Genomic DNA, 56,793 nt, shown 5'->3' with positions numbered 1-56,793 from the left:
AGCCGGCGGGGTAGAAATCGAAGCGGTTGAGAATCCATGGTCGTGCTCCTGTGCTGGTTATTCGTACCGGCCCACCACGCCGGCTTCGCAGCAAGGATGCGTGCCTCCCCCCTAGGCGGGTATACGCAGCATGACGTAACGGCATACGTCATCTGACGTACAGCCCCATGCGCCAGCCTGGTGCAAGCTGGATGCAGAAAAAGCACGCAGACAGAAGCTCGCGCGCGCGTAGAGGCCTCACCGAGCCGGGGCATGGAAGTTGCACTTTCTACGCACCGTAGGAGCCCGCTTGCGGGCGATCAGCATTGCCTGATCAGGGCGGATCGCCGGCAAGCCGGCTCCTACAGGGACATGCGACAGGGACGATCTATCAGATAACGCCAGCAGGACACCGCCCGTGCAGCCAACCGGCACCCAGCGCATCATCAAGATCCGCCGCGACTACAACACCTGGGTCGCCGACGAGACCATGGAGGACTACGCCCTGCGCTTCACGCCCAGGTCGTTCCGCAAGTGGTCCGAGCTGCGCATCGCCAACACCGCGCTGGGCGCCCTGTCGTTCCTGGCCCTGGAAGCCATCGGCGGCGCCCTGGCCCTGTCCTACGGTTTCACCAACACCCTCTGGGCCGTACTCGCGGTCGCGCTGGTGATCTTCCTCACCGGCCTGCCCATCAGCTACTACGCGGCCCGCTACGGCGTCGACATGGACCTGCTGACCCGCGGCGCCGGCTTCGGTTACATCGGCTCGACCATCACCTCGCTGATCTACGCCAGCTTCACCTTCCTGTTCTTCGCTCTGGAAGCCGCCATCATGGCCCTGGCCCTGGAGCTTTACTTCAACATTCCCCTGGCGCTGGCCTATGTCATCTGCTCGATCATCGTCATCCCGCTGGTGGCCTATGGCGTAACGCTGATCAGCCGCCTGCAGATGTGGAGCCAGCCGCTATGGCTGCTCCTGCTGTTTCTGCCCTATGTCTTCGTCATCGCCAAGAATCCCGATGCACTGACGGACTGGACCAGCTTTGCCGGACGCGAGGGCGAGCCTGGCAGCTTCAACCTGCTGCACTTCGGCGCCGCCTGCACCGTGGCCCTGGCACTGGTGACGCAGATTGGCGAACAGGTCGACTACCTGCGCTTTCTGCCGGAAAAGACCCGCGCCAACCGCACGCGCTGGTGGGCTGCCCTGATTCTTGCCGGCCCGGGCTGGATCATCCCCGGCGCGCTGAAGATGCTCGCCGGCGCCTTCCTCGCGTTTCTCGCCCTGCAGCATGAAATCCCCATGGAACGGGCGGCCGAGCCGACACAGATGTACCTGGTGGCCTTCAACTACGTGTTCGCCTCACCGCAATGGGCGTTGGCCGCCATGGTGCTGTTCGTCATCGTCAGTCAGGTGAAGATCAACCTGACCAATGCATACGCCGGCTCGCTGGCCTGGTCGAACTTCTTCGCCCGCATCACCCACAGCCATCCCGGTCGCGTGGTCTGGCTGGTGTTCAACGTGGCCATCGCCCTGATGCTGATGGAGCTGGGCGTGTTCGAGGCGATCGAGGAAGTGCTCGGCCTCTATGCCAACATTGCCATCGCCTGGATCGGCGCGCTGGTTGCCGACCTGGTGGTGAACAAGCCGCTGGGCCTGTCGCCGAAATACATCGAGTTCAAGCGCGCGCACCTGTACGACATCAACCCGGTGGGGGTTGGTGCCATGCTGATGGCCTCGCTGCTCTCGGTCGTGGCGCACGCAGGCCTGTTCGGCGCACTGGCGCAGGCTGCATCACCCGTGGTGGCACTGGGTTCGGCCTTTCTCCTGGCGCCGCTGCTGGCCTGGCTGACCGGGGGTCGCTACTACATTGCCCGCGAACGTCAGCCGCAGTTGCTCTACCCCTATACCGAAGCCGGTCAGGTGCAATGCTGCCTGTGCAACAACCGCTTCGAGGAACCAGACACCGCAATGTGTCCGGCCTACGGTGCACCCATCTGCTCGCTGTGCTGCTCTCTCGACGCGCGCTGCGATGACCGCTGCAAGCCGCGCGCACGCCTGGCCGACCAGGTCGACGACTTCGTCAGCTGGGTATTCCCGCGCGCTTCGATCCCGCGTCTGCACAGCCGCCTGGCCCAATACCTTGGCCTGCTCGGCCTGCTGGTGCTGATGCTGTTCGCCGCCCTGGCGCTGATCTACAGTCAGGTTTCGCTGAGCCTGCTGACCCAGGAAGCAGAAGTTCGCCAGACGATGTTCCAGGCCTTCCTCAAGGCCTTTCTCACCCTCTCGCTATTCGCCGCCATGCTGGCCTGGTGGCTGGTATTGACTCGCGAAAGCCGCCGCGTCGCTCAGGAGGAATCGGATCGCCAAACCCTCCTGCTGATGCAGGAAATCGAGGCGCACCGCAAGACCGACGAAGCCCTGCAGCAGGCCAAGGAAGCCGCCGAGTCGGCCAATGCAGCGAAGAGCCGCTACGTGACCGGCCTGTCCCATGAACTGCGTACGCCACTCAACAGCATCCTCGGCTACACCCAGATTCTGCAGCGTGACGCGAGCATGCCCACACAGCATCAGGATGCCCTGGGCACCATCTTCCGCAGCGGCTCGCATCTGCTGTCACTGATTGACGGGCTGCTCGACGTGGCCAAGATCGAAGCCGGCAAGCTGCATCTGGAACTGGCCGAGATTCCCTTCCCCGAATTCATCGATCAACTCGAACGCATGTTCACCCCGCAGGCGGCGGAAAAAGGTTTGCGCTTTCGCCTCGAATGCATCGGCCGCATGCCCGCCGTGGTACGCGGCGACGAAAAGCGCGTGCGGCAGATTCTGATCAACCTGCTGGGCAACGCCGTACGCTTCACCGACCACGGCGAGGTTTGCCTGCGTGTCGGCTACATGCGCGAGACCGCGACCTTCGAAATCATCGACACCGGCGCAGGCATCGCCCCCGAACAGATCGAGCGCATCTTCCAGCCGTTCGAGCGCGGCGACCTGATGCGCCAGGACAACGGCGTAGGCCTGGGCCTGACCATCACCCGCATGCTCACGGCGCTGATGGGGGGCGAGCTGTCGGTCGACAGCGAACCGGGCCGGGGCACACGCTTCCAGGTGCGCCTGTTCCTCTCCGAGGTGCGCGTGCCGCAGGCGGTGGTGCATGTGGAGCACGACATCATCGGCTACCAGGGCGAACGACGCCTGATCCTGGTGGTGGACGATCACCTGGAACACCGCCGCGTGCTGGCTGGCATGCTCGAACCGCTGGGCTTCGAGGTGATCCAGGCGGCCAGTGGCCATGAGGCCATTCGCCAGGTCGCGCTGCACAACCCGGCACTGATTCTCATGGACCTGTCCATGCCGCAGATGGATGGCTGGGAAACCAGTCGCCTGATCCGCCGTAACACCCGCTGCCAGGCGCCGATCATCGTGATCTCCGCCAACGCCTTCACCGATGACCGCGAGCGCAGCGTCGCCGCAGCCTGCGACGACTACCTGGCCAAGCCGGTGTACACCCCGGAGCTGCTCGACCGCATCCACCAGCACCTGGGTCTGACCTGGCTGCACCGCACTCAGGACAGCCCGTCCACACCCGAAGTACAGGCACTGCCCTGCCATGAAGACCTGTGCGCACTGCGCGAACTGGGCGCCATGGGCTACGTGCGCGGCATTCAGGAATGCCTCGACGCCATCGATCAGCGCGACCCGGCCAGCGCCAGTTTCACCGCGCAACTGCGCGTGCTGGTGAAGAATTTCCAGCTAGACGAATTCAACCGACACCTGAAGGAGGCCGACCATGAATGCGCCGTTCCGCCAGCCTGAGTCGCAATTCCCCAGCGCGGACGCGCAGGAGCGCGGCATCATCCTGATCGTCGACGATACGCCGGATAATCTCGCGCTGCTCTCCGATGCGCTCGACGACGCCGGCTACATGGTGCTGGTAGCGCTGGACGGCTCCAGCGCGCTCGGACGCATTCAACGCCGGCGGCCGGATCTGATCCTGCTCGATGCGATGATGCCGGGGCTCGACGGCTTCGAGACCTGCCGACGGATCAAGGCAGACCCGGGCAGCGCCGATATCCCCGTGCTGTTCATGACGGCCCTGACCGACAGCGAGCATGTGGTGCGGGGCTTCGAAGCAGGTGGCATCGACTACGTGACCAAGCCGATCAACCCCGACGAAGTGCTCGCCCGGGTCGCCTCGCACCTGCGCACCGCGCGCGTTCTGCAGGCTGCACGCGCCGCGTCCAAACCGGTCGACCTGAGCCTGGACAATGCGCCGGCACACGCCCACCTTTGCGCTCGTTTCCAGCTCACCGAACGCGAGGTGGAGGTGCTGCGCTGGGTCGCGTGCGGCAAGACCAACCGTGACATCGGCGACATCCTCGGCCTCAGCCCGCGCACGGTGAACAAGCATCTGGAACACGTCTACGTGAAGCTCGGCGTGGAAACCCGAACGGCAGCAGCCTCGGTGGCACTGGCGGCGATGAGCGAACGCGCATGAGCCACGAACCCGCATATATCGTCATGCTCCAGGGCCAGCCACCGCGTAGCCCGGATTCAATCCGGGAGCGATGTGCAGGTGAGTCCCGGATTTTATTTGGACTACGGCTCTGCCCCCGTAGGAGCTGGCTTGCCAGCGATCATTACTGACGAAAAAGCATCGCCGGCAAGCCGGCTCCTACGAAGAACACACGGCATTACAATTGGCTTAGAGTTGCAGCAATGCACCTGTCTTCGGAGCCAACATGCCCCATCCCAACCTCGTCATCCTCACCGGTGCCGGCATCTCCGCCGAGAGCGGCATCCGCACCTTTCGCGCCAGCGACGGCCTGTGGGAGGAGCATCGCATCGAAGACGTGGCGACGCCCGAAGGCTTCGCCCGCGACCCGGCCCTGGTGCAGCGCTTCTACGACATGCGCCGCGCCCAGTTACGTGACCCGGCCATCGCGCCGAATGCCGGGCACCTGGCACTGGCCGAGCTGGAAGCAGCCTGGCAGGGCGATTTCCTGCTGGTCACGCAGAACGTCGACAACCTGCACGAGCGCGCCGGTTCCAAACGCCTGCTGCACATGCACGGTGAATTGCAGTCGATGCTTTGCAGCAACAGCCAGCAGCGCTTCGTACTGGAAGACGATATGCCCGTCAGCCAGGCCTGCGCCTGCTGCGGTCTGACTGGCACGCTGCGCCCGGATATCGTCTGGTTCGGCGAAATGCCCTATCAGATGGAGCGCATCTATGACGCACTCGAGCAGTGCGAACTGTTCGTCAGCATTGGCACCTCGGGTCACGTCTACCCGGCCGCCGGCTTCGTCGAACAGGCCCGGCAAGCTGGCGCCCATACCCTGGAGATCAATCTGGAGCCCAGCCAGGGCCATTCTCTGTTTGCCGAGAAACGCTATGGCCCGGCCACCGAGCAACTGCCGCGCTGGGTGGCGGAACTGTTAGCCGGCTGAGAGAGAACGTAGGGCGGGTGAAACCCGCCAATACGCAAATGACTGGCCGACTATGCCTTCCAACCCGTAGGAGCGGCTTCAGCCGCGAAAGCTGTTCGCGGCTGAAGCGGAATGCCGCCCAACCGCTCCTACAAAGAGCCCAACGCCAGGCAGTTCCCTCTTAGCCGGCAGCGTCCTGAACAGGCGCCACAGCCTCAGCTGGCACCTGCGGCTCCGGGCTGAATACCCCATTGCTCCAGGCGTAATACCCGGCGCCCAATACCACCAGCAGCAGGATCCATGGCCAGACCGAAGGCTTGTTGGCATAAGGATCACGCAGTGCGCGGTCACTGCCCTTGGGCAACTCGGCCATCTGCGTCAATGCCGTGCCGAACGGAATACTGATGCGCGCCTTGGCATTTACCGCCCAGCCATTGGCATCGAGAATCGGCCCCAGGCTGCGACGGTGCAGTTTGAACCAGGCCAGCAGCATGGCCGGACCGGAAATGGCCAGCAGCACGCCCAACAGCAGCAACGGCACCTGCCACCAGGCCAACGACAGAATGCCGGTGATCACGGCAGCCAATGCCGTGCCCAGCGCACCAACCGCCAGACCGATAGCCGCGAAGATACCAGCGAACTTGGCGATATCGAACGCAGGCGCGGGCGCTGCAGCCCCCGCGCCTCCTGTCTCGCCAACCTTGGTCGCGGTCTTGTTGACCATCTCGGCGTCACGGCTGGCGGCCAGTTTCTGCACCTGATCGGAAACCAGCTTGGAGATGCGCCGGTAGGGCGACCAGAAGGCTTCACGGATGCTGATGGCGCTCTGCACCACCTTGACCACCTTGGCGTCCCAGTCGTTGCCGTCACGGTCGTAGAACAGACCGTGACGGCCGGCCTGCAGATCGCCCTCGCTACCAGCGGTGACCGCCACCACGATATTCAGCGCCTCCTTGCCACGCACCGGCTCACCGCGGCGCGTGCAGGCGCAGTAAAGCAGGAAGCAATCGCTGGCCGCGGCGATCTTGGCATGCGCCTCGATGTTGTCGACCTCCACCACCAGATCGCAGCTCTTGCCATCGATGTACAGCGTGCCGGCCTGGAACACGGCCTTGTCCTGGCGTGCGTAGAAGCTCTGGAACGAAACGAAATTGCGCAGCAGCTTGACCAGTCCGTGGCGCAGGCGAATCAGCTTGTCCAGTTCGACCAGGCCATCCGCCGCCTCGGCTACGGTCTTGTCTTTCTCGACCAGCGCCAGCAAGCGAACCTCGGCGTCCTGCTCCACCAGTTCGAGAATGCGCCCACGTGTCAGCACCTCGGCGATCGCCACCTTGGGCGTCTCGGCCTGCCAGGCCAGGTAATTGCCGCAGAGCGCGACCAGGTGCTGCCATTGCTCGCGCGACAGGCTCTGCAGTTCACCGTAGACGGGCACCACCACACGCTGGCGGAAATCGTCGATGGCGCCCTGCCAGGCCGGGTTGAGGCCCTTGTCCAGCGGCAACTGGTCGCCATGCTGCACGGCGGCCAGAGGCAGCCCGGAAACCTCGGAGGCATCGGCCAGTGACAACGAGGCCAGACGCACAAGCTCGGCCTCCTGAGCATTCATCAGCGCGGCAGCACGCGGATCGAACTCGGCCATGGCCACGCGGGTGAAGTAATCGTCGATCTTGCCGCGCACAGCGCTCAGCGCCTCGACCGCGGCGACCGTGCCCTCACCGAAGGCATCCAGACCCTGCTCCGCCGCCCGCGCATGCCAGGCGTGCAGTTGACGCGCCTGGGCAAAGAAATCGCTGATCTGCCCGGCACTGATCGCCGCCTCGCCACTGCGGTCGGTCTGCGCGCCCAGGCTGGCGATGATGTCGGCGATGGCCGTCTTCAGTTCGGCGTCATCGGTCAACGTCGCCGGCACCAGGCCATCACCGTTGGGTTCGTGCGGCGGGAACAGCAATGCCAGATTGGCCGTGTCGGCCGGCGCCAGACTGTCGCTACTGGAGCGCCCGAGCACGCCCAGCAAACGTTGCGCAGCCAGGCGCAGACGTGCACCGACGGCGTCATCGGTGAGCGAGGCAAGCTGCAGCGGGCCGTCCTCGAACAGCACGGCAGGATCGACCAGGCGCGCCAGCGTCCAGTCCACCACCTCGAGGATTTCCGGAGCGCGGATACGACCGTCCTTGTTCAGGTCGATGTAGTCGAGCATGCGCCGATCCAGCTCCAGGTTGTTCACCGGGCAGGCCAGGCTGGCCCAGAGTTTCTGATCCAGGCCACGCAGTGCGGCGAGATCCGCCGGCGTTTCCAGTTGCACCTGATCGAAGCCGCCGGCACGGAAGAAGCGCCAGCGATGCGCAATAGCTTGAGTCATCTACAGAAGATCCTTTCTTTGGAGAGCGACAACATCTTGTATATGTTTGCCACCGCATAAGGCAAACGGGAAATGTGTCGACGGTAGTTATAGCCCGTAACCTGGTCTATCCGCCTTATCAACCACGGCCCTGAATCTTGCGCAGCACAGGCTCGCACTGGCTCGGCTCATCACCGGAGCTAGGTGCCACCAATGCCAACAATCCAGCCGCCGGTGCAACCGCGACGCCAAGCGCGACCAACCCGACACCGCGTAGCGCCAGTGGCGTCGCCTGCACCCCCGGCGCCGGCTCCTTGAACGTGCCGCGTACATACAGCGGCGAACGCAGGGAGAAGATGCGAAAGCCCTTGGTCGCCGGCGTGATGGTGAAATCCAGCCGCTCGCTGGCGAAGTTGGCACTGCCATCGACCTTGATCACCGCGTTGTCGGTATCGACGACGAACAGCCGCGTGCTCATGAGCCCCTGCCTGATGCCCAGATCGGCCGCTGCACAATGAATCTGCACCTCTTCATCACCAAACAGGCGCCCGACCAGGTAGTTGCCGACATTCAGCCCGGCGATTTCCATCAGTCCGCGGCTGACCGCTCCGTCGTTGATCAGCATCTTCAGCTCGCCATCGGCACTGCCCAGCAAGGCTGCCACGGAGTTGCCGCGCCCACTGATACGAGCGTCGCCGTTCAGCTCACCGAGGCTGGTCTGCATGGGCGCGAAAGTGGGAAACAGCTGCTTGAGTTTGAGACTGCGCGCCTGCAGGCGAACCTGCCCCTGCAAGGGCGTGACGGCACCGTTGAGGCGCAGTTGCGAATCGAGCGCTCCGCCGGCCATACCGAACCGCAACGGCTCCAGACTGAGCACGCCGTCATTGAGCACGACATGGGTGTCCAGGTCGGTGATGGGCAACTGCTCGCTGTGCACGATGCGCTTGCCGACAAAGCGCACATCGGCATCCATGGCGCGCCAGCGCTCGGTACGAAACTCCGATACGGGCAACACCTTGTTGACCGGCTGCTCGTCCTTCTCGCCGCGCTCGCGCTTGTCGCTGCTGGAGTCGGCACCGATCAGTGGCGCCAGGTCGCTGAACAACAGCTGCTCCGACGTCAGTTGGCCGGACAGCTTCGGCCTTGGCTCGCGCGCGACGAAGGTCAGATCACCATGAATATCGCTGTCACCGATACGGCCGTTGAAGCCCAGATAGCGAAACAGCGCGCCGCCAGCATCATGCAACTCAGCCTGCAGGCGGCCGTCGGTGCTGTAGGGCGGAGTGTCCGGCAGGGTCACGCCAGTCAGCGGGTAGAGATGACCGAGGCTGGTGCCGGAGAGGCGCAACCTGAGATCCAGGGCGCCCAGATTCTGTGGGTCCGTCAGGCTACCAGCGAGGACGATCCGTGTTGTACCGATACGCAGATCGGCCTGCAAAGGAAAAGGCTGCGATGCATCGTGCAACGCCAGCAGGCCGCCGACCTTGCCTTCACCCGCTACCGGCTGACCACGGAAACGACCCTTGGCCTGCCAGGCGAACGCGTAATCCTGCGCCCCTGCACGCTGCTCGGCGACAGCCTTGCCGACAACCTCGGCAAAGGCAATGGGTTCGCCCAGCGGCTCGATGAACAGCTCCAGAACCGAGCCGCTGATCTTGTCATCCAACCTCACCTGTCCTTGGTCGAAGGCGATGGTGCCGATGTCCAGCGTCCACGGGCTCGGTTGACCGGCGGACTCGTCACCCAGGTCGAATACCCAGTTGGCCCGACCATCGTCCAGGCGCTGCAGGTCGGCAACCGGCGCACCCAGTTCGATGCTCGGGATGCTCAGGGTTTTCCACAGCAGCGGCAATGGCGCCAGGCGGAAACGCACGCTGTCGAGGCTGACGAAGGCGTCGCCCTGCGCCCACTCAGGGTTGCCCAGGCGCAAGCGTTCGGCGGCGAAGTGCGGCCAGGGCAGCCAGGCACTCAGCCCCGTTTCGCCGGGCTCGCGCTGCCAGACCACACGCAGGTCGCCCTCGATGGCGAACGGTCGGTTCAGCGCCGCCGACACCTGTTCGTTGATCAGCGGGCGAGCCCGGTTCCAGTCGAACAGCGCCAGAAACAGCATCAGCGCTGCCACCAGCAGCAGAAAAACCGCCACGAACCACGCGAATCCTTTACCTATGCGCTGCACCTATTGTCCTCCGTCACCCAGACGCGTCACGGCCAACGCACCCGTTCCTTTCCTGTTCGACTGGAAAAATCAGCCAATGCTCCATGGCGCTGGCATGGCCGGAAAAAATGGGGGAACCTGAGCCAGTCCATGACAGCCTGGAAGCACGCCTGACGATGCGCCTGATCGATACCCATACCCATCTGGATTTTCCTGACTTCGACGCGGACCGCGATGCGCTGCTGGCCCGCAGTCAGGCGCTGGGGGTCCAGCGAATCGTGGTACTCGGCGTGTATCAGGCCAACTGGCAGCGCCTGTGGCAACTGGTGGAAAGCCAGCAGGGCCTGTACGCCGCGTTCGGCCTGCACCCGGTCTACCTCGATGAGCACCGCCCCGAGCACCTTGGCGAGTTGCGTGACTGGCTGAGCCGCACAGCAGGCCACCCAAAACTTTGCGCCATCGGCGAGTTCGGCCTGGACTATTATCTGGAACAACTGGATCGAGAACAGCAACAGGCGCTGTTCGAGGCACAGCTCAAACTGGCCGCCGAGTTCGAGCTCCCCGTGCTATTGCATGTACGCCGCGCCCATGCCGCCACCATCGCCACCCTCAAGCGTTTTCGCCTGGCACGCGGCGGCATCATCCATGCCTTTGCCGGCAGCGCCGAAGAGGCCCGCGAGTACATCAAACTGGGGTTCCGCCTTGGCCTCGGCGGCGCCGCAACCTGGCCACAGGCCAATCGCCTGCGCAAAGTGGTAGCGGGGCTGCCGCTGGAGGCCATCGTGCTGGAGACCGACGCACCGGATATGGCGCCGGCCATGCACCCCAACCAGCGCAACAGCCCGGAATACCTCGTGGATATCTGCAGCGAACTGGCAGCGCTACGCGGCATCAGCCCCGACGAGCTGGCCGCCGCCAGCAGCCGCAATGCCGAAGAGCTATTCGGCTGGGCCTAGATTGCTCTGCCGGCTGAGTTTTTCGTAGAAGCCCCGCCCTGGAGCGAATGTTCCGAACCGCGTCGCCCGGATTCGCGGCGAGGCGCCGCTCCTACAGATCTAGGCGCCATGTGCACTCTGACGGTCCCGGTATATCCGCTCCCCGTTACTCCCGCCCAGGCGGGAGCGACAACGGGAGCGGACCTATCACTCACACCCGGAATGCGCTGATCAACTGTTTGAGTCGGGTGACCAGTTCGCTCAGCTCGCGACTGGCCTGCTCGGTCTGGCTGGCACCGGCGGCTGTGCGTTCACCGGCATGATTGATTTCGACGATGTTCTGATCGATATCGTGGGCCACCGCTGTTTGCTGCTCGGCAGCGGCAGCGATCTGCTGATTTTGATCGACGATCATGCCAACTGCGCCGAGGATGTTCTCCAGCGCCTGCTGCACCTTGGCTGACTCGCTGACGGTGCCGTCGGCCATCTGGTGGCTGGCATTCATCGCCTTCACCGCCGCGCCAACACCGCCCTGCAGCCGGGCGATCATGGTTTCGATCTCTTCGGTGGACTGCTGGGTGCGTTTGGCCAGGTTACGCACCTCATCGGCGACCACCGCGAAACCACGGCCCTGCTCACCGGCACGCGCAGCCTCGATGGCGGCATTGAGCGCCAGCAGATTGGTCTGTTCGGCGATGCCCTTGATCACGTCCAGTACCTGACTGATGGCCGCGCTGTCGCTGGCCAACTGATCGATGACCACAACCGACTGGTCGATTTCACCGGCCAGACGCTGAATCGCCCCAACCTGCGACTCGACCAGCGCTCGACCGCTGACCGTTTCCTGATTGACGCTCTGCGCACTCTCCACGGCTGCCGCGGCGCTGCGCGCCACCTCCTGAGCCGTGGCCGACATCTGATTCATTGCCGTGGCGACCTGTTCGATCTGCGCGCGCTGCCCGGCAACGGCCTGATTGCTCTCGCCCGATACCAGCTCGACACGATCCGCCTGACCACCCACTTCGCCCACCGTATGGCCAACCCGCTCGATCAGGTCGTGAATACGCAGCACGGTCTGATTGAATACCTGGCCCAATTCGCCCAGCTCGTCCCGGCTCTGCGCCTGGAAGGTGACGGTCATGTCCCCGGCCGCGACCTTGTCCATGACCTGGCCCAGATTCTTCAGGGTCGAGCGTGTGGAAACGTAGAAGCCGCTGTAGAGATAGACGATCAGCAGGAACACCACCACCAGCGCGACCACCAGCAGCACCATCTGCGCGCGATTATCGGTAAGACGCTCGCTCAGCTGGGTGTCGAGGACGGCCAGCAGGCCATCGTTGAAGGCGTAGGTTTTGGCCATCTGCTGGCTGATCTGCTCATAGAACTGCGCCCAGGGCGTGTCCAGGCTGTCGGCGATGATCACCTGGTCCTCGAACAGCACACTGCTGTCCTTCAGACTCTGACGGCTGGCCTCGGCCAGACCGCCCAGGCCGTTCTGCGCCGCGACGTTGCCAGCCAACGCCTCCTGCAGGTTCAGGCCGTACTCGGCGTGCAACTTCTCCAGTTGCAGCAGAAGATCATCGAACTTGGTGCTGGCCGCCGAGTTGAGAAACCCCTGCCCCAGCGAGTAGGCGCCGATGGCGCGGCCCTGGCTCAGCACATTGGTGATCTGTGGGGTGACGTTGGTGATCAGCTCGGTAATCTGCCGGACCTGGCGCTGCGGATCCTGGCTGAGGCCGGCCTGGCTGGCCACCAGTTTGATGAACACCTGGGACGACCCCAGCAGTTTCTCGACGATGACCGTTTTGCTCTGCAGCGACGTCTCGCTCTCGGCACTCTTGAGATCGGCCAGCAGTTCGTCACGTTTGCTGATGAATTCGGCTGCCTGCTCCGCATCCTGCGTCACTGGCTCCAGGCCTTGCACACCAGCGGCCAAGGTCTGCTCCAGTTGATCGATGCGCCCCTCGAGATCGCCCGCCTGACCGGACTGGCCAATCATCGAGTTGATCTGTACCAGATCATTCAGGCTTTCCAGGTCACGCCGCAGCTGCAGACTGCTGCCCAGGAGTTCCAGGCTCTGCAGCGCATTCTGGGTGCCGACGAACTGTCGATAGGAGTCACGCACCAGATAGAAATTGGTGACCAGCATGGGCAGGAAAAACAGGACACTGATCAGGCTGAACTTCATGCCGAAGCTGAGGCGATTCATCAGCGCGATGGCCGGATACAACACGGTCTTCACTAGACGTCTCCAGTTGCCATTTATTGTTATTGGTATCGCTTGGACAGCGGCAAAGCCTCTCACGGGCTGACGACGGCGTCCTGTGCAGCCCGACCTGCGGCGCGCGAATCGACACGGCGAATACAGGCAGATAAATGTGACAAACATCACCAAACAGGCAGGGTGCGCCCCCGTTATACCTCTTATCGACACCCTGCTTTGTAACTTAAGGTTAAACCAGCGCCCGCTGTGCACTGTAGCAGCGCCGCCCCGGGGCGAATCTCTCAAGAGCGCGTCGTACGGATTCGCAGCGGGGCGCCGCGCCTGCAAAATGTGGAAGCACGACGCGTCGAGAGCTCCCGTCAGAAGAGCAGTACCCACACCGCGTAACCGGCGTACCAGACAACAGCGGCACGAATCAGCAGTTGCCACAGCTGGTCCAGCGTATCAACACCTTCCTCGCCCATCACTGGAGCCGGCATCTCCCCAGCCGCGCGCCCCGCCTTGATCACCAACTGCGCCGCAGAAATGTCCCAACTGAGCAACTCATGCAGCAGGGCACGACTGACCGCGACGAAATTGCCCACCAGGGCGAAACTGGACGCCAGCACCCGCGCCGGCAACCAGTCGAAGGCATGGCGCAGTTGCACTGCACGTTCGCGCAGTGCGGCTTGCTCGGCATGCTCGGTGGTCAGCGCCAGCAGGCGATAGGCCAGCGCCGCCATAGGGCCAAGCAGCAGATACCAGAAGATCACCGCAAAGAAGCTCTGATAGGCCTGCCACAACAGATGCCCCTGAACCTGCTGCAGCAACTGCGGGCCCTCCTCCGGCTGCAGCGCCAGATCTCGCTCGGCCACGTGATAAGCGGCCTGCCCGTCACCCCGCCGCCAGGCATCACGGAAAGGCCCCAGAGCGGCCAGCAGATCGCCCCGCCCCAGGCTGTAGATCAACACCAGCAGATGAACCGGCAACGCCAGCCAGCCATAAGCCAGTGGCTTTAGCAGCAACAACACCAACCCCAACGCCAGCACGGGCAGCAGCACCAGAACGCCCAGGCACAACCACGGAGCCTGCTGCCAAGTGCCTGTTTGCATACGCTGCAGCTGCGCGAGCCATGGGCCGTCCTGCTGGATTCGCAGACGCCAGGCGGAAAACTTCTCGACCCATAGCACCAGCAGAATGACCAGAAAACTCATCGCTACTTCTCCTCAATCCTTCAGTGTGGTGTACAGACGTGGCCAGTCGAATGCCGGACCTGGGTCAGTCTTGCGGCCCGGCGCAATATCGCAGTGGCCGCAGATGCGTTCGGTCGAGATTGCCGGATAGGCATCGAGCAACTGCCGCGTCAGCTCAGCCAGTCGCTCGTACTGGGCGTCGGTATAGGGCTGTTCATCAGTCCCCTCCAGCTCCACACCTAGCGAAAAATCATTGCAGTTGTCGCGGCCATCGAACCAGGAAACACCCGCATGCCAGGCACGCTCGAGACAGGAGACGAACTGGGTCAGCGCGCCATCACGCTCGATGAAAAAGTGCGCAGAAACCTGCAAGGAAGCGATTTCAGCGAAGAAAGGATGTTCATCGACCGGCAGCCGATTCTGGAAGAACGCCTGAACCCGGCCAGTGCCGAACTGCCCTGGTGGCAAGCTGATGTTGTGCACCACCAACAGGGAAATCTCACCATCAGGGCGGATGTTGAAGTTTGGCGAGGGGCAGTGATGAATGCCCTGAAACCAGCCGGTTGAGGGGTCGAGCTGCATGTGACACTCCTGAGCGAACCACCACTCTAGAGCAGCCAACCGCAGCGGCCAATAGCGCGACCGCAACAGGATGTGCAAAGGCGGGAAAATCGGGGATTACAACTTGCGAGAGCCTGGCGGCGAATCGCTCAAAAGCTTCGCCCCGGGGCGGGGCTCCTACGCGAGACAGTCCGTCGCTGGCCTGACCAACATCGAGACGCAAAACCCTGTAGGAGCGGCGCCCCGCCGCGAACCGCTCTCAGAGGAGCTGCTACAGCTATCGGGAACGCTACGCCCCCAGGAGTCAGGCGTTCTTCAGCTTGCGCAGGTTGCCAATCACCGACTCCAGCGCCCGATCGAACAGCAGTGCATCATCGAGCAGGCGAACGGCGTTGCGACGAAACTCCACAGCCAGCGAGTTACGGCTCTTCTCCAGCACCTTCATACCGGTACGGTTGACGAACACGTACTTGCCGGTAGGTTTGATGATGGCCGCCAGCTTGCAACGCAGCTTGTGCTCCTCATCTTCCTGAATCTCGACCCAACTGCCGACACGCAACCCGTCTACCTGATGCAGCGCCTCGTCATCGTCCGGCAGGACCACGTCAGGCTCTTGCGGGCGGCTCTGGCCCGGAGCCAGCAAGATGATCTCTTCCACCACCTCAACCATGGCCGGAGCATCCTCGACCACAGCCTCCCCGGTAGGCAGCTCAAGAAGTGGCAGTTCTACCCCTGCTTCATCTACATCGGTACGGGCCTCGATTGCGGGCTCCGCTTCAATCTCGGAAGCGCGCTTGAAGCGCTGGAAGGCCTGCACATGCAGGACCTCCAGCTGGCTGAAGAACTCGCTGGTGGAGAATGGATCGAACGCTGCGCTGGTCATGCCCTCACGCAGCGCCTTGAGCAGACCCGGTACCAGCTCCAGCAAGCGCAGGCGCGCCTCCGGATCCTCGTGCGGGGCGACACTCCAGACCAGATCGTCCATGGTTTGCAGCGCGTCCTGCCACTCCTGCGACTCCACGCCATGCTTGAGGCAAGTGAGCATCAGCACCTTGCTCCAGGCCTCCTGCAACAGCCGCACCACTACCTCGGGCAGGGTCTTGCCCAGCAGGCGCTCGTTGAGTGCCTGCTCGACCTGGCGACGAGCCAGCTCGGCCTTGGCACTGCCCTCCTCGGCATCACGGGTACGCTGCTCTAGCAATTCACTGCGGCGCCGCTCATCACCGGTAAAGGCCATGAACTCAGCCAGCAGCTCGGAGAAGATCGCAGGATCATCGACGAAATCGTTGAGCAGGCGCTGCACCACCTGTTCGATCTTCTGATACAGGCTGTCGCGCTGCGCGTCATCTTGGTCAACCCAACCCAGCGCGGCAGAAGCGATCTCGTTGAGCAAGCGACGAGCCGGATGGCTGCCACGGCTGAAGAAGGTCTTGTCCAGCACCGCCACCTTGAGCATGGGAATCTGCAGGCGGCCGATCAGTGCCTTGAGCGAATCCGGCAGGGTGCGGTCGTCGAGAATGAACTCGAAGAGCATCGACACTAGGTTGATCACGTCCTCGTCGACCTCGCCCACCACACGCGCCTTGCCACTCTTGGCACTGGCGCGTTCGAGCAGTTGCTCGAGCTGGTCACGCAGATCGAAATCCTGCACGTCTATCTGCGCAGGCGTGCGCTGCTGCATGTGGGAAAGCAGACGCATCAGATCATTGCTGGTAATCGGCAGCGCATCAGCCGCCTGAGCTCGACGCGGCATCGCCGTACCGCGTACCTGATACAGCAGATCCTGCAGCGCACCGAAGACCTCCTGCACGCCCTGATCGGCACCTTCGAGCAGAGGCATACCCTCCTCGGCGGAGGATTGGGCATAACTGGAAGTTGCCGGACGCTGCTGCTGACGACGCGGCGGGGCAGATTTCAGTTCAGGTAGCACACCGGCACTGACCAGCGCCTGGTTGGCCTCGGCATACAGCTGATCGCAACCGCCCAACACGTATTTTTCGAACAGTTTGAGGATGATCAGCTTGACCTTGATCTCCACGCCCAGACCGCTGCAGGCATCGAGAAAGTATTCGCTGAGTAGAGTAGGACCGAGCGGGTTGCTCTTGTCATCGAGCTTCTTGCTGATCACCGCGTTGAGACGGGTTGTGAGATGCCCCAGCGCAGCCGCATCACGACTCATCACCTTGGCCACCATGGCGTCCAGCGCCACGGTTTCTTCCAGTTCATCGTTCTGTACCAGGCTCAAACTGTCGAACGAGACCGAATCCAGCGCGGGCTGCGGCTTGCCGATCTCGTATTGATTGAGATTGGCGAAAGACTCGAACACCTTCTGCAGGAAGCCGCGCTCGATGGTCTTGCGCTTCAGGCGCAGATCACGCATCGCCTCGAAGAAAGCGTTCTGCTCGGCATTGCTGGTCGCTCGATCAGCCATCTCGAAGAGGGTATCGTCGGCGTTGTCGAACAGGCTCTGCAGATTCTGCTTGAGCTGTTGCGCAGCTTTATCACGCACCTGAATCAGCGCCACGGGCAGTCTTCCTACCGGCGAAGTTGGCGATTGCTCTGCGGTGGCCTTGTTGAGGTGCACCACATTCGCGTCGGTCTTCATTCTAGTCTCCCGCAGACTGCCCGAACCCGGGCTTCCTGGTCTGCACAGCGTCAACCGAGCGTCGTCCGTAACGTCAAAGGCCTGGCGTCAATAATGAAAAAAGTAAAGGCATTATAGGGAGGCTGCGCGCCATACCAAGCCCAATTTTTTCCACAGACATGATCCAGGTCACAGATAGCAGCGCGCCACCTACGGACGGTAGCCAATAGAGGATAGCCATGAAGGTTACAGCCTACGCCTGACAGCCGCGTGACGCTCTACCGGCGGTCGGGCCGCATGACCACCTGCCTGAGCCGCCCTACGGCGACGCCGTTTGAATATATCGTCGCAAATAAGCCAAAACCCGCACGCTGTAGCTCAACGCCTTCCTGCCTCTATAATCGCCCCTCGCCTAAACCGGAGCCGACCATGCCCAACCTGACCCTCGCCGACCTCAGCAGCGAAATTGAAGCCAATGTCCGCCGCGCCCTGGCAGAAGACATCGGCAGCGGTGACATCACTGCCCAGCTGATTCCGGCAGAGCGTCTGGCCAGCGCCCGCGTGATCACCCGTGAGGACGCGACCATCTGCGGCACTGCCTGGGTCGATACGGTCTTTCGCCAGGTCGATCCCCGCGTCACGGTGCATTGGCAGGTGCAGGATGGCGAGCGCGCCCAAGCCAATCAAACCCTGTTCACCCTGGAAGGCCCCGCGCGCGCACTGCTCAGCGGAGAGCGTGCAGCGCTCAACTTCCTGCAGACGCTTTCGGCCGTGGCCACCCGCTGCCGTCATTATGCCGACCTGGTGGAAGGCACTCAGGTCAAGCTGCTGGACACCCGCAAAACCCTGCCAGGCCTGCGCCTGGCACAGAAATACGCCGTGACCTGCGGCGGTTGCCACAACCACCGTATCGGCCTGTACGACGCCTTCCTGATCAAGGAAAACCACATCGCCGCCTGCGGCGGCATCGCCCAGGCGGTAAACACCGCCCACCAGATCGCCCCGGGCAAACCGGTGGAGATAGAGGTGGAAAGCCTGGAAGAACTGCGCGAAGCCCTGGATGCCGGCGCCGATATCGTCATGCTCGACGAACTGTCACTGGAGGACATGCGCGAAGCCGTCAAACTCACCGCCGGCCGCGCGAAACTCGAAGCCTCAGGTGGGATCAACGACAGCACCCTGCGCGTGATCGCTGAGACCGGCGTAGACTACATCTCGCTGGGGACGCTGACCAAGGATGTGAAGGCCGTGGATTTGTCGATGCGGTTGGCGTTGTAATCCACAGACTCACTGTAGGAGCCGCGCCCCGCGGCGAATCGCAGCCTCACAGAAATCATACCGAACAACAATTCGCCCCGGGGCGGGGCTCCTACAGGTCAAACCGCAGTTTAATCTTACTGAGCATCCTTCAACAAAATGTTCTTGGAATAATCGAGAAATTCATCCAGATGCCGGGTAATCACCGCCACGGTAATCGGCAGTTGCAGCGTTTGATACTCATGAACCGCAATATTGCGATAACCCACCATCCGTTTGAGCGCCTCAGCCAGATCATTGTCGACCCAGCCGCCTGCGGCGAGCAGCGCAAATACGTCGCGCGCACTCTGCGGAATACCAAGACGCTCGCGCCTGATCGGATGTTGCCCCATATCCAAGGCCGCCTCGCAAGCACGCTGGATGTTCAGAATGGCGGCATCCTGACGCGTAAAGTCGTCGGCGAAGCTCGCCGGATCGCGGTCATACTCTTCTCGCGCTCGCCTACACAACGCTCGATGCTTGCGGCCTTGTTCAACAACACATCATCGGCCATAAACCCGTCCATCTCGCTCGATATCCAGCAAAAGCGGTGCTCTGGCTCGATCCAGCTCAAGCTTCTCGCTCAACACCGCACACTCGAACAAACCGGCCTCGATACCGTCGGCTGCCCACCATTGCTCACCGCCCCGCAACACTTGCTGCTGCATCACGGTTGAAGCTCTGCGTAGGTCCAACAAATCCACCGGGCACCCGACAATGTCGGCAGCTTCACCGGCAAGGGACCACAGCGCCACAGGATCCGTGTACCCGCGCACAAGAACAGCCATATCCAGGTCACTGTGCTTATCTGCCGTACCGTGGATACGACTGCCGAAGGCGTAGATGGCCAACAACCCATCCAGGCTCGAGCGCATCAAGCCAATCAATGCATCTTTATTCACTATTAACCTCCCACTTAATGCCGAAAGTGTACCCCACACATACCAAGAGCCGACGCCACTCCCACGCCCATCCAAGCTGAAGCCCGCAAGATCAATTAGCGAAGGGCGAGTGTCCGGCGCCCCCGGGCCATCGCACGATGACACAGCACTGAGATATCGGCACCATCAAAAGGCTCGCGGCAACTAACGAGAGCACCTTCGGCGACGTCATTCTACGAATCTGCGATACCCAGATTCGGGACAAACGCTTGGGCAGAAATATGCCGAGACCTACGGCGGTTGCCACAACCACCTTATCGGCCTGTACGACGCCTTCCTGATCAAGGAAAACCACATCGCCGCCTGCGGCGGCATCGCCCAGGCGATAAACACCTCCCACCAAATCGCCCCGGGCAAACCGGTGTAGATAGAAGTGGAAAGCCTGGAAGAACTGCACGAAGCCCTGGATGCCGGCGCCGATATCGTCATGCTCGACGAACTGTCACTGGAAGACATGCGCGAAGCGGTCAAACTCACCGCCAGCCGCGCCAAGCTCGAAGCCTCCGGCGGGATCAACGACAGCACGCTGCGCATGATTGCTGAAACCGGCGTGGATTACATCTCGCTGGGGACGCTGACCAAGGATGTGAAGGCCGTGGATTTGTCGATGCGGTTGGCGTTGTAGAGAACATAACACCAAAGAGCTCAGAGACAACACTAACCACATGTGTTTGAGCTTACCACCTTACAATAATAGTGTGCCTTTTATAGCCACGGCCTAAGTGGGACTACAGCCAGCACTTTCGTATTACCATCACTAAGCAGAACCACCATAGACTGCGATCTAGCCATTAGAGGCAACCAACCTGTCGCTTGCGGCCAGACAGCTAGAGCGCCAGAAACAACGGCAGGATCATTATACTTCGACAAACTGGAAAGACTTTCAGCCCTGTGCTGCATCTTCTCAGCAGACTCGACCAAAGGCCGATAAAGCTCAGGGCGCTGAGCAATATCACTGCCTCCCTGAGCAGCTTCGAAGAGGACTTCGTTGCGCCTCTCTATATCGTCAGGATACACAGCTGCCACCCATTGCGGCCCCGACCATGCGGGGACTTGGTACTGTAGCAACGCCTCATTGATTCGACGCCTATCGATATCTATCGCCTGCACCACATCAAACCGGTCTGCATTAAATACTAACCACACCGGCCGCCCCTGGAACACTGCCCCCAAACCATAAACCAGAGCAGTCAGCTGTAGCACGACAATTACTACCAGATCGAATTTGAGAGTTTGTTTACCCGGCTTGCATACCAACAAGGTTAACAACGGTCCCAATACCATATCGACCATCAGCAGCATGATGAATATAGACGTCACACCCAGTGCCTGGTGCAGAGGAGACGGATACCAGAGCCCAAACACTAAGGCCAGAATGCTCAGTCCGACGACAAGGGAGCCTATTAGATGAACAAAAAAAGCTCTAAACCGAAGAGTCATCGACACCTCCCAATAGCAATGAAACTTGAAAAATCTAGACATCAACATAAAACCCATCAGCGCAACTTAAAATCGCACATATTCAAAATTTCTCACGCATGGGCCTCCCCCTTCCCCCCCCCCAAAAAAGCAACGCCCCGCAATTGCGGGGCGTTGCTTTAGGATCACAAGGAGTAACTTAAGCCACCCCTTTACTAATACTTAGCGGCAGCTGGCAGGCAGGTACTTGGTTTCGATGCCATTGGTAGCACCAGCAGCACATTGCCAGGCAAGGATAGGGGTCAAAGATGCGCGGTTGTAACCAGCAGCAGCCATGGCAGTCTGACCATCTGCATCACTGAACGGGCGCAGTTCCAAGTTCACATTGTTTCCAAGCTGGGAAATGTTACGCGCCGCAACTTGAATAATGCCAGTAGCGGTCGTTTGAATGGTAGCCACATACTGAGATACAGGACCGGTAGCATCCTCTCCGCAACCAAAACTATTAGCCGCCGCGGGGGTCGCAGCAAAACCAGTCTGAGAGGCTTCAGTGATCGTAGTACGGCACTGAGAAGCGGCCAGAACCACTTCGGAAACCTTCGCACGCGCGGTGTAATCCTGGTAAGCCGGCAGAGCCACAGCAGCCAAGATACCGATGATCGCGACCACGATCATCAATTCGATCAGGGTAAAACCCTTCTGCAGTTGAGCTTTCATACTTTTTCTCCTAGAAATGGACAGGTCCAGCGACCTACCCCGAGCAATGCACCCAGCGTGCCAAGTTAGCTATACGCGCAGTTACAACGCCTTTCCAAGCCCGCCCTCCCCCGCACAGCCTCTCAACCCGGCATTATCTGCCATTTTTTGTCACCTTCTTTAGCCTCATTTGGCAGCCACCAATCGTCTAGGTTATAAGGCAGGCATTGTTTGTGGAGCACCTAATGAACGAGAGCATTTCCCTTTCCGGCTTGGCCAGGCAACTGGCAGAAACCGGACTAATGGACGAAAAAGCCGCCCAACAAGCCCAGCAACAAGCCCAGCGCAATAAAATGCCGCTGGTGACTTACCTAGTGCAGAACAAATTGGTAAAAAGCCGGGCATTGGCGGAGCTTGCCGCCGAGCAATTTGGTGTGGCCTTCTTCGACCTGAATGCAATCGACAAGGAAGGCCAGCCGCGGGAGCTGATCAGCGAAAAGCTGGTACGCCAACACCGCGTACTACCCTTGTGGCGGCGCGGCAATAAACTGTTCGTAGGCCTTTCCGACCCGACCAACCATCAAGCGGTTACCGATGTCCAGTTCAGCACCGGTTTGACTACCGAAGCCATTCTGGTTGAGGACGATAAGCTTGGCGAAGCAATCGACAAGTTCTTTGACTCAGCCAATAGTGGCATGGAGGACTTGGCAGACGTCGATCTGGACGGGCTCGATGTCGAAGCAGTCGATGATGATAAACAAGCCAATGATGGTGGAGTGGACGCTGACGATGCCCCGGTGGTTCGGTTCGTCAACAAGATGTTGCTGGATGCCATCAAAGGCGGCTCCTCGGACTTGCACTTCGAGCCTTACGAGAAGGCCTACCGGGTGCGTTTCCGTACCGACGGAATGTTACATGAAGTGGCCCGCCCACCGATTCAGCTGGCTCCGCGAATTTCCGCCCGCCTGAAGGTCATGGCAGCACTGGATATTTCCGAGCGGCGCAAGCCGCAGGATGGTCGGATTAAGATGAAGATATCCAAGACCAAGGCCATCGACTTTCGTGTCAACACCCTACCCACACTATGGGGCGAGAAGATCGTGATGCGGATTCTCGATCCAACCAGTGCACAGATGGGCATTGATGCCCTCGGGTATGAAGAAGCTCAAAAAGAGCTGTACCTCAATGCACTAAAGCAACCACAGGGCATGATTTTGGTCACCGGCCCAACAGGTTCGGGCAAGACCGTTTCGCTTTACACCGGCCTGAATATTCTCAACACCCCGGATGTAAATATCTCTACCGCTGAAGATCCGGTAGAGATCAACCTCGAAGGCATCAATCAGGTCAACGTCAACCCCAAACAGGGCATGGACTTTACCCAGGCCCTGCGTGCCTTTCTCCGTCAGGACCCGGACATCATCATGGTCGGCGAGATCCGCGACCTGGACACCGCGTCCATTGCCGTCAAAGCCGCGCAAACGGGCCACATGGTGATGTCCACTCTGCACACCAACAGTGCGGCAGAAACCCTGACTCGTCTGCGCAATATGGGCGTACCTTCATTCAACATCGCCACCTCGGTCAACCTGATCATCGCTCAGCGCCTGGCACGCAAGCTGTGCAACAGCTGCAAAAAGGAAGTGGATGTGCCACGGGAAACCCTTTTGGCCGAAGGCTTCCCCGAGGACAAGATCGGCACATTCAAGATCTATGGCCCGGTAGGTTGCGAAAATTGCAAAGGCGGCTACAAGGGTCGTGTCGGTATTTATGAAGTGGTTAAAAACACCGTCAACCTCCAGCGGATTATCATGGAGGAAGGCAATTCCATCGATATCGCCACACAGATGCGTAAAGACGGCTTTAATGATCTACGCACCTCCGCTTTGCTCAAGGCCATGCAAGGGGTTACCAGCCTTGAGGAAGTCAACCGCGTGACCAAGGATTAACCATGGCGGAAAAAGCTCTGAAAACCAGTGTATTTACCTGGGAAGGCAAAAATAAAAGCGGTAGCGTCGTCAAAGGCGAAATCAGCGGACAGAACCCGTCACTGGTCAAGGCTCAGCTGCGCAAGCAAGGCATCAATCCGACCAAGGTGCGCAAGAAATCGAGCCTGTCTTTAGGTGGAGCAGGCAAGAAAATCAAGCCCATGGACATTGCCCTGTTCACCCGACAAATGGCAACCATGATGAAAGCAGGTGTGCCACTGCTGCAGTCCTTCGACATCATTTCCGAGGGTTTCGACAACCCCAATATGCGCAAGCTGGTGGATGAGGTGAAGCAGGAGGTTGCGGCAGGTAACAGCTTCGCGGCCTCCCTGCGTAAGAAACCTCAATACTTTGATGAGCTCTATTGCAACCTGGTTGAGTCCGGTGAGCAGGCGGGGGCATTGGAAAACCTGCTGGATCGTATTGCGACCTACAAAGAAAAGACCGAAGCCCTGAAGGCCAAGATCAAGAAGGCGATGAACTACCCCATCGCCGTAGTGGTGGTTGCCATCATTGTATCCGCGATATTGCTGATCAAGGTCGTGCCACAATTCGAGCAGGTTTTCGCCAACTTCGGTGCAGAGCTTCCTGCCTTTACCCAAATGGTTATAGGTATATCCCAGTTTCTCCAAGAATGGTGGTTCATTTTCCTAATAGGAATATTTGTCGCAATCTTTGCATTCAAAGAAGCCATGAAACGCTCCCAGAAGCTACGAGACTCTGTTGATCGCGGCGTACTGAAACTCCCTATTGTTGGAGACATTCTCTACAAATCAGCAGTAGCGCGCTTCGCACGTACGCTTTCGACAACGTTCGCAGCAGGCGTTCCCCTGGTTGATGCGCTGGACTCGGTCGCAGGAGCCACGGGAAACATTGTTTTCAAAAACGCTACGAATAAAATCAAGGCGGACGTTTCTACAGGCATGCAGCTGAACTTCTCCATGCGCACTACTGGCACGTTCCCTAGCATGGCCATCCAGATGACCGCTATTGGTGAAGAGTCTGGTTCGTTGGATGAGATGCTCGACAAGGTCGCCAGCTTCTATGAAGCGGAGGTTGACAATATGGTCGACGGCCTGACCAGCCTGATGGAACCAATTATCATGTCCGTGTTGGGCGTACTGGTCGGCGGCTTGATCATCGCCATGTACCTACCAATCTTCCAGCTCGGCGCCGTCGTATAAATGCTTGTTATCGATTTTCTGGCCAGCAATTCGCTGGCCTTTATTTTGTGCGTCGTACTACTTGGCTTGCTAGTCGGCAGTTTCCTTAACGTGGTGATCTACCGCCTACCGCAAATGCTCCACCGCGACTGGCAAAGTCAGGCGCGCGAGGTACTTGAACTGCCGCCCGCGCCTCAATCAGAAACCTTCAATCTGATTCTGCCCAACTCTTCATGCCCCAACTGTGGTCACGAGATTCGCCCCTGGGAGAACGTTCCGGTCATCAGCTATCTATTCCTGCGTGGTAAGTGCTCGAACTGCAGAACTCCGATCAGCAAGCGCTATCCCATGGTTGAGCTGGCCTGCGGCGTGCTGTCCGGCTATATCGCCTGGCACTTCGGCTTCACCTGGCAGGCTGGCGCCATGCTGGTGCTGACCTGGGGCCTTCTGGCGATGAGCATGATCGATGCCGACCATCAGATTCTGCCGGACGCATTGGTGCTGCCGCTGCTGTGGCTGGGCCTGATCGTCAACTATTTCGGTCTACTCACCAGCCTGGAAGACGCACTCTGGGGGGCGATTGCCGGCTATCTGAGCCTGTGGTCGGTGTACTGGTTGTTCAAGCTGATCACCGGCAAGGAAGGCATGGGCTACGGCGACTTCAAGCTGCTAGCCATGCTCGGCGCCTGGGGCGGCTGGCAGGTGCTGCCGCTGACCATCCTCTTGTCTTCGCTGGTTGGCGCGGTACTTGGCGTAATCCTGCTGCGCATGCGCGGTAGCGACTCCAGCACGCCAATGCCCTTCGGGCCTTATCTGGCCATCGCTGGGTGGATCGCATTGCTCTGGGGCGACGTGATTACCGGTAGTTATTTGAAGTTTGCTGGGTTCTAAAGCGCGCTGCGCCCCACCGTTCCGTGCGGATTCGCGGCGGGGCGCCGCTCCTACAGTCTGTAATCAGGGGATGGCCGATAGGTTTCCCCGGATTGCATCCGCTCTACCCGCTGGTTGAAGCCGCCCAAGTTGTAGGAGCCCCGGCCCGGGGCGAAGCTTTTGGATTCAGCGCCAAACCTTAGAACCATTCGCCGCGAGGCGCGGCTCCTACAAGGGGTCGAGGCGCACCGTGTTCGCATCACATCGAAATCCCCCCTACAATCGCGGCCTTGAGCAATAACGGGACCGCATCGGCGTTATGAAACCCTGGATACTCGGCCTTACCGGCGGCATCGGCAGCGGCAAGAGCGCAGTGGCGCAAGGCTTTATCGAGCGCGGCGTACATGTGGTCGATGCCGATCATGCGGCTCGCTGGGTCGTGGAGCCGGGCCGTCCGGCGCTAGCCAGGATAGTCGAGCACTTCGGTGCCGGAGTACTCCAGCCCAGCGGTGAGCTGGACCGCGCCGCGCTGCGCAAGCTGATATTCACCGACCCGGAACAACGCCGCTGGCTGGAAAGCCTGCTGCACCCGCTGATCGGCCAGGAAATCGTTCAGGTGCTGGCGCGCGCCGAGTCGCCCTACGCCATTCTGGTGTCACCGCTGCTGGTTGAATCCGCTCAACACCGGATGACCCAGCGCGTGCTGGTCGTCGACACCCCAGCTCAACTTCAGGTGCAGCGCACCATCGCCCGCGACCAAAGCTCGGAAGAGCAGGTACGGGCCATCATGCAGGCACAAGCCAGCCGTGAGGAAAGGTTGCGGCATGCCGATGACGTGCTGAGCAATGATCGCGACCTCGCCTGGCTGGATCACGAGGTCGAACGCCTGCACAACTTCTATCTGACCCTGCGCGGAGGCCAATCATGACCACCACCGTTCAATGCCCCACCTGCGGCGCGCCCGTCGAATGGAAAGCTGAAAATCTTTATCGCCCCTTCTGCTGCGAACGCTGCAAACTGATCGACCTGGGCGCCTGGGCGGCCGAGGAACACGCCATTCCCGGCAACGACCTGGAAGACGAGCTATTCAGCGGCGATCTACCGACACGGCCGCATTGAGTCACATATCTCTATTCGCTGCGGGGCGCCGCCGCTACAGTCTGTATTCCGGGGATTGCCGATACATTTCCCCGGATTGCATCCGGGCTACCGCTAGTTGAAGTCGCCCAAGTCGTAGGAGCCCCGCCTCGGGGCGAAGCTTTTTAGGTTTAGCAACACGCCTAAGCCATTCGCGGCGGGGCGCAGCTCCTACACAAGCGAAATCGCGGGAACGTCAGGGACGCATGAAAGCGTAGTCGCGATCCTCATCGAGGTTGTCGGCAAGAAACTGCAGTTCGTGCGCCAGCTCCTGGGAGTCACGCAGGGCGTTGTTCTGCTGCACGACCTCGGCGAGCAGCGCACGCAGCGCCAGCAAACGATCGAATCCCTGTGCCTCGGCATCTTGTAGAGCGCTGCATAGAGCGGTTTTGGCCCAGCTGTGAATACTCATGTTCTAGGTCTCCTGCGATTTGCTTCAGGATGATCCACGGCGCTTGCCAGGCATTGACCCGGGTCAATTCGAAACAGCGCATTTGCCAGTTCGATAGCACGTCATTCACTCGCCGCGATCGCCGTCCTTCCAGGGTGCCTGCAGGTAGCGACTGCGATTGAAGGTCTCCAGCCAGTCCGGGTAAAACACCACCAATGCAGTGACGATGGTGCCGTTAATGAACGCCTCGGGAAACGCCACCAGCCACAGGTAGCCGGCGAAGTCCTCGAGCCAGGGCGGCATTGGGTACAGGCCATCCATCCACAGCAAGGCCAGACCGCCGAGCAAGGTCATCAGTGTGGCCAGGGCCGCCGGGAAGAAGCCACAGAAGAAGATATAGACGAACAGGTTGCGCGGCTGAGCGCGCTCCACGCGCAGCGCGCACAACTCAGTCACCAGCACCGGGATCAACACCAGCAGCAAGCCATTGACGCCAAGCGCGGCCAGGTCCAGTCGCCCCATGGCCAGCAAACCTATCTGCGCCGCCAAGCCGGCCAGTATGGCCAGCGGCCAATCCAGCAGCAGGGTAACCGCCGTCATGCCAATGAAGTGATAGGACAGCCCCGAGTCGAAATCGCGACGCACCAGCCAGAGCAGAAAAAGTCCCAGCATGGTGCCGAACAACAGATGCTGGCGACGCAGGTCACTGAACAGTTCGAGCCAGGGCACGCGCGCCAGCGCCCACAACAGGGCCAGTACATAGATCAGCCAACCGCCCAGCAGGGTGCTGAACGCCAGCAGCTCAGAAGCGATCATCCGCGCATCCCCCTCCTTCATCCCAACGCTATGCCAGGAAGTCTACACCGGCACCCGTCGCGAGTCTGACAGTGGAACACTGCAGCACAAAGACTCGCGACCACTAGCCATTCGAGAGCAGGCTCCGCGCAGGAATAGTGGCCGCGCCACTTGAGCATGATTGAGCGGCACTGGCATGCAGACCAGCGCTACGGCTAAGCTTCGGTCATGGACGATTCCGACTACCTGCGCCTGCTCACGCACCAGGCCGAGCAGGCCAATGCCTTTCTCTCCAACGCCAAGAAATGGGAGCGTGAGCGCTGGGTCTGCCAGCGTCTGCTGCAGGCGCTGAACGTGCGCCACCATGGCGATGATTTCACGCCAAGCGGCCAGGAGCCACCAGACGTGCTTTTTCGCGAGGCCAACTTCGAGGTGTTCTTCGTCCTCGACGAGGGCCGGCGCTTGAACGACGAATGGCGCGCCGAGCTGGAGCGCCGCCGCAGCGCCTTTTCTCTTAGCCAACTGGTGCGCCGAGAGGCTCGCCCCAAGCGGATTGCGGCCAGCGAGATGCAGGCCCGCCTGGCGCCAACCCTGCGCAAGAAGGCGCATAACTATCGCGAGCGCGGCATCGACCTGGGAGAGCTGGATCTGGTTGCGTTCGTCAGCCTCAAGCGCGCCGTACTGGACTGCAACAGCCACTTTCCGCCACCTACCGAGTACCTGCGCCAGGGTTGGCGCTCGCTGTCACTGGTCGGCCCGCGATTCGCCCGCGTGCTATTCGCGCACCCGGATGCACCGGATTTTCTGCGCCAGAATCTCGGGCGCAGCCTGCTGTTCGACATCGGTATCGATCTGTGAGCCCACTGCAGGCGTTACTGGCCGAGGTGCCACAGGTCGGACGCGTGCGCTGGATAGGCGTGCGCCCGCAATCACGCGCCGCCATGCTCGAAGTCGACGCGGTGGAGGCTCGCCGCGAAGCCGGGCTGACCGGCGATCACAGCCGCCCGGGACCACGCAATACGAGGCAGGTGACGCTGATTCAATGGGAGCACCTGGCCGTCGTTGCCGCCCTGCTCGGTCGCGACAGCCCGATGCATCCCAGTGAACTGAGGCGCAATATCGCGGTTGCCGGCATCAACCTGTTCAGCCTCAAGGGCCGGCGCTTTCGCATCGGCCAGGCGCTGCTGGAAACCACTGGCTGGTGCCAGCCCTGTGCCCGCCTGGAGGAGCGCCTTGGCCGCGGAACCTTCCAGGCCATGCGCGGGCACGGCGGCATAACCGCTCGGGTTGTCGAAGGCGGCATCATTCGCCTGGACGACAACCTAAGCGTCGAAATCCTCGACGACGTATCTGACCCTGAGGACAACAACGCTCGCCAAGGCTGGCGGGCGCGCCTAGAATAGCGCCATTCAAGCAGAGGCCTCCCCATGACCAGCCGTCTGAGCCCAGAAGACCAGCAGAAAGTCGACCAGTACCTGAGTGCACCGCAGCATCAGATCGAGCGTCAGCCATTTCATGTCTGGCGCTTGCTCGGCATCGTGCTGGTCACCGTCATCGGCCTGGGCCTGCTGAGCCGCTTTCTGAGTGGACTGGTGCTATGAGCTGCCTCGCGCTCGCCCTGCCCCACTCACACCGTCTTTTTCAAAGCCTTGTGAGCACTTCCCATGTCCCATCGCATCGTGATTGTCGGCGGCGGCGCCGGCGGTTTGGAGCTGGCCACCCGCCTTGGTAGAAAACTTGGCAAGAGTGGTGCAGCCCGCATCATTCTGGTCGACGCCAACCTCACCCATATCTGGAAGCCTCTGCTACACGAAGTGGCCGCCGGCTCGCTGAACTCCTCGGAAGACGAATTGAACTACGTGGCCCAGGCTAAGTGGAATCATTTCGAGTTTCAGCTCGGCCGCATGTCCGGCCTGGACCGTGCCAGCAAAAGCATTACCCTGGCCCCCACTCTGGATGACGACGGCCAGGTGCTGATGCCCGAGCGGCGCATCACCTATGACAGCCTGGTGATCGCCGTAGGCAGTACCACCAATGACTTCGGCACACCCGGCGCTGCCGAGCACTGCATCCTGCTCGATACTCGCGAGCAGGCCGAGCGCTTCCATCGCCGCATGCTCAGCCATTACTTGCGCGCCCACGCCAACGAGAACGAAGACGGCTCGCAGATCAACATCGCCATCGTCGGTGCTGGCGCCACCGGCGTGGAACTGGCGGCCGAGCTGCATCACGCCGCCAAGCAGCTGGCGGCCTATGGCCTCAACCGGATTCGCCCGGAAGATATGCGCATCACCCTGATCGAGGCCGGGCCGCGCGTATTGCCTGCCCTGCCCGAGCGCATTGCCCGTCCGGTGCACAAGACGCTGGAAAAATTGGGCGTAACCGTGCTGACCGGCGCAGCCGTCAGCGAGGTGACCGCCGAGGGCCTGAAAACGGCTGATGGCAACTTTATTCCGGCCAGCCTGAAAGTCTGGGCCGCCGGCATTCGCGCGCCAGGCTTTCTCAAGGATCTGGATGGGCTGGAAAGCAATCGCATCAACCAGCTGCAAGTGCGCCCGACATTGCAAACGACACTGGACGACGATGTGTTTGCCTTCGGCGACTGCGCCGCCTGTCCACAACCCGACAGTGAGGGCCGCAACGTGCCGCCACGAGCCCAAGCCGCGCACCAGCAGGCCTCGTTACTGGCCAAATCGCTACGCCTGAAGATCAGCGGCCAGGCGCTGCCGGAATATCGTTACCGCGATTACGGCTCGCTGATTTCGCTATCGAGCTTCTCCGCCGTGGGCAACCTGATGGGCAACCTCACCGGCAGCGTGATGCTCGAAGGCTGGCTGGCCCGCGTGTTCTACGTATCGCTGTATCGCATGCACCAGATGGCACTGTATGGCGTACCGCGCACCCTGCTGCTGATGCTCAGCGATCGCATCGGCCGCAGCACCGAGCCACGACTCAAGCTGCATTGATAGCGGCATTCGTGCAACGCTACACCGCCAATCTGTAGGAGCGGCGTCCCACCGCGAACCCGGGGTCGCGCGTGCAGGAAGAGCTTCGCCCCAGGGCGGGGCTCCTACGAAAAGCTGCGTGCAGCCAGTGCGTAGCCCGGATGCAATTCGGGACCGCCCTTCAGCGCCGAGAACATCCCCCGGATTGCATCCGGGCTACGCAAACGCCGATACGCAGAAACGAAAAAGCCCGCACTAGGCGGGCTTCATCGAATGGTGGTGGGTCGTGTAGGATTCGAACCTACGACCAATTGGTTAAAAGCCAACTGCTCTACCAACTGAGCTAACGACCCAAAAATGGTCGGGGTAGGGGGATTCGAACTCCCGACATCTTGCTCCCAAAGCAAGCGCGCTACCGGACTGCGCTATACCCCGATTGGAATTTGGCTCCGCGACCTGGACTCGAACCAGGGACCCAATGATTAACAGTCATTTGCTCTACCGACTGAGCTATCGCGGAACTACTGCATTCCAACCTCAACCGCGTTTCGCTTTCGCGTTGCCGCTGCTGAGGCGCGCCATTTTACGTAGCAAAAATTCCCTGTCAACCCCTGCAAACTGCTTTTACTACAATGCTTTGCAGAGCCGGCATGGACTACTATATGTTTCATCGAACTGCGACATGACGCAGGACGCGCCAGACGACGACGCCAGCCAGGACAGTCAATGAGCAGCCAGGACCAGCCCCCCATTAATCCCAAGGTGGTCAGCCTCGCCAGTCGCGGTATACAGCCGCGCTTCAGCGACCTTGTGCAGGCTTGTCGCAAGCTGGTCATGAATCGCCTGGCGGAACATCTGAATGGCGTTTTCGGCCAGGTAGACGACACGCTGTTCGAGTGCGCCGAGAAGGCCGAGAACAACAAGGTCCAGACGCTGTTCTTCGATAACATGCGCGAGATTCGTCGTCAGCGACCGCAAATCGAGCGCAGTTACCACCAGAAGATTGCCACCAATTTCTCCGATTTCCTTGAAGGCAAGCTGCAGAGCCAGGTACCAGCTGAGCTAGATTCAGAGCAACTGGAACTGGTGCAGAACGAGGATTACGAAGAAACCCTGCAAGTCACCAATATGGTCAGCCGGGTGAAGGCACGTTGCACGCAGCCTCTGTTCGCCCTGGAGCAACGTCTGGCCCTGCTCAACAATGGCCAGAAGCTGGGCGAGGACAACAACCCCTTCGGCCCGCAAGCCATCGCCCAGGCATTCCGTGAAGCACTGGCGCCCTGCCCGTTCCCGCTACAGATCAAGACCATCCTTTACATGCTCTTCGATCGCCACGTGATGCAAAGCCTGGACTCGCTATATGGTGCCCTGAACCAGCGCCTGATCGATGCCGGCGTGCTGCCGAATCTCAAGTACAGCGCTCAGGTCAGCCCAAGCATCAGTCGCCCCGAGCCAGCCAAGACGGACACTGCGCCTGCCAAACCACAGCCAGCCGGCACCCCGGTTGCCAAAGCGCCGAGCGCAGAGCCGGCGCTGCTGGATCTAGACCTTAGCGCGCCACCACCCAGCGATCCCTCAGCGCTGTTCAGTGGCCTTTCCAGTCTGCTGGACGAGCACCGCCATGGTCATCCTGACGCGCCATTGCTCGGCGGCACCCGCAGTATCGTCAGTTTTTCACCGCGCGAGGCCAGTCGTACCTACAGCGCCAGTGAGTTGCTTGCTGCACTGAACCGCATGCAGCAGCAGTCCGCCCATGAACTGGCCCAGCGCCTGCACAAACCGCAGGCAGTGGAAGGACTGAAGGCCGACCTGCAACAACAGCTGGAAGCCCATAGCAGCCTGCCTGGCGACAGCCGGGTATCCGACCAGGAAGCCGACGTGATCGACCTGGTCGGCATGCTGTTCGACTTCATTCTCGATGACGAGAACCTGCCGGACGCCTGCAAGACCGCGCTCTCGCACCTGCATACGCCCTACCTGAAGATCGCCCTGCTGGACAAGGCGCTGTTCACTCAGCATTACCACCCGGCGCGCCGCCTGCTCAACACCATGGCCCAGGCCGGCGTGCTGTATGGCAGCGAAGGTGACGAGCGGGGTCTGCTGGCCAAGATGCAATGGGTGGTAGAACGCGTCATTCACGGATTTACTGGCGACCTGGCACTGTTCGACAGCCTGATCGACGAGTTCAACGAATATGTCGACACCCTGCGCCACAAGGTCGAGCTACGCGAACGCAGGGCAGTCGAAGCGGCCAAGGGCAGAGACCGCTTGCTCGGCGCCCGCGAGCAGGCACTGGAAATCATCCATCAGTGCGTTGCGCAACGAGATCTGCCCGCGATCATTCGTAACTTCCTCGAACTGACCTGGGCCGATGTACTGGTATTCGTGCTACTGCGCCACGGCGAGCAGAGCGACGAGTGGAAGCGTGCCAGCGAAGTGGCCGAACAATTGGCCTGGAGCGGCACCCCCCTGGAGGAAGACGACAAGCAGCGTCTGCAGGAGCTTCGCGTGCCCATGCTCAGCGACCTGCGCAAAGGTCTGGAGCTGCTGGGGGGCTATCATGAAGACGGTATCCGCCGTCTGCTCCAGGATCTGGTCGCCTGCCAGCACGCCGTACAGGCCAAGCAACCGCAACTGGCAGCACAGCTGACACCGACCCTGCCGGAGAGCCCGCTGGGCGCGATGCTCGGTGAAGACGCCGACCTGGCGCGTCAGGCACCGTCACGCAGCACACTCTCTGCGCGAGCACAGAGCCTCGCCAAGGAGCTGGCAAATGTCGAATTCGGCACCTGGTTCGAATTCGTCAGCAATGGCCAGAGCCGCGTGCTCAAGCTCTCCTGGTTCAGCCCCACCACGCATAACTACATGTTCGTCGACAACAGCGGCCAGCGTGTAGCGATCAAACCGCTGACCCTGCTGGCCAGTGAAATGGAGAAAGGGCTGGCCCGCATCGTTACTCCCGAACGCGCGACACCCTTGGTGGATCGCGCGCTGACTGCCATCTACCGCGTGCTGCAGCGTTTCACTGGGCGCACGGCCGAACCCCGCTGAGGAACTACCATGGAAGAGCGTCGCCAACATAGCCGCCATGGCACCGAGATGCAGCTGGAGGTGTTTGACCTGAACAGCGGCCAGCGTCTTGGTCGCATCGTCGACCTGTCTGCCGATGGCTTCATGCTGTTCAGCGATACGCCACATACGGCCGATGCCGTGCTGCAATGCCGTCTGGTGTGCACATCGAATGCAGAGGGCATTCAGGAAGTCCGCCTCGGAGCCGACTGCCTGTGGAGCCGCCCCGGCGCCGACGGCCAGCACTGCTGGGCCGGCTTTCATATCATCGACTTGGCCGAGGATCAGGCCAAGGCACTGGAAGCCCTGCTGGCCAGGCTCTGAACAGCCAGGGTGCGCTGTGCGCAGCGATATTCCCGCCTACCGGTGCGCACAGCGCACCCTACGGAACGGATGCCAATCACGCCCCTTCGTGGGAGCCCCGGGGCGAAGCTTTTCGCGTTCGCCCTGGTTCGCGGCGGGGCGCCGCTCCTACAGAAACCTTGCGAGCCAATGAAAAACGGAGCCTGCAGGCTCCGTTTTTATCCACTGAACGCTTACTGCGTCAGCTTCTTGTAACGCACGCGGTGCGGCTGCGCGGCGGCATCGCCCAGGCGCTTCTTGCGGTCGGCTTCGAACTCAGTGTAGTTGCCTTCGAAGAAGTTGACCTTGGCGTCATCCTCGTAGGAGAGGATGTGGGTGGCGATACGATCGAGGAACCAGCGATCGTGGGAAATCACGATGGCGGCGCCGGGGAAGTCCAGCAGCGCGTCTTCCAGCGCGCGCAGGGTTTCCACGTCGAGGTCGTTGGACGGTTCGTCGAGCAGCAGCACGTTGCCGCCCTGCTTCAGGGTCAGGGCCATGTGCAGACGGCCACGCTCACCACCGGAGAGGTCCTTGACGAACTTCTGCTGGTCGGCGCCCTTGAAGTTGAAGCGACCGACGTAACCACGCGACGGCACCTCGTAGCTGCCCACCTTGATCATGTCGAAGCCGTCGGACACCTGCTCCCACACGGTCTTGCTGCCGTCCAGCGCATCGCGGCTCTGCTCGACGCTGGCGATCTGTACGGTTTCACCGATCTCGATGTGGCCGGAATCCGGTTGTTCCTTGCCGGTGATCATGCGCAGCAGGGTCGACTTACCGGCACCGTTGCCGCCGATCACACCGACGATAGCGCCTTTGGGGATGCTGAACGACAGGTCGTCGATCAGTACGCGGTCGCCGAAGGACTTCGACACGTTGACGAAGTCGATGACCTTGTCGCCCAGACGCGGACCGGCCGGGATGTAGATCTCGTTGGTCTCGCTGCGTTTCTGGAATTCCTGCGACTGCATTTCCTCGAAGCGCTGCAGACGGGCCTTGGACTTCGACTGACGCGCCTTGGCGCCCTGACGAACCCACTCCAGCTCGGCCTTCATGGCCTTGGCGTGCGACGCCTCGGCCTTGGCTTCCTGGGCCAGACGGTTGGACTTGGATTCCAGCCAGCCGGAGTAGTTACCCTCGTACGGGATGCCGTGGCCGCGGTCGAGTTCGAGAATCCAGCCGGCGACGTTGTCGAGGAAGTAACGGTCGTGGGTGATCGCCACCACGGTGCCGGGGAAGTCGTGCAGGAAGCGCTCCAGCCAGGCGACCGAGTCGGCGTCCAGGTGGTTGGTCGGTTCGTCCAGTAGCAGCATGTCGGGGGCCGACAGCAGCAGGCGGCACAGGGCGACACGGCGCTTCTCACCACCGGAAAGGTGTTCGATCTTCGCGTCCCAGGCCGGCAGACGCAGGGCGTCAGCGGCGACTTCCAGCTGGCGCTCCAGGTTGTGGCCGTCGGAGGCCTGAAGGATGGCTTCCAGCTTGGCTTGCTCGGCAGCCAGCGCGTCGAAGTCGGCATCCGGCTCGGCGTAGGCGGCATAGACCTCGTCGAGGCGGGCCTGGGCCTGTTTGATCTCGCCGACGGCTTCTTCGACGATGTCGCGCACGGTCTTGCTCGGGTCGAGCTGCGGCTCCTGCGGCAGGTAGCCGACCTTGATCCCCGGCATCGGACGGGCCTCGCCGTCGATCTCGGTGTCGACGCCGGCCATGATGCGCAGCAGGGTCGACTTACCGGCACCGTTGAGGCCCAGTACGCCGATCTTGGCGCCCGGGAAGAACGACAGGGAGATGTCCTTGAGAATTTCACGCTTCGGCGGGACGACCTTGCTGACCCGATGCATGCTGTAGACGTACTGAGCCATGAGAACCTGACTGGTAATGATGAGAGCTGAAAGTGGCGCACCTGCATGCACAGCGAAAGTTCGTCAGCGGTGAAGAGCCAGCTGATGAACGGGCCAGCTGGCTATTTCCTCGCCTGCCGGCCCTTTCGCGGAGCCCGCATTGGAGCGATGTGCAGAGACCTTAGCTGCTGCAGGAATGAACGCCAAGTATGGCGCGGACAGTTCACGCGCGCGGCGCAAAGCTACCGGAATGCACGCGACAGGGCAAACTACGCTCGTCGGCACAGCTGGCACTTGGCCACGTTTACAGGCATTCTAGCCGGCTGACGTGAGCGCAGGCATGCTTGCGTGTTCAATCGCTCAAACAGCCCAGCAGTAGCTGCAGGTCCACAGAACGTGTCGACTCCTTCATTCCAGCCTTCTTCCGCATCGGACGAGTCGCCCGCGCCAAAGCGTCGCGAAGCGCTCAGGCGTGCGCTGGTAGCACTGGTACTGGCGATTCTGGGACTGCTGGCCTGGCAACTGACTCAGGAATATCGCCAACTGCTGGATAGTCGCAAGCAGCTGAGCCTGAGTTATGGCGAACAACTGGCCAAACATCTGAGCCTGAACATGCATCTGAAGGCCCGGGCAGGTCAGGCCATGCTGGGCAGCGCGGTCGAGAGCGGCAGCCCTGACGCCGAACTGGTCAGCACGCTACGCAGCATCTTCCCGACCCTGAGCAGCGTGGCCTGGCTCGACGCTAACGGCCAATTGATCAGCGACAGCTTCGGCGGTGCGCGCGACCTCAGCTTCATCCGTGAGCAGCAACAGCGAAGCGGGTCAGCGACCTATCACTTCGCCTTCAGCGCCCAGGACGGCGGTGCGCTCTACCTGCTGTTACGCCAGGCGGACGACAGCCAGCGCGTGCTGCGTATGAGCACCAGCGCGCTGCGCGGCTGGCTGCGTGAACAGCATCAGAGCGAGCATGACTGGCTGCTCGAAGACGTGCCGAGCCAGCGTGTTATTGCCCGCGCCAAGGATCTGCAACAGAGCAGCAGCGTCATCGCACCCGTAACGGCAGCCGAGCAGGCGCAGAGCCTGGAGCGTATTCCTCTGCCGGGTAGCGAGTGGCAATTACGCGCGCTTTTCGATGCCGACCGAGCCGGCAATGAACTGATGCCCGCGCTGGCCGGGAAATTTCTGCTGTTCGTGCTGTGCACACTGCTCACCCTCCTCGCACTTTATGGTCTGCAGCGCGAGCAGCGGCGCCTGCAACAGCTCAATACCGAGTCGCGGCGCTCGCTACATCGTGCGGCCAGCGCCCTCGGCGCAGTTGAAGAGCGCATTCTGGTCACGCAATCCGATGGCAAGCTGCGCTATCTCAACCCGCAGGCAGAAGCCCTGTTTGGCCTGACCAGCGAAGCGGCCTGGGACCTTCATCTTCTTGAGCTGCTACCGGATCTCGATCCCTTGCTGCTCAACAGTCCGCAACTGGCCGCTGACCCGGGCCCCGAGCTGGTCAGGCTTGAACAACAAGGGCGTGCACGCCTGTTCGCGGTGACCCGCAGCGACATCAGTGACCTGGGATACCAGACCGGCTATGTCTGGGTACTACGCGACGTCACCGACGAGCAGCAGGCGATGCGGGTACTGCAGGAAACCCGTCGGCGTTATCAGGATATCTTCGACGGTACCGGCGTCGCCTTGTGCGTGCTCGACCTTGCCGGCCTGCGCAGCCTGCTGTTGCAGAACAAGCTACGCGATGCAGCAGGACTGGGACGCTGGTTGCGCGCGGACCCGACGCATCAGGAACTGATGCTGGAGCAGTTGCGCATCACGGAAGCCAATCAGGTGGCGCTCAATTTACTCGGCGTCAAATCCGTCGAGCAGGCCTGGCAACAACTGATCGACAGCGGCCCGGTGCAAGCAGACGATCTGCGCTACCGATTGGCAGTGGCCGTGCTCGAAGGCCCCAACCTGGTCGAATTGGAAACCCAGCTGGTCACCGCACAGGGCTTGCAACGCCATGTCTGGCTGGTGCTGCGCCTGCCGGAGATGATTCAGGACTATCAGGCGGTGACCCTGAGCATCAGCGACATCACCAGCCGCAAACGCATCGAGCTGTCGTTGATCGAGCGCGAGCGCTTCTGGTCCGAAGTGGTTCGCTCGGTACCCGACCTGCTCTACGTGCACGATATGCAGAACAGGCAGGTCTTGTTCAGTAACCACAGCCTTGGCTTGCAACTCGGCTACAGCAAGGCCGAACTGCGCGCCATGCGCGAGGATTTCTGGGAGCAGGTCCTGCATCCGGACGACAGCGAGTACTACTGGCGCATCCGCAACCTGCAGAAGGTCGTTGGTGACGGCCTGCTGCTCGAGTCGGTACTGCGCTGGCGTCACCGCGACGGCCAGTGGCGCTGGTTCAGCATCCGTGAACAGGCTCTGGCGCGCGATGAGCAGGGCCGGGTCAGCCGCCTGATCGGCGTGGCCAAGGACATCACCGAACAGATCGAGCGCAACCAGTCGCTGCGCGACAGCGAGCAACGCTATCGCCTGCTGGCGGAAAGCATCAGCGACGTGATCTTCTCCACCGACAGCAACCTGCAGCTGAACTATGTCAGCCCATCGGTGGAGCCGGTGCTGGGCTACTCGGTCAACTGGGTCATGACCAACGGCCTGCACAGCATGGCCGCCAATCCTCTGCAACTGGACGGCCTGAACCTGCTGCTGGAACGTATTCGCGATGCGCTCGGCGAGCGTACGCGTGTCAACCGCCTGCGCGAGGAACTGCCGGACCAGTTGTTCGTGTTCGACTGCCTGCGCGCCGACGGCCACAAGATCCCGGTAGAGCTGCGCCTGGTGCTGATGTGGGACGAAAATGGTCGCTTCGAGGGCATCCTCGGCGTCGGCCGCGACATCAGCCAGCAACGTCGTGCGGAAAAGGACCTGCGCATGGCCGCGACGGTGTTCGAGCATTCCACAGCGGCGATTCTGGTCACTGACCCGGCCGGCTATATCGTGCAGGTCAACAAGGCGTTCAGTCGCGTCAGCGGCTATTCCGCCGGCCAGGTGCTCGACCAGCTGCCAGGCATGCTGACGGCCGATCGCCAGCAGGCAACGCATATGCAGTACATCCTTGGCCAGCTCAACCAGCGTGGCAGCTGGGAAGGCGAGGTGTGGCTCAAGCGCAAGGGCGGAGAAAACTTCCCGGCCTGGGTCGGTATCACTGCCGTGCATGATGAGGAAGGCGATCTCGTCAGCTATGTATGCTTCTTCAGCGACATCAGCGAACGCAAGGCCAGCGAGCAGCGCATTCACCGCCTGGCTTACTACGATGCACTCACCCACCTGCCGAACCGTACGCTGTTCCAGGACCGCCTGCACAGCGCCCTGCAGCATGCCGAGCGGCACGACGAATGGGTGGTGCTGATGTTCCTCGACCTTGATCGCTTCAAACCGATCAACGACTCACTCGGCCACGCCGCAGGCGATCGCATGCTCAAGGATGTGGCGGTACGTCTGTCAGCCTGCGTCGATGGCGATGACACCGTAGCGCGTATGGGCGGTGATGAATTCACCCTGCTGCTGCAGCCGCGTGCGACTCGCGAAGGCGCGTTGAACCGCGCCATCCACGTCGCGGAACAGATTCTCTCCAGCCTGGCTCGCCCCTTCGTCCTCGAAGGCCGCGAGTTCTTCGTCACCGCCAGCATCGGCATCGCCCTCGCTCCGCAGGACGGCGACGAACTGAGCCAACTGATGAAGAATGCCGACACGGCCATGTACCACGCCAAGGAGCGCGGCAAGAACAACTTCCAGTTCTATCAGGCCGACATGAACGCCAGCGCACTGGAGCGCCTGGAACTGGAAAGCGACCTGCGTCACGCTCAGGAACAGGGCCAGTTCGTCCTGCACTACCAGCCACAATTTTCCGGCGACGGTTGCCGCCTGACCGGTGTCGAAGCGCTGCTACGCTGGAACCATCCGACCCGCGGCCTGGTACCGCCTGACGAATTCATTCCGGTGCTGGAAGAGCTTGGCCTGGTCGTCCAGGTCGGCGAATGGGTACTGGAAGAGGCCTGCCGCCAGCTCAAGCAATGGCACGACGAGAGGATTCGCATCCCCAAGGTGTCGGTCAACCTTTCTGCCCGCCAGTTCGCCGAGGGCGACTTGAGCGCGCGCATTGCCGCCATCATCGAGAAAACCGCTCTGCCCCCGGCCTGCCTGGAAGTCGAACTGACCGAGAGCATCCTGATGCACGACGTGACCAGCGCGATGCAAACGCTCCACGACCTCAAGCGTCTGGGGTTGTGCATCGCGGTGGACGACTTCGGCACGGGTTACAGCTCGCTCAACTACCTCAAGCAGTTCCCCATCGATGTATTGAAGATCGACCGCAGCTTCGTCGACGGTCTGCCAGAAGGTGAGCAGGATGCGCAGATCGCCCGAGCCATCATCGCCATGGCGCACAGCCTGAACATGATGGTGATCGCCGAGGGCGTTGAGAGCCAGGCACAGCTGGAGTTTCTGCGCGAGCATGGCTGTGACGAGGTTCAAGGCTATCTGTTCGGCAGACCGGTGCAGGCGCAGCAGTTCAGCGCGCAATTCAGCAACGCTGCAGTGTTGGCACCTAGCTGAACCCGCTCTACCGGCAAGCATGAGGGCCTTTTGTCTGCCTCATGACCGACCTTCATATGCCTGAATGCGACCTTTGCGTTAGAATCCGCTCCCTATTTCTTCCGCCCAACTGGTTTTCAGGGGATTGCCATGTTCAGCCGTGATTTGAATCTCGCTCGTTTTGACGCCGAACTCTTTGCCGCGATGGAGCAGGAAGCTCAGCGCCAGGAAGAGCACATCGAGCTGATCGCCTCGGAAAACTACACCAGCCCGGCCGTGATGGAAGCCCAGGGTAGCGTGCTGACCAACAAGTACGCAGAGGGTTATCCGGGCAAGCGCTACTATGGTGGCTGCGAGTACGTGGACGTGGTCGAACAACTGGCCATCGATCGCGCCAAGGAGCTGTTCGGCGCCGACTACGCCAACGTCCAGCCGCACTCCGGCAGCCAGGCCAACAGCGCCGTATACATGGCCCTGCTCAACGCTGGCGACACCGTGCTGGGCATGAGCCTGGCCCACGGCGGCCACCTGACTCACGGCGCCAGCGTCAGCTTCTCCGGCAAGATCTACAACGCCGTGCAGTACGGCATCAACGACCAGGGCCTGATCGACTACGACGAAGTCGAGCGCCTGGCCGTGGAGCACAAGCCGAAGATGATCATCGCCGGCTTCAGCGCCTACTCGCAGGTACTGGACTTCCCACGCTTCCGCGCCATTGCCGACAAGGTCGGTGCCTACCTGTTCGTCGACATGGCCCACGTGGCCGGCCTGGTCGCCGCTGGCCTGTACCCGAACCCGGTACCGTTCGCCGACGTGGTGACCACCACCACCCACAAGACCCTGCGCGGCCCACGCGGCGGCCTGATCATCGCCCGCGCCAACGAGGAGCTCGAGAAGAAATTCAACTCTGCGGTATTCCCGGGTGGTCAGGGTGGCCCGCTGGAGCACGTCATCGCCGCCAAGGCGGTGTGCTTCAAGGAAGCGCTGCAGCCTGAATTCAAGGCCTATCAGGCTCAGGTGATCAAGAACGCCCAGGCCATGGCCCAGGTGTTCATCGACAACGGCTATGACGTGGTTTCCGGCGGTACCGAGAACCACCTGTTCCTGCTGTCGCTGATCAAACAGGACATTACCGGCAAGGACGCGGACGCCGCCCTGGGTCGCGCCTACATCACCGTGAACAAGAACAGCGTACCGAACGACCCGCGCTCGCCTTTCGTAACCTCCGGCCTGCGTATCGGCACCCCGGCCGTCACCACCCGCGGCTTCAAGGAAGCGCAGTGCCAGCAACTGGCTGGCTGGATCTGCGAAGTACTGGCCAACATCGGCAACGACGAAGTCGAAGGCCGCGTACGCGAGCAGGTCAAAACCCTGTGCGCGCAGTTCCCGGTATACGGCAACTGATGCCAGCGGCCTGAAATGAAGAAGCCCGCCGATTGGCGGGCTTCTTTTTACCTGCGATTCAGCCGCGTGTCAGGCCGGTTGTTTCACGTAGCGCGCCAACTGCGTATCGCGGCTCATCACCTCCAGCGTGGCGGCCAGCACCTGTTCGCTGGTGGCATCGGCTTGGCTGAAGATGCTGCCGAAGTTGTCGTGAGTGACCTTGGCGAAATGTGCACGGTCCTTGGCCTCTACGCCCAGCAGAGTGGCATAGGCGTCCAATGCTTCGCCCTGACCGACCGCCATGTCTTCGGCGATGGAGTCGAGCATGCCGTTCATCGCCAGCATGGAACGACCGTTATAGCCCAGCGCACCGCTGGTATCGCAGCCGTTGGTGCCGGAGGTCATGCCAAAGGTGGCGTTGCCCGAAGTGCCGTTGGTCGTGGTAGCCAGGAAGTGCGGCGCCATGCCTCGTTGCCCTTCGAACAGCATGTTGCCCCAGCCGCAGCCGTTGCCGCCGGCTGCATCGGCGAACGCACCCACGCTGGCCATGCTCAGCAGGCCAAAAACCAAACTCTTACCCAGCAGTCGCTTGCTCATATCTGTCGCTCCGCAATGTCGAGTAATAAAAACTGCATAAGGAGCTTTGGCCAGGTCCTCTCACCTGTCAAACGACTGACGCTACCGTTCATGCGACGCGACACAATTCGCGACCGCTGGCGACGGCCTTGGCTATAGTATTGGGAAACCTGCTGATCGGAGTATGGGCATGAGTGAACCAGCCAATGAGCGTCGGCGCTTTCAGCGCATTGCCTTCGACGCTCCCACCGTGATCGCCCAGGGTGAGCGGCAATGGAAGGCAGCGTTGCACGACATATCACTCAAAGGCCTGTTGATCAGGACGCCGCATGATTGGAGCGGTGACCCGGACCAGCCCTTCGAAGCGCTTGTGGAACTGGGAGGAGAAGCCCGGGTGAAGATGGAGGTGGTACTGACTCGCACACAGCCTCAGTATCTCGGCTTCGTCTGCCGCCATATCGACCTTGAGTCCATCAGCCATCTGCGTCGTCTGGTTGAACTCAACCTTGGCGATGAACAACTACTGGAACGCGAACTGGCGGCATTGGGCGAAGACGACTAGCTCGATCAGTGGCGCAGGCAGGCAACCTCGGCCTGCTCGCGGCGCTGACGACGCGCCTGGATACGCTGCGCTTCACGACGAGCATCGCGCGACTCGACGGCCTTGGCGTCGAAGTTGAAAGCACGGGAAAAGAAATCGAAGAACAGGAACATGATGGTGTCTCCCTCGTTGGATACGCCTTCATGCTGCGCGCCGATAGCCTGCTACCTATTGATCCCGATCAATTTTGCCCAGAGCCTCATCGCGGCAGAACGCCGCAGCCTTTGGGCCAGCTACTACCGTAGCCCGGATGAAATCCGGGGATGCCCTTTCCCGGACTGCATCCGGGCTACGAACTAGGTTGCACAGGTCTGCAGGAAGATATTCTGCCGCAACTTACAGGCCTTACGGCAGCTACTCGAACAGCGCGTCCAGCGCTTGTTCCAGACGCGTCACCGCAATGATCTGCAGCCCTGGCGGCGCCTCTTTGGGCGCATTGCCCTTGGGCACGATGGCGCGCTTGAAGCCATGCTTGGCCGCCTCTTTGAGGCGCTCCTGACCGCTCGGCACCGGGCGGATCTCGCCGGACAGGCCGATCTCGCCGAACACCAGCAAATCATGCTGCAACGGGCGGTTACGCAGACTGGAAATCACCGCAGCCATCAGCGCGAGATCGGACGCCGTCTCCAGCACCTTGACCCCGCCGACCACATTGAGGAACACGTCCTGATCGTAGGTGGGGATGCCGCCATGCCGGTGCAGCACGGCCAGCAGCATGGCCAGGCGGTTCTGATCCAGCCCCAGGGTGACGCGCCGCGGATTGCCCAGGTGGCTGGTGTCGACCAGCGCCTGCACCTCCACCAGCATTGGCCGCGAGCCTTCCCAGGTGGCCATCACCACACTGCCCGGCACCGCTTCCTGGGCGCGAGTGAGGAAGATCGCCGAGGGATTGGAGACCTCCTTCAGACCCTTGTCGGTCATGCCGAACACACCCAGTTCATTGACCGCGCCGAAGCGGTTCTTCACCGCACGCAGCAGGCGCAGACGGCCGTCCGACTCACCTTCGAAATACAGCACGGTGTCGACCATATGCTCCAGCACGCGCGGACCAGCCAGTGCACCCTCCTTGGTCACATGGCCGACGAGGAAGATCGCCGTACCGCTCTGCTTGGCGAAGCGCACCAGCAGCGCCGCGCTCTCGCGCACCTGAGCGACGCCGCCGGGAGCCGACTGCAACTGTTCGGTGAAGATGGTCTGGATCGAGTCGATCACCATCACCTTGGGTTTTTCCTGACGCGCCGTGGCGATGATCGATTCGATACAGGTCTCGGTCATCACCTTGAGCTTGTCCTGCGGCAGGTCCAGACGACGGGCACGCATGGCCACCTGCTGCTGCGACTCCTCGCCGGTGACGTACAACGCAGGAAAACGCTGAGCGACATTGCACAGGGTCTGCAGCAGGATGGTCGACTTGCCGATACCGGGGTCGCCGCCGATCAGCACCACCGAGCCGTCGACCAGGCCGCCACCGAGCACCCGGTCCAGCTCGCTGGAGGCAGTGGAAAAGCGTGGAATTTCTTCGACACTGACCTCAGCCAGCGTCTTGATATTGGCCTTGTCACCGGCCCAACCTGTACGCCCGCTGGGCGTCGCGCCCTCGACCACGGTTTCCACCAGGGTATTCCAGGCCCCGCACTCGCCGCACTGCCCCGCCCATTTGGGAAAGGTGGCGCCGCACTCGGTGCAGCCGTACATGCGTTTTGCCTTGGCCATGGGGAAGTCGTCCTGCCTGTTCAACGAAGGCTGGAACGATACCGAACAACTGGATAAATTTACAGACTTCACAGCCGGAGCAGAACGCCCCATGCAGATAGAACTTGTGCCCACCGATGCCGATCAACTGCCGCTGATTGCCAACCTGTACCAGTTCTATGCCTATGAAAGCTCCGACTGGGAACAGGAGGATGTGGAAACCGACGGCCGCTTCTATATTCATGAGCCGCATCTGCAGCGCTACTGGCAGGAGTCGGGATGGAGCGCCAATCTGGTTCTCGCTGACGGATTCATCGCCGGTTTCCTGCTGATCGAGCAGAGTGAGTTACCGGGGCTCGACGTCCCCGAGTTCGCCGACCTGTTCATCCTGAAGCGATACCGACGCCGCGGCATCGGCCGCGCGCTGGTGCAACAGGTGATGGGCAACGAACAACCGTGGCTACTGCGCTACTACCATCAGGACGAAGTCGCCCAGACATTCTGGCAGCAGCTGTTGAGCGAATGGCCAAGGCCACCGCGCGAACTGTGGACGGAAGACGCCGCGGACGGGCTGATCAGCTACCTGATCAATCCGCCCGTGCACTGAGGAGAAGCGAAGGCCTAGCCCTTGCAGCCGTTGCCACAGCCGCAGCACTGGCCGTTGGCGCGCTTGAGCTGACGCGCCAGCTCGTCTTTGAGCGCAACGCGATTGAGCTTCAGCGCCTGCAGCGAAACATCGTCGAGTAACTCGATACCGTCTTCGACTCGACAGATGCGCTTGTCCAGCGCCTCGTACTCTTCGGCCTGACGGGCAAACAGCGCATCCTCCTGACGGAGGCGTTGCAGGGTAACGCGGTCTTCGGAAAAGTCATGAACCAGAGAGTGGTGGTCGACATGCATGGCACAGTTCCTCAATGAAGTGTTGCCTGCAGCCTACCTCGCCCGCACCAGCGCCCCCTTGACCGGCGTCAATCGCCGATCAGCTGCTGCCTTGCAGCAGACCTGCGATTTCGTCCTTCAGACCTACACGCTGCAGCTTGAGTCCCTGCAGAGTCAGATCATCGGATGCAGAACGTCCGTCTTCTATTTCATAAATACGTTTGTCCAGCGCCTCGTACTCCTCCGCCAGCCGGGCAAAGCGGGCGTCACTTTGCATCAATTTGCGCAACGCCTCCTGCTGCTGGGGAAATTCTCGATTGAGCGGGTGATGTTCAAGCGGCATGGAAGACACTCCCAGAAGATGGTTCTACTAGCCTAGTCGAAGCTGAGCCAGCTGCAGTTCGGCGCGAGAATCAGCGCTAGCTGGATCGCAGCGGCGAAATGAAATGTTTCAGCTTTCCTGCATGAACGCGTGCGTTTCCGCTAAATTGGCAACCCCTTGGTTACTTATCCCCCTACATGACACTCCTGATAGCGTTCGCTGTCCTTTCCATCCTGGTTTCGTTTCTCTGCTCCATTCTCGAAGCCGCCCTGCTCTCTCTGACGCCCAGCTATATCGCCCAGCAAAAGGTCGACAGGCCTAAGCAGTACCGGCGTCTCAAAGCACTCAAAGACAAGATCGATCAGCCCCTGGCGGCCATCCTCACGCTCAATACCGTGGCCCATACCGTGGGCGCCACCGGCGTCGGCGCACAGGTTGCGATCGTGTTCGGCGACGGCTATCTCGGCGTTGTCTCGGCCGTCATGACCCTGCTCATCCTGGTGCTATCAGAGATTCTGCCGAAGACCATCGGCGCCCGTTACTGGCGTGTTCTGGCGCCTTTCCTGCCGGGCGTGCTGGGCGGCATGATCCTGCTGCTGAAACCCTTCATCCTGCTCTCCGACCTGCTCATGCGCCTGTTCGGCGGCAAGGAGCCGGAACACGACGTGCGCCAGGAAATCAAGGCGCTGACCCTGCTCGGCCGTGAAGTCGGCTCGCTGGATGAAGACGAGCAGCGGGTAATCGGCAACATTCTCGACCTGCACGAGATTCGCCTGCGCGACATCATGACCCCGCGCATCGTCTGTGAATTCGCGGTACCGGACGAATCGATCGCAACCTTCAAGGCGCGCGCCAGGGAAAGCCAGTTCTCCCGCTACCCGGTGATCGGCGAGGACGAAGCGCCACTGGGCGTGGTATTCCGCTACGACGCGCTGGATGCCGCCGATGAAACGGCGCCTGTTACCAGCATCATGAAACCGCTCAAAGTCGTGCCGGAAAGCATGAACGTCGAAAACCTGATGACCCAGCTGATGCATGAGCGCCAGCACATGTGCCTGGTGTACGACGAGTTCGGCAGCTGGCGCGGCCTGGTGACTCTGGAAGACATCATGGAAACCATCATCGGCAAGCCGATCCTCGACGAGACCGATGACATCCCCAACATGCGCCGCTTCGCCAAGCGCCGCTGGGAACACCGCATCAAGGCCATCCGCGAAGACGACTGATCACCAGTAGTTTTCCACCGCCACCTGACCCGGCCGCCGGGTCAGGCTCAGGTTCAGCCCGCGCGCCTTCAGGCGCTGACGAATGTCGTCGATCATCTGCGGGTTGCCGCAGATCATTACCCGCGACTGCTCGGGCGTCAGCTCAAGGCCGGCAGCACGCTCCAGCTCGCCGCTGTCGAGCAAGTCGGTGATGCGCGCATTGAGACAACCCGGCACCTGCTCGCGGGTCACCACCGGAAGATAGGTCAGCTTGCCGGCGAACTCGGCCAGATGTTCCAGCTCAGCCAGGCCATTGATCATCGACTGATAAGCCAGCTCGGCCCGTGTACGCGCGCTGTATACCAGCACGATACGCTCGAAGCGCTGCCAGACCTCGAAGTCCTGCAGCATCGACAGAAACGGGGCGATTCCCGTGCCACTGCCGAGCAGCCACAGCTCGCGGCCGTCGACGAAGCGATCGAGCGTGAGATAACCGGTTGCCAGCTTCTCCACCAGCAGGCTGTCGCCAGCACGCAAGCGGCTCAGCTCACTGGTGAACTCGCCGCCCGGCACGACGATGGAAAAGAATTCGAGAAACTCGTCATGCGGCGCCGACACCAGTGAATAGGCACGCCAGACTTGCGAACCGTCGGCTTTCTCCACACCCAGACGGACGAACTGCCCGGCACGAAAACGAAAACCGGCATCACGGGTGGTGCGCAGGGTAAACAGACTGGGCGTCAGCGTCTGCACGTCGAGCAGGCGCTGACGGGTGAACTTGTCGTCGCTGACGGTCATAATTGCCCCCTTCATTGAATTCGCTGACAGTCTGGCTCAATCCGCCTACGACAAACACCGACGGTTTCCATGCCTATTTTCGCCACGCCCTTCGCCCAGCTCGACCTGCTGCGCCAGCCGCATCAGCCGAACGAACCGCTGCAGGCCTTCGACGCCGCCGACGAATACCTGCTCAACCACCTGCACGAGCAGGGCCTGAGCCCCGACGCCTCTGTATTGGTGCTCAACGATAGCTTCGGCGCCCTGGCCTGCTCGCTGGCCGGGCAGTGCCGGGTCACCAGCAGCGGCGACTCGCACCTGGGTCATCTGGCCCTGCAGCAGAACCTCGCCAGCAAAGGCCTGAGCGCAGAGGCGGTGACCTTCGTGCCAAGCAGCGAGGCCGTCGTGGGGCCGTTCGACTGGGTGCTGATCCGCGTGCCGAAAACCCTGGCGCTGCTGGAAGAACAGCTGATCCGCCTGCACGGCCAGCTCGCCCCCGGCGCCCGCGTGGTGGCCGGCGCCATGATCAAGCACCTGTCGCGCGCCGCTGGTGATCTGCTGGAAAAATACCTCGGCCCGGTGCAGGCCTCGCTGGCGGTGAAGAAGGCGCGCCTGCTGCACGTCAGCGTCGAAGCCAAGGCCGCGCCGCAGTCGCCCTACCCGAGTCGCTACCGGCTGGACAAACCGGCGCTGGAGCTGGTCAACCACGCCAACGTGTTCTGCCGCGAAGGGCTGGACATCGGCACCCGCGCCTTCCTCCCGCACCTGCCCAAACATGTCGACGCCCGTCGCGTCGCCGACCTCGGCTGCGGCAACGGCGTGCTGGCCATCGCCTACGCGCTGGCCAATCCGCAGGCCGAGCTGACCCTGGTCGACGAGTCATACATGGCCGTGCAGTCGGCGCAGGAAAACTGGCAAGCCGCGCTCGGTGAACGGCCGGTGACCATCCGCGCCGGCGACGGCCTGGCCGGGCAGCCGGCCGACTCGCTGGACCTGGTGCTGTGCAATCCGCCCTTCCATCAGCAGCAGGTGGTCGGCGATTTCCTCGCCTGGCGCATGTTCCAGCAGGCCCGCGCCGCTCTGGTGACCGGCGGCGAACTGTGGATCGTCGGCAACCGCCATCTGGGCTACCACGCCAAACTGGCGCGGCTGTTCCGTGGCGTCGAACAGGTGGCGGCCAATCCCAAGTTCGTCGTGCTCAAGGCGCGTAAGTAGGTACAAAGTTGCCGGCCGAGAAAAGTATCACTAAAGTAGCACTTCCCACTTCATCTTGCTGAGCACCGACCATGAAAGTCGAACTGGTGACCAACCTGAAGCGACACGCCACGCGGATTCTGGCGGACCTGCATGAGTCCAAGGAAGCGGTGCTGATCACCGAGCATGGGCAACCCTCGGCTTATCTGGTGGATGTCGACGATTACCAGTTCATGCAGAAGCGCCTCGCCCTGCTGGAAGCGCTGTCACGTGGTGAACGTGCGGTAGCGGAAGGGAATGTCGTGAACCATGAGCAAGCCAAGGACAGGCTGAGCAAGTGGCTGAAATAGTCTGGACAGTGCCAGCCCTTGAGCAGCTCGACGACCTGGCGCAGTACATCGCATTGGACAAACCTGCGGCGGCTCGGGCACTGGTCGCAAAAGTAGTCGCAGCGGTATCGCGACTGGAGCATTTTCCTGACTCAGGTCGTGTTCCCGTGGAGCTTCCCGGCTCCATCTATCGCGAGGTCGTCGTACCGCCCTGCCGCATCTTTTATCGAGCTGCAAACGAACAGGTTTTCATCATCCACATCATGCGAGAAGAACGCCTGTTGCGCGCCCACATGCTCGAATGACGCTCACAACGTCAGAGTAAAGCGCGACAACAGCGCCCCCGGCAACGCCATCGAGCCGGTCTGCCGTGCGCCGTAGGTGCCGCTGGGCAGCAGCAACTGCGGCTCGCGGGTCAGCGCCTCCAGGCTGTCACCGAAGAAGCTGAACAGCGAATCGTCGAAGCGCATGGTGTCCACCGGCGCCTGGATCTGCCCATCCTCGACCCAGAAGGTGGCGAAGCGGGTCATGCCGGTCAGGCGCCCGGCCGGCAGGTCGGAGAAGTTGCCGTACCACAGGTTGCCGATGTACAGCCCCGTGCCCAGCCGCTCCAGTACCTCGCCCTCTTCCAGATCGCCGCCGTGCACGCGCAGCGACAAGGGGTATTCACCGCTGCACGCGCCATTGGCGCTCAGGCCGTATTCGGCGGCGCTGCGCGAACTGACCAACTGCTCGCCGGGCTGCCCGGCGCGGATCAGCCGCGCCGCCTGGCGCGGCCCTTCGCGGGTAAAGGCCGGGGCCAAGCCGCCGTCGATGCGTTCATCCATGCTCAGCAGCGAGCTGAGCGTCGCCTTGCCATTGAACAGCCGCTGCAGCGGGCTGCCACCGGAGGCCAGTGCCTGCGCGCCGAAGCCCCAGCAGAACAAGCCGACCAGTTCCTCCAGCGCCGCCGGGCTCAAGTAAGCGCGGTAATCTCCCGGCGCCAGCGCATGCGCCGGGCGACCGAGAAACGCCAGTTGCTGGCGGGCATTGTCCAGACTGCGGGCAAAGGCCGCGGCGTCCCAGCGCTCGCCGGCATAAGTGCTCTTCACCGCCTGGCCGTTGCCGTGGAACAGGCTGAACTCGAAGTTGAAACTGCTCGCCACATGCCAGCCCAGCGCGCCCCAGGAACTGGCGAAGCCCTGATACTGCGGCCCGGCGGCGAGAAAGCCGACCAGATCCAGCCCCTGCGCCAGCTCGCAGATCTGCCGCGCCATGGTCGCCGCATCCTGGGCCACCACCGCGTTTTCCGCCTCGCTGCGCCAGGCCTCGCGGTTCAGGCGCAGGTAAGGGTCGTCACTCAGCCCCGGCAGCACCTCACGCAATTGCTGCAGCGCCACCTGCAGCAGCGGCAGGTCATCGCCCAGCACGCCGCTGAGCGCCAGCTTGTGTTCGGCATGGCGCTGGCCCTGATACAGCGCCAGCGTGGCGTACACCTGCTGCACCGTGCCGGCCTGGCGCACGTGCGCCTGATTGAAACGGATAAAGGCCGAGTCCTCGGCCTGATAACCCAGGGTGAAGCCTTCGCCGGCACCCAGTTGCGCCTGAAGAAATTCAACGAACCCGGTGAAATGATCGCGCGCGTGCATCAGGCGGCTCCTCCGAAAACATCGACATCACTGAACACGCAGGCCGGCGAAGCATGGCCGACGCGGATCACCTGATTGGGTTCGCCCTTGCCGCAATACGGCGTGCCAAGCACCTCGAAGGTACTGGCATCGCCCACCGCGCGCAGGTTGCGCCAGAACTGCGCGCTGATGCCGCGGTAGTTGGGGTTCTTCACCACGCCCTTGAGTTCGCCGTTCTCGATCAGCTGGCCCCACTCGCAGCCGAACTGGAATTTGTTGCGCGCGTCATCGATCGACCACGAGCGGTTGTTGCTCATCAGCACGCCGCGCTCGATGCCGCCGATCAGCTCGCTCAGCGTCTTGTCGCCCGGTTCCAGATTGAGGTTGGCCATACGATCGATGGGCGGCCGGTTCCAGCTGCAGGCGCGGCTGTTGGCCACCCCCGGCAAGCCGCTACGCCACTGCGACAGCGCACCGCCGAGCGGGCGTTGGAGAATGCCGCGCTCGATCAGCAGTTGGCGCTCGGCCGGCGTGCCGTCGTCGTCATGGCTGTAGCTGGCCAGCTCGCCCGGCACATCCGGGGCGAAGCTGACGTTGAGCAGCGGCGAACCGTAGCGGTAGTGGCCGAAGTCCTCCTGGCGGATAAAGCTGGTGCCGGCGAAGTTGCGCTCGTCGCCAAGGATGCGATCCAGCTCCAGCGGATGGCCGATGGATTCGTGAATCTGCAGGATCATCTGATCCGGCAGCAGCAACAGATCGCAGGTCTCGTTCGGCGTATTCGGCGCCAGCAGCAGTTGCAGCGCCTCGTCGGCAATCCGTGCGGCGCTGCCCGGCACACCCAGTTGAGCCAGCACCTCGGCGCCGCCCTGACGGGCCAGGTGGCTGCCGCCGAAGCTGCGGCTCTGGCTGTCGTTGCCGTCGCTGGCGGTGACGCCCAACTGCGGAAACACGTAGCGCTGCGCGCGGCGCAAACAGGCGCCGGCGCTGTTCAGATAAATCTGCTGGTGATCGGTGAAGCCCAGGCCGTGGTGGCTGTCCACCAACCGGCTGTCCTGCGGGATACCGGCCGACTCGGCCTGCAGCCAGTCGTACCAGTGCGCGGGGTTCGATTGCGCCTGTGCATAACCCGGCATCAGGTCATCGACCTGGCCCTGCGGCACCGGCAGCTCGCGCACATCCAGCAACTGCTGCGCCGCCAGCGCGCGGGCCAACTGCTCGGCACGATTCAGCGCCGCCTGCAGGCCGGCCTGGCTGAGATCACTGGTGGCGGCATAGGCCTCGGCACCGCCAACGCGGGCGGTGAGCATGGCCCCGCCATCGCTGGCAAACGCCGGCGCCTGCGCCACGCGCCGGCGCAGCCAATAAGACTCGCGGCGCTCCTGCACATGGCGCAAGGCCCAGAAGTCGGCCGTGGATTGCAGCGCAGCAAAGCGCCGCTGCAGGGTATCGCTTAAGGCGAACATCGGGCCTCCGAGGAAATCGCTAGAGGCCGGCAGTATGGGAATAAGCCTGCGCCTCGGGCAACCATCGCAGGGGCGCTTGAGCGCTTCGGCTCAGAAATCGACCGTCGCCGAGACCTTGAAGGTACGCGGCGCGCCCTGGGTCAGATAGCCGCCGTTGGCCGAGGCCCAGTAGTTTTCGTCGGCGACGTTTTCCAGCACGGCATTGAGCGTCACACCGTGCTCATCCACGCGGGTCTTGTAGCGTGCGCCCAGATCAACGCGGGTCCAGGCCGGGATGCTGTAGTCGTTGGCCGCATCGACGTACTGACCACCAGTGCGCAGCAGCAGGCCGTTGAGGCTCAGCCCCGGTACACCCGGCACGTCCCAGTCGGCGCCGACGTTGAACTGGAACTCGGGCACGCCGACCGCCTGGTTGCCGTCATTGGTGCCGCCAGCGGTGCCGCGCAGCTCGGCCTCGGTCCAGGTCGCCCCGCCGAGCAGGCGCAGGCCGCGCACAGGCTCGCCGAACAGGCTCAGTTCGACACCACGGTTGCGCTGTTCGGCGTCCACGCCATAGTTGCCGTTACCGTCGATCACACCCTGCGGCTGCTCGATGCGAAAGACGCTCACACTGCCGCCGAAGCGGCCCCAATCGAGCTTCGCCCCCACCTCGGTCTGCTTGGAACGATAGGGCGCGAACATGGTGCCGCGGTTGTTCGCTGCATTGGGTGCGGTCGGCCCCTGTTGCAGTGACTCCACGCGGTTGGCGTACAGCGACAGGTAGTCAGTGGGCTTGATCACCAGGCCATAGGCCGGGGTGGTGATGCTGTCCTGGTAATTGGAGGTACGCGCACCATTGGCCGCACTCCAGGCATCGGCACCGATGCTCTGGCGGCGCAAGCCCAGGGTCAGCAGTACACGCTCATCGAAGAAACCCAGCGTATCGGAGACGGCCAGGCTCTTGTTCTGCACCTTGGCGGTGGTGTCCGGGTCGTGCAGATCGCCGGAGATGCTCGTAGGCACGGGCTCAGAGACTGGCGCCCCGGTGTAGAGGTTGCCGTAACCGCGACTGCCCGCGGCAGTGGACTCGAAGGCGTTGCGCTTCTCCTGCCAGATACCGTTGGCTGCCAGGTTGAGCTTATGGCTGACCGGGCCGGTCTGCAGCTCGCCGCGCAGGCCCGTGGCCAGGCTCAGGGTTTCCTGGTCCAGCGGAGAATAGAGGCGGCCGATACGCGCCGCGCCATCAGCGCCGTACACGTAGTTGGAGGCGTACACACCGTTCTCTCGCGTGTACTTGCCACCACCGATCAGATAAGCCGTCCAGGACGGCGACAGATCGTACTCGGCACTGAACATGGCGTAGCTGTCTTCGAGCTGCGACCAGCTCCAGGGCTGGGCATAGTTGTGTTTGGAGTCCGGCGCCGACGGCACCTTGCCGTTGAGGGTAGAGGTGGCGCCGCTGGTGGTCAGGTACACCACCGAGCGTCCCTGGTCGACGCGCTGTTTCTGGTAGCCAAGATCCGCCGCCAGGCGCAGGCGCTCGCCACGGTAGTCCAGACCCAGGGTCGCCAGGCTGAAGCGCGAATGCTCATCGTCGATCCCCGTCTCGCCCTCGCGCTGAGCCAGGTTCAGGCGCACACCGAAGCGGTTGTCATCGCCAAAGCGACGGCCGAGGTCGAGATGCCCGCCCACCCGGCTGGCGTTGCTGTAATCCAGGGTGAAGCTGCGTGTCGGGGTGTCTTCGGCACGCTTGGACACCACGTTGATCGCCCCGCCCACACCGCTGCCGCCCGGCGCCACACCGTTGATGAAGGCATTGGCGCCCTTGAACACCTCGACCCGCTCGACCGACTCGGTGGAGATGATCTGCCGCGGCAGAATGCCGTACAGGCCGTTGAAGGCGATATCGTCGCTGTACAGCTGGAAGCCGCGCACGACGAAGACCTGCGAGAAGTTGCCGAAGCCGTAGGACTGGCGCACGCCCGGATCGCTGGCCAGTACATCGGCCAGGGTCTGCGCCTGGCGCGTCTCGATCAGCTCGGAGGTGTAGCTGGCAAAGGCGAAGGGCACGTCCTGCATGTCCTGGTTGCCGAGCAGACCGATATTACCACCACGTGCCACCTGGCCACCGGCATAGGCGGCTGGCAGATCACGGCGGGCGTCGAGCTGGCCACTGACGGTGGTGGCGTCCAGTTGCAGAATATCTTCCCCTTCCGGGACGGGCACCAGCGTGACGGTGCCATCGGCGCCGACCTTGAACGTCAGGCCACTGCCGCGCAGTAGGCGCTGCAGCCCCTCGTCGACCGGATAATCGCCCTTGAGCGCCACACTCGTACTCGCCTGACGAGTCAGGCTGGCGTCGTAGAGCAGGCGCACGCCGGCCTGCTCGGCGAAGTCGGTCAGGGCCGCGTCCAGCGGCTGGGCCGCGATGTCCAGTTCGACGGCCTGGGCCTGCATGGCCGAGAAACCGAGGGAAAGCGCGATCAACGTCGGGAGGAAGGGAATCGAACGCATGCTGATGTCCTGTGCTCTGCTGAGTATTCATGCGAAGAAGTCGCATTTGCAGAAACAGAAGACGAAGCCATCAGGCATTCCTGAACCGATGCCGTGATTTTTTTTGCAAAAGATTCAGGGCAAAGGCATCAGTATCGAAACTGCGCTGCCGCCACGGTGGACAGAAAAGCGTTGCCCACCCTTGTGTCGGAGACGCTCGGCCCGTGGGAGGGGCTTTAGCCGCGACGGAGCGAGCGCGAGCACGTGATCAACTGTTCGACGACACCAACAGCACACCCGGCAAACGGGTCAGCTTCACCGGCAAGGCCGTTTCAATGGCGCGCAGCACCGCCTGTGGATCGTTCAGGGCGAACACTCCGGTGACCTTCAGCTCACGTGCCTTTTCGTCGAGAAACAGCACACGCTGCGCCTGCTGCCGCGACAACTCCGCAAACACCTCGGGCAGGGGTCGGTCGCGAAATACCAAACGCCCACGCTGCCAGGCCAGCGCGCGCGACGCATCCAGCGGCTGCAGCGCCTGCAGCTTGCCGGCCTGCCAGGCGATCTGCTCACCGGCCTGCACCGCCAGCTCGGTGCCCTGCTCGTCGCTGACGCGCACCTGCCCTTCGGTAACCGCCAGCAGCACATGGTCATCGAGCATGTTGACGTCGAAGCGCGTGCCGGTAACCTGAATATGCGCCTGGCCGGCGTCGATCACGAACGGATGCTCGGCGTCCGCCGCAACCTTGAAATCAGCCTGACCACGATACAGCCGTACCCGCCGCAGACCGCCAGCATCGGCGTTCCAGTCGAGCGCCGTAGCACCGTTGAGCTGCAGCCAGGAACCATCGCTGAGTTGCACACTGCGAATCTCTCCCGCTGCGCTGTGTACATCCGCGTGCCAGTCCGGCGGCGTCAGCCACACCGCCAGCAACAGGCAGGCGGCCGTGGCCAGAGGCACTCTCCAGCGCTTGACACGGCGCGGCATGCTCATGACCTGCGCGGCGGGTCGCTCGACCTGCCCCAGCAATGTCCACAAGCGCTCCACCTCCGCCAGTGCGGCGGCATTGCTTGCGCTGGCCTGGCGCCAGTGCTCGGCGGCAGCCCGTTCCGCCTCGCTGGCATTACCGGAGTTGAGCAGCACCAGCCACTCTCGGGCCTGGCGGCGAAGATCCTGGTCAGTCAAGGCGATTCATCCATGCGTTCCTGGCAATATTCGAGGGCCTTGAGGATATAGCGTCCGGCCATGCTTTCCGAGACGCCGAGGCGTTCGCCGATCTCGCGCTGAGTGAGCCCATCCAGACGATTCCACAACAGCGCCTGACGCAAGTGCTCGGGCAGCTCCTGCATCAGCGTCTGCAGACGCGCCAGCCGGCGGCTGTCATCGGTTGCCTGTTCGGGTTCGGGCAGGTCACTTTCCAAGGTCTCG

48 protein-coding genes, 3 tRNA genes and 3 pseudogenes (2 of these 54 only partly in view) are annotated in these 56,793 nt (G+C 61.9%); 25 read left to right on the top strand and 29 right to left on the bottom strand.

The features are described from left to right. A protein-coding gene (gene urtA, locus ACJRW5_RS02565) for an urea ABC transporter substrate-binding protein (protein WP_484568957.1) crosses the window boundary here: on the bottom strand, positions 1-38 show its start. It extends 1,195 nt beyond the left edge of the window; only the first 38 of its 1,233 coding nucleotides appear in the window; the start codon lies at positions 36-38; its stop codon lies beyond the left edge, outside the window. Between the two features lie 359 nt (positions 39-397). Here urtA and ACJRW5_RS02560 point away from each other — a divergent pair, with 359 nt between their 5' ends. The 3 genes from ACJRW5_RS02560 (at position 398) to cobB (ending at position 5,427) form a co-directional block, all read left to right on the top strand. After that, positions 398-3,793, top strand: a complete 3,396-nt coding sequence (locus tag ACJRW5_RS02560; RefSeq protein WP_484568956.1) for an ATP-binding protein — start codon at positions 398-400, stop codon at positions 3,791-3,793. After that, complete coding sequence (locus tag ACJRW5_RS02555; RefSeq protein WP_484568955.1) at positions 3,768-4,475, top strand: response regulator; 708 nt, start codon at positions 3,768-3,770, stop codon at positions 4,473-4,475. Before ACJRW5_RS02560 ends, ACJRW5_RS02555 begins: the two co-directional genes overlap by 26 nt. Before the next feature lie 244 nt (positions 4,476-4,719). After that, a complete protein-coding gene (gene cobB / locus ACJRW5_RS02550; RefSeq protein ID WP_484568954.1) occupies positions 4,720-5,427 on the top strand; it encodes a Sir2 family NAD+-dependent deacetylase in 708 nt (235 codons plus the stop codon). A 160-nt stretch (positions 5,428-5,587) separates the two neighbouring features. Here cobB and ACJRW5_RS02545 read toward each other — a convergent pair whose 3' ends face one another. Both ACJRW5_RS02545 and ACJRW5_RS02540 read right to left on the bottom strand, forming a co-directional pair. Continuing rightward, positions 5,588-7,765 (bottom strand): hypothetical protein, encoded by a 2,178-nt coding sequence (locus ACJRW5_RS02545; protein ID WP_484568953.1) that lies wholly within the window; start codon positions 7,763-7,765, stop codon positions 5,588-5,590. Between the two features lie 118 nt (positions 7,766-7,883). Continuing rightward, positions 7,884-9,920 (bottom strand): AsmA family protein, encoded by a 2,037-nt coding sequence (locus ACJRW5_RS02540; RefSeq protein ID WP_484568952.1) that lies wholly within the window; start codon positions 9,918-9,920, stop codon positions 7,884-7,886. A 155-nt stretch (positions 9,921-10,075) separates the two neighbouring features. Between ACJRW5_RS02540 and ACJRW5_RS02535 the strand changes: the two genes are divergently transcribed. Further along, positions 10,076-10,855, top strand: a complete 780-nt coding sequence (locus ACJRW5_RS02535; protein WP_484569142.1) for a TatD family hydrolase — start codon at positions 10,076-10,078, stop codon at positions 10,853-10,855. A gap of 190 nt (positions 10,856-11,045) precedes the next feature. On the opposite strand, the gene ACJRW5_RS02530 is transcribed toward ACJRW5_RS02535, so the two are convergent. The 5 genes and pseudogenes from ACJRW5_RS02530 to ACJRW5_RS02510 all read right to left on the bottom strand — a co-directional run bounded on the left by ACJRW5_RS02530 (position 11,046) and on the right by ACJRW5_RS02510 (position 17,396). Continuing rightward, entirely contained in the window at positions 11,046-11,750 is a 705-nt protein-coding gene (locus ACJRW5_RS02530; RefSeq protein WP_484569141.1) for a methyl-accepting chemotaxis protein, read from the bottom strand. Positions 11,751-11,900: 150 nt separating this feature from the next. Beyond that, positions 11,901-12,107: pseudogene (locus ACJRW5_RS02525) on the bottom strand (HAMP domain-containing protein); the annotation flags it as partial. A gap of 1,310 nt (positions 12,108-13,417) precedes the next feature. Further along, positions 13,418-14,251, bottom strand: a complete 834-nt coding sequence (gene ampE / locus ACJRW5_RS02520) for a regulatory signaling modulator protein AmpE (protein ID WP_484568951.1) — start codon at positions 14,249-14,251, stop codon at positions 13,418-13,420. A 12-nt stretch (positions 14,252-14,263) separates the two neighbouring features. Further along, positions 14,264-14,812 carry a 1,6-anhydro-N-acetylmuramyl-L-alanine amidase AmpD gene (gene ampD, locus ACJRW5_RS02515; RefSeq protein ID WP_484568950.1) on the bottom strand — a complete coding sequence of 183 codons (549 nt, stop codon included), beginning with the start codon at positions 14,810-14,812 and terminating at the stop codon, positions 14,264-14,266. A gap of 283 nt (positions 14,813-15,095) precedes the next feature. Further along, entirely contained in the window at positions 15,096-17,396 is a 2,301-nt protein-coding gene (locus ACJRW5_RS02510; RefSeq protein ID WP_484568949.1) for a DUF1631 domain-containing protein, read from the bottom strand. Between the two features lie 408 nt (positions 17,397-17,804). Between ACJRW5_RS02510 and nadC the strand changes: the two genes are divergently transcribed. Continuing rightward, on the top strand, positions 17,805-18,653 hold the full coding sequence (gene nadC / locus ACJRW5_RS02505) for a carboxylating nicotinate-nucleotide diphosphorylase (RefSeq protein ID WP_484568948.1): 849 nt from the start codon (positions 17,805-17,807) through the stop codon (positions 18,651-18,653). Positions 18,654-18,769: 116 nt separating this feature from the next. On the opposite strand, the pseudogene hepT reads toward nadC, so the two are convergent. Together hepT and mntA are read right to left on the bottom strand one after the other, a co-directional pair. Next, a pseudogene (hepT, locus tag ACJRW5_RS02500) lies at positions 18,770-19,185 on the bottom strand (type VII toxin-antitoxin system HepT family RNase toxin). Continuing rightward, entirely contained in the window at positions 19,175-19,573 is a 399-nt protein-coding gene (gene mntA, locus ACJRW5_RS02495; protein WP_484568947.1) for a type VII toxin-antitoxin system MntA family adenylyltransferase antitoxin, read from the bottom strand. Before mntA ends, hepT begins: the two are co-directional and overlap by 11 nt. A gap of 238 nt (positions 19,574-19,811) precedes the next feature. On the opposite strand from mntA, the pseudogene ACJRW5_RS02490 reads away from it, so the two are divergent. Next, positions 19,812-20,237 (top strand): annotated as a pseudogene (locus ACJRW5_RS02490) (nicotinate-nucleotide diphosphorylase); the annotation flags it as partial. 80 nt (positions 20,238-20,317) lie between these two features. Here the strand turns inward: ACJRW5_RS02490 and tfpZ are convergent. Further along, the gene (tfpZ, locus tag ACJRW5_RS02485) at positions 20,318-21,052 is read right to left on the bottom strand and encodes a TfpX/TfpZ family type IV pilin accessory protein (RefSeq protein WP_484568946.1); all 735 of its coding nucleotides are present in this window, start codon (positions 21,050-21,052) and stop codon (positions 20,318-20,320) included. A gap of 201 nt (positions 21,053-21,253) precedes the next feature. Then, entirely contained in the window at positions 21,254-21,748 is a 495-nt protein-coding gene (locus ACJRW5_RS02480) for a pilin (protein ID WP_484568945.1), read from the bottom strand. Positions 21,749-21,972: 224 nt separating this feature from the next. Here ACJRW5_RS02480 and pilB point away from each other — a divergent pair, with 224 nt between their 5' ends. The 5 genes from pilB (at position 21,973) to yacG (ending at position 26,867) form a co-directional block, all read left to right on the top strand. Further along, positions 21,973-23,676, top strand: a complete 1,704-nt coding sequence (gene pilB, locus ACJRW5_RS02475; protein WP_484568944.1) for a type IV-A pilus assembly ATPase PilB — start codon at positions 21,973-21,975, stop codon at positions 23,674-23,676. Positions 23,677-23,678: 2 nt separating this feature from the next. After that, complete coding sequence (locus ACJRW5_RS02470) at positions 23,679-24,899, top strand: type II secretion system F family protein (protein ID WP_484568943.1); 1,221 nt, start codon at positions 23,679-23,681, stop codon at positions 24,897-24,899. Next, on the top strand, positions 24,900-25,769 hold the full coding sequence (locus ACJRW5_RS02465) for a prepilin peptidase (RefSeq protein ID WP_484568942.1): 870 nt from the start codon (positions 24,900-24,902) through the stop codon (positions 25,767-25,769). Between the two features lie 298 nt (positions 25,770-26,067). Continuing rightward, positions 26,068-26,676: a dephospho-CoA kinase gene (gene coaE / locus ACJRW5_RS02460; protein WP_484568941.1), complete on the top strand. Its 609-nt coding sequence runs from the start codon at positions 26,068-26,070 to the stop codon at positions 26,674-26,676. Continuing rightward, positions 26,673-26,867, top strand: coding sequence for a DNA gyrase inhibitor YacG (yacG, locus tag ACJRW5_RS02455; protein WP_484568940.1), 195 nt, complete (start codon positions 26,673-26,675; stop codon positions 26,865-26,867). Before coaE ends, yacG begins: the two co-directional genes overlap by 4 nt. A gap of 214 nt (positions 26,868-27,081) precedes the next feature. Here the strand turns inward: yacG and ACJRW5_RS02450 are convergent, their stop codons facing one another. Together ACJRW5_RS02450 and ACJRW5_RS02445 are read right to left on the bottom strand one after the other, a co-directional pair. Further along, positions 27,082-27,297 carry a hypothetical protein gene (locus ACJRW5_RS02450; protein ID WP_484568939.1) on the bottom strand — a complete coding sequence of 72 codons (216 nt, stop codon included), beginning with the start codon at positions 27,295-27,297 and terminating at the stop codon, positions 27,082-27,084. Positions 27,298-27,402: 105 nt separating this feature from the next. Next, positions 27,403-28,092 carry an energy-coupling factor ABC transporter permease gene (locus tag ACJRW5_RS02445; RefSeq protein ID WP_484568938.1) on the bottom strand — a complete coding sequence of 230 codons (690 nt, stop codon included), beginning with the start codon at positions 28,090-28,092 and terminating at the stop codon, positions 27,403-27,405. Between the two features lie 207 nt (positions 28,093-28,299). Between ACJRW5_RS02445 and ACJRW5_RS02440 the strand changes: the two genes are divergently transcribed. The 4 genes from ACJRW5_RS02440 (at position 28,300) to ACJRW5_RS02425 (ending at position 31,037) form a co-directional block, all read left to right on the top strand. Beyond that, on the top strand, positions 28,300-28,929 hold the full coding sequence (locus ACJRW5_RS02440) for a DUF1780 domain-containing protein (RefSeq protein ID WP_484568937.1): 630 nt from the start codon (positions 28,300-28,302) through the stop codon (positions 28,927-28,929). After that, the gene (locus tag ACJRW5_RS02435) at positions 28,926-29,474 is read left to right on the top strand and encodes an MOSC domain-containing protein (RefSeq protein WP_484568936.1); all 549 of its coding nucleotides are present in this window, start codon (positions 28,926-28,928) and stop codon (positions 29,472-29,474) included. The genes ACJRW5_RS02440 and ACJRW5_RS02435 overlap by 4 nt, the downstream gene beginning before the upstream one ends. Positions 29,475-29,498: 24 nt before the next feature. Further along, on the top strand, positions 29,499-29,672 hold the full coding sequence (locus ACJRW5_RS02430) for a DUF3094 domain-containing protein (RefSeq protein WP_484568935.1): 174 nt from the start codon (positions 29,499-29,501) through the stop codon (positions 29,670-29,672). 63 nt (positions 29,673-29,735) lie between these two features. Beyond that, entirely contained in the window at positions 29,736-31,037 is a 1,302-nt protein-coding gene (locus ACJRW5_RS02425) for an NAD(P)/FAD-dependent oxidoreductase (RefSeq protein ID WP_484568934.1), read from the top strand. A gap of 256 nt (positions 31,038-31,293) precedes the next feature. Here ACJRW5_RS02425 and ACJRW5_RS02420 read toward each other — a convergent pair. The 3 genes from ACJRW5_RS02420 to ACJRW5_RS02410 all read right to left on the bottom strand — a co-directional run bounded on the left by ACJRW5_RS02420 (position 31,294) and on the right by ACJRW5_RS02410 (position 31,536). After that, positions 31,294-31,369 (bottom strand) — tRNA-Lys (locus tag ACJRW5_RS02420). Positions 31,370-31,374: 5 nt separating this feature from the next. Beyond that, positions 31,375-31,451: transfer RNA gene (locus ACJRW5_RS02415), tRNA-Pro, on the bottom strand. A 9-nt stretch (positions 31,452-31,460) separates the two neighbouring features. Then, positions 31,461-31,536 (bottom strand) — tRNA-Asn (locus tag ACJRW5_RS02410). Positions 31,537-31,742: 206 nt separating this feature from the next. Between ACJRW5_RS02410 and ACJRW5_RS02405 the strand changes: the two genes are divergently transcribed. Both ACJRW5_RS02405 and ACJRW5_RS02400 read left to right on the top strand, forming a co-directional pair. After that, a complete protein-coding gene (locus ACJRW5_RS02405; protein WP_484568933.1) occupies positions 31,743-34,067 on the top strand; it encodes a DUF1631 domain-containing protein in 2,325 nt (774 codons plus the stop codon). Between the two features lie 9 nt (positions 34,068-34,076). After that, positions 34,077-34,409, top strand: a complete 333-nt coding sequence (locus tag ACJRW5_RS02400) for a PilZ domain-containing protein (protein ID WP_484568932.1) — start codon at positions 34,077-34,079, stop codon at positions 34,407-34,409. Positions 34,410-34,621: 212 nt separating this feature from the next. Here the strand turns inward: ACJRW5_RS02400 and ettA are convergent, their stop codons facing one another. Continuing rightward, complete coding sequence (gene ettA / locus ACJRW5_RS02395; RefSeq protein WP_484568931.1) at positions 34,622-36,289, bottom strand: energy-dependent translational throttle protein EttA; 1,668 nt, start codon at positions 36,287-36,289, stop codon at positions 34,622-34,624. 375 nt (positions 36,290-36,664) lie between these two features. On the opposite strand from ettA, the gene ACJRW5_RS02390 reads away from it, so the two are divergent. Continuing rightward, positions 36,665-40,885 (top strand): sensor domain-containing protein, encoded by a 4,221-nt coding sequence (locus ACJRW5_RS02390; RefSeq protein ID WP_484568930.1) that lies wholly within the window; start codon positions 36,665-36,667, stop codon positions 40,883-40,885. Between the two features lie 129 nt (positions 40,886-41,014). After that, positions 41,015-42,268, top strand: coding sequence for a serine hydroxymethyltransferase (gene glyA / locus ACJRW5_RS02385; RefSeq protein WP_484568929.1), 1,254 nt, complete (start codon positions 41,015-41,017; stop codon positions 42,266-42,268). Positions 42,269-42,337: 69 nt separating this feature from the next. On the opposite strand, the gene ACJRW5_RS02380 is transcribed toward glyA, so the two are convergent. Continuing rightward, positions 42,338-42,844 carry a DUF3015 domain-containing protein gene (locus ACJRW5_RS02380; protein ID WP_484568928.1) on the bottom strand — a complete coding sequence of 169 codons (507 nt, stop codon included), beginning with the start codon at positions 42,842-42,844 and terminating at the stop codon, positions 42,338-42,340. A 169-nt stretch (positions 42,845-43,013) separates the two neighbouring features. Here ACJRW5_RS02380 and ACJRW5_RS02375 point away from each other — a divergent pair, with 169 nt between their 5' ends. After that, positions 43,014-43,385 (top strand): PilZ domain-containing protein, encoded by a 372-nt coding sequence (locus ACJRW5_RS02375; RefSeq protein ID WP_484568927.1) that lies wholly within the window; start codon positions 43,014-43,016, stop codon positions 43,383-43,385. A gap of 5 nt (positions 43,386-43,390) precedes the next feature. On the opposite strand, the gene ACJRW5_RS02370 is transcribed toward ACJRW5_RS02375, so the two are convergent. Next, a complete protein-coding gene (locus ACJRW5_RS02370; protein ID WP_484568926.1) occupies positions 43,391-43,537 on the bottom strand; it encodes a hypothetical protein in 147 nt (48 codons plus the stop codon). A 241-nt stretch (positions 43,538-43,778) separates the two neighbouring features. Next, the gene (radA, locus tag ACJRW5_RS02365) at positions 43,779-45,137 is read right to left on the bottom strand and encodes a DNA repair protein RadA (RefSeq protein ID WP_484568925.1); all 1,359 of its coding nucleotides are present in this window, start codon (positions 45,135-45,137) and stop codon (positions 43,779-43,781) included. Between the two features lie 91 nt (positions 45,138-45,228). On the opposite strand from radA, the gene ACJRW5_RS02360 reads away from it, so the two are divergent. Next, the gene (locus ACJRW5_RS02360; protein WP_484568924.1) at positions 45,229-45,723 is read left to right on the top strand and encodes a GNAT family N-acetyltransferase; all 495 of its coding nucleotides are present in this window, start codon (positions 45,229-45,231) and stop codon (positions 45,721-45,723) included. A gap of 14 nt (positions 45,724-45,737) precedes the next feature. Here the strand turns inward: ACJRW5_RS02360 and ACJRW5_RS02355 are convergent, their stop codons facing one another. Beyond that, complete coding sequence (locus ACJRW5_RS02355) at positions 45,738-46,016, bottom strand: HP1242/YdcH family protein (protein WP_484568923.1); 279 nt, start codon at positions 46,014-46,016, stop codon at positions 45,738-45,740. Positions 46,017-46,095: 79 nt separating this feature from the next. Continuing rightward, the gene (locus ACJRW5_RS02350) at positions 46,096-46,338 is read right to left on the bottom strand and encodes an HP1242/YdcH family protein (protein WP_484568922.1); all 243 of its coding nucleotides are present in this window, start codon (positions 46,336-46,338) and stop codon (positions 46,096-46,098) included. Between the two features lie 176 nt (positions 46,339-46,514). Here ACJRW5_RS02350 and ACJRW5_RS02345 point away from each other — a divergent pair, with 176 nt between their 5' ends. Continuing rightward, entirely contained in the window at positions 46,515-47,543 is a 1,029-nt protein-coding gene (locus tag ACJRW5_RS02345; RefSeq protein WP_484568921.1) for a CNNM domain-containing protein, read from the top strand. Here the strand turns inward: ACJRW5_RS02345 and ACJRW5_RS02340 are convergent, their stop codons facing one another. Next, positions 47,544-48,320 carry a ferredoxin--NADP reductase gene (locus tag ACJRW5_RS02340; RefSeq protein ID WP_484568920.1) on the bottom strand — a complete coding sequence of 259 codons (777 nt, stop codon included), beginning with the start codon at positions 48,318-48,320 and terminating at the stop codon, positions 47,544-47,546. Positions 48,321-48,389: 69 nt separating this feature from the next. Here ACJRW5_RS02340 and ACJRW5_RS02335 point away from each other — a divergent pair, with 69 nt between their 5' ends. The 3 genes from ACJRW5_RS02335 to ACJRW5_RS02325 all read left to right on the top strand — a co-directional run bounded on the left by ACJRW5_RS02335 (position 48,390) and on the right by ACJRW5_RS02325 (position 50,127). Then, positions 48,390-49,514 (top strand): methyltransferase, encoded by a 1,125-nt coding sequence (locus tag ACJRW5_RS02335; protein ID WP_484568919.1) that lies wholly within the window; start codon positions 48,390-48,392, stop codon positions 49,512-49,514. Positions 49,515-49,585: 71 nt separating this feature from the next. Continuing rightward, positions 49,586-49,843, top strand: a complete 258-nt coding sequence (locus tag ACJRW5_RS02330; RefSeq protein ID WP_484568918.1) for a type II toxin-antitoxin system Phd/YefM family antitoxin — start codon at positions 49,586-49,588, stop codon at positions 49,841-49,843. Then, positions 49,831-50,127: a type II toxin-antitoxin system RelE/ParE family toxin gene (locus tag ACJRW5_RS02325; protein ID WP_484568917.1), complete on the top strand. Its 297-nt coding sequence runs from the start codon at positions 49,831-49,833 to the stop codon at positions 50,125-50,127. Before ACJRW5_RS02330 ends, ACJRW5_RS02325 begins: the two co-directional genes overlap by 13 nt. A gap of 3 nt (positions 50,128-50,130) precedes the next feature. On the opposite strand, the gene ACJRW5_RS02320 is transcribed toward ACJRW5_RS02325, so the two are convergent. The 5 genes from ACJRW5_RS02320 to ACJRW5_RS02300 form a co-directional block, all read right to left on the bottom strand. After that, positions 50,131-51,450, bottom strand: coding sequence for a TldD/PmbA family protein (locus tag ACJRW5_RS02320; protein ID WP_484568916.1), 1,320 nt, complete (start codon positions 51,448-51,450; stop codon positions 50,131-50,133). Then, positions 51,450-52,892, bottom strand: coding sequence for a TldD/PmbA family protein (locus tag ACJRW5_RS02315; RefSeq protein WP_484568915.1), 1,443 nt, complete (start codon positions 52,890-52,892; stop codon positions 51,450-51,452). The genes ACJRW5_RS02320 and ACJRW5_RS02315 overlap by 1 nt, the downstream gene beginning before the upstream one ends. Positions 52,893-52,982: 90 nt before the next feature. Further along, positions 52,983-55,385 carry a TonB-dependent siderophore receptor gene (locus ACJRW5_RS02310; RefSeq protein WP_484568914.1) on the bottom strand — a complete coding sequence of 801 codons (2,403 nt, stop codon included), beginning with the start codon at positions 55,383-55,385 and terminating at the stop codon, positions 52,983-52,985. Between the two features lie 247 nt (positions 55,386-55,632). Beyond that, positions 55,633-56,550: a FecR family protein gene (locus ACJRW5_RS02305; protein WP_484568913.1), complete on the bottom strand. Its 918-nt coding sequence runs from the start codon at positions 56,548-56,550 to the stop codon at positions 55,633-55,635. Then, positions 56,547-56,793: the 3' portion of an RNA polymerase sigma factor gene (locus ACJRW5_RS02300; protein ID WP_484568912.1), read on the bottom strand. Its footprint extends 257 nt past the window's final position; 247 of the gene's 504 nt are visible here — the last part of the coding sequence; the start codon falls outside the window, past its right edge; its stop codon occupies positions 56,547-56,549. Before ACJRW5_RS02300 ends, ACJRW5_RS02305 begins: the two co-directional genes overlap by 4 nt.

Source organism: Pseudomonas pichavaramensis (assembly GCF_050473265.1).
Lineage (GTDB): Bacteria > Pseudomonadota > Gammaproteobacteria > Pseudomonadales > Pseudomonadaceae > Aquipseudomonas.
The sequence above is the reverse complement of the archived record's forward strand: the minus strand, read 5'-3'. Positions and strand labels throughout refer to the sequence as shown.

What these genes read in the sequence shown, in the direction of transcription:
- ACJRW5_RS02555 (WP_484568955.1), top strand. Translation starts at nt 3,768, where the DNA reads ATGAATGCGCCGTTCCGCCAGCCTGAGTCGCAATTCCCCAGCGCGGAC.
- cobB (WP_484568954.1), top strand. Translation starts at nt 4,720, where the DNA reads ATGCCCCATCCCAACCTCGTCATCCTCACCGGTGCCGGCATCTCCGCC.
- ACJRW5_RS02545 (WP_484568953.1), bottom strand. Translation starts at nt 7,765, where the DNA reads ATGACTCAAGCTATTGCGCATCGCTGGCGCTTCTTCCGTGCCGGCGGC.
- ACJRW5_RS02535 (WP_484569142.1), top strand. Translation starts at nt 10,076, where the DNA reads ATGCGCCTGATCGATACCCATACCCATCTGGATTTTCCTGACTTCGAC.
- ACJRW5_RS02530 (WP_484569141.1), bottom strand. Translation starts at nt 11,750, where the DNA reads ATGTCGGCCACGGCTCAGGAGGTGGCGCGCAGCGCCGCGGCAGCCGTG.
- ampE (WP_484568951.1), bottom strand. Translation starts at nt 14,251, where the DNA reads ATGAGTTTTCTGGTCATTCTGCTGGTGCTATGGGTCGAGAAGTTTTCC.
- ampD (WP_484568950.1), bottom strand. Translation starts at nt 14,812, where the DNA reads ATGCAGCTCGACCCCTCAACCGGCTGGTTTCAGGGCATTCATCACTGC.
- ACJRW5_RS02510 (WP_484568949.1), bottom strand. Translation starts at nt 17,396, where the DNA reads ATGAAGACCGACGCGAATGTGGTGCACCTCAACAAGGCCACCGCAGAG.
- nadC (WP_484568948.1), top strand. Translation starts at nt 17,805, where the DNA reads ATGCCCAACCTGACCCTCGCCGACCTCAGCAGCGAAATTGAAGCCAAT.
- tfpZ (WP_484568946.1), bottom strand. Translation starts at nt 21,052, where the DNA reads ATGACTCTTCGGTTTAGAGCTTTTTTTGTTCATCTAATAGGCTCCCTT.
- ACJRW5_RS02480 (WP_484568945.1), bottom strand. Translation starts at nt 21,748, where the DNA reads ATGAAAGCTCAACTGCAGAAGGGTTTTACCCTGATCGAATTGATGATC.
- pilB (WP_484568944.1), top strand. Translation starts at nt 21,973, where the DNA reads ATGAACGAGAGCATTTCCCTTTCCGGCTTGGCCAGGCAACTGGCAGAA.
- ACJRW5_RS02470 (WP_484568943.1), top strand. Translation starts at nt 23,679, where the DNA reads ATGGCGGAAAAAGCTCTGAAAACCAGTGTATTTACCTGGGAAGGCAAA.
- ACJRW5_RS02465 (WP_484568942.1), top strand. Translation starts at nt 24,900, where the DNA reads ATGCTTGTTATCGATTTTCTGGCCAGCAATTCGCTGGCCTTTATTTTG.
- coaE (WP_484568941.1), top strand. Translation starts at nt 26,068, where the DNA reads ATGAAACCCTGGATACTCGGCCTTACCGGCGGCATCGGCAGCGGCAAG.
- yacG (WP_484568940.1), top strand. Translation starts at nt 26,673, where the DNA reads ATGACCACCACCGTTCAATGCCCCACCTGCGGCGCGCCCGTCGAATGG.
- ACJRW5_RS02450 (WP_484568939.1), bottom strand. Translation starts at nt 27,297, where the DNA reads ATGAGTATTCACAGCTGGGCCAAAACCGCTCTATGCAGCGCTCTACAA.
- ACJRW5_RS02445 (WP_484568938.1), bottom strand. Translation starts at nt 28,092, where the DNA reads ATGATCGCTTCTGAGCTGCTGGCGTTCAGCACCCTGCTGGGCGGTTGG.
- ACJRW5_RS02440 (WP_484568937.1), top strand. Translation starts at nt 28,300, where the DNA reads ATGGACGATTCCGACTACCTGCGCCTGCTCACGCACCAGGCCGAGCAG.
- ACJRW5_RS02430 (WP_484568935.1), top strand. Translation starts at nt 29,499, where the DNA reads ATGACCAGCCGTCTGAGCCCAGAAGACCAGCAGAAAGTCGACCAGTAC.
- ACJRW5_RS02425 (WP_484568934.1), top strand. Translation starts at nt 29,736, where the DNA reads ATGTCCCATCGCATCGTGATTGTCGGCGGCGGCGCCGGCGGTTTGGAG.
- ACJRW5_RS02405 (WP_484568933.1), top strand. Translation starts at nt 31,743, where the DNA reads ATGAGCAGCCAGGACCAGCCCCCCATTAATCCCAAGGTGGTCAGCCTC.
- ACJRW5_RS02400 (WP_484568932.1), top strand. Translation starts at nt 34,077, where the DNA reads ATGGAAGAGCGTCGCCAACATAGCCGCCATGGCACCGAGATGCAGCTG.
- ettA (WP_484568931.1), bottom strand. Translation starts at nt 36,289, where the DNA reads ATGGCTCAGTACGTCTACAGCATGCATCGGGTCAGCAAGGTCGTCCCG.
- glyA (WP_484568929.1), top strand. Translation starts at nt 41,015, where the DNA reads ATGTTCAGCCGTGATTTGAATCTCGCTCGTTTTGACGCCGAACTCTTT.
- ACJRW5_RS02380 (WP_484568928.1), bottom strand. Translation starts at nt 42,844, where the DNA reads ATGAGCAAGCGACTGCTGGGTAAGAGTTTGGTTTTTGGCCTGCTGAGC.
- ACJRW5_RS02375 (WP_484568927.1), top strand. Translation starts at nt 43,014, where the DNA reads ATGAGTGAACCAGCCAATGAGCGTCGGCGCTTTCAGCGCATTGCCTTC.
- ACJRW5_RS02370 (WP_484568926.1), bottom strand. Translation starts at nt 43,537, where the DNA reads ATGTTCCTGTTCTTCGATTTCTTTTCCCGTGCTTTCAACTTCGACGCC.
- radA (WP_484568925.1), bottom strand. Translation starts at nt 45,137, where the DNA reads ATGGCCAAGGCAAAACGCATGTACGGCTGCACCGAGTGCGGCGCCACC.
- ACJRW5_RS02360 (WP_484568924.1), top strand. Translation starts at nt 45,229, where the DNA reads ATGCAGATAGAACTTGTGCCCACCGATGCCGATCAACTGCCGCTGATT.
- ACJRW5_RS02355 (WP_484568923.1), bottom strand. Translation starts at nt 46,016, where the DNA reads ATGCATGTCGACCACCACTCTCTGGTTCATGACTTTTCCGAAGACCGC.
- ACJRW5_RS02350 (WP_484568922.1), bottom strand. Translation starts at nt 46,338, where the DNA reads ATGCCGCTTGAACATCACCCGCTCAATCGAGAATTTCCCCAGCAGCAG.
- ACJRW5_RS02345 (WP_484568921.1), top strand. Translation starts at nt 46,515, where the DNA reads ATGACACTCCTGATAGCGTTCGCTGTCCTTTCCATCCTGGTTTCGTTT.
- ACJRW5_RS02340 (WP_484568920.1), bottom strand. Translation starts at nt 48,320, where the DNA reads ATGACCGTCAGCGACGACAAGTTCACCCGTCAGCGCCTGCTCGACGTG.
- ACJRW5_RS02335 (WP_484568919.1), top strand. Translation starts at nt 48,390, where the DNA reads ATGCCTATTTTCGCCACGCCCTTCGCCCAGCTCGACCTGCTGCGCCAG.
- ACJRW5_RS02330 (WP_484568918.1), top strand. Translation starts at nt 49,586, where the DNA reads ATGAAAGTCGAACTGGTGACCAACCTGAAGCGACACGCCACGCGGATT.
- ACJRW5_RS02320 (WP_484568916.1), bottom strand. Translation starts at nt 51,450, where the DNA reads ATGCACGCGCGCGATCATTTCACCGGGTTCGTTGAATTTCTTCAGGCG.
- ACJRW5_RS02315 (WP_484568915.1), bottom strand. Translation starts at nt 52,892, where the DNA reads ATGTTCGCCTTAAGCGATACCCTGCAGCGGCGCTTTGCTGCGCTGCAA.
- ACJRW5_RS02310 (WP_484568914.1), bottom strand. Translation starts at nt 55,385, where the DNA reads ATGCGTTCGATTCCCTTCCTCCCGACGTTGATCGCGCTTTCCCTCGGT.